Below are 57671 nucleotides of genomic sequence, written 5' to 3'. Positions count from 1 at the left end.
CAGTCGCCGCACCTGGTCGAGTTCGAGCGAGCGGACCCGGTGTTCGATCGATCCGGTGGTCAGCTGGTCGTAGTCGGTCAGCGGTAGCGCGTTGCCGGTGCTCATCATGGCCTCCTTCCAGCCACTGTTGTCTCCCCGAAGCCGCTCTACCCGAGGCTGCGCGCCCGAAACCGCGCGGCTCGGCCCTCGGCGCTCGGCTATGCGGGGCCGGTCGTGGTGATCGGTTTCCTGCCTGCGCCGGTGTGCAGGTAGAGGTCGCGCAGCAGGCAGACCTCCGACAGGTGGTGGATCAGCTCGCGGTGGATGTGCAGCACCAGATCGGCCATGGGAGCGTCGGGAAAGGGTTCCTTCGGGCCGAGCGGGACCCGGAGCCCTTCGTCGCCGAGACCACGCACTCCCGTCAGCCAGAGGTCGAGCTGGGCTTCGAGCTGGTCGAGCGCGGTGGCCGCGTCGCCCGCGTATTCCCATGTCTCGTACGAGGCCGCGGGCGCGCCGAAGTGGGCCGCGTTGCGCACGGCGAGCACGCCGACGATGACATGACCGAGCCGCCAGGCGATGGTGGTGAACGGCGCGGGGACCGGGTGGGGGAAGGCATAGTCGATCGTGAAATCCCCCGCGCCGGCCTGCACGGGCGCCGTCGAACTGCCGCGCGGCCGCACGCTCCAAGCGTCCGGTACCGGCGACCAGAAGTACTCCTCGTCGGTGAGGCCGTCGAGCCGGTCGCGGAGTTGCTGGTTCCAGTGCACTTCCCACTGCTCGCGCAGCGTGCGGTTCCAATCGAGAGCGTCTGCGTCCATGCCGCAACCCTGACACCCCTAGCGGACAGAATCGGTCCGCTGTTTCTGGCAGGCTGAGCGGCATGGAAGCCGCGAACGGTGCCGAGCGGGGCACGACCGAGCGCGTGCTCACGCTGCTCGGGCTGCTGCAGCAACGCCAGGTCTGGACCGGGCCCGAGCTGGCCGAGCGGCTGGGCGTCACGCCGCGCACGGTACGGCGCGATGTCGAGCGGCTGCGCGCGCTGGGCTATCCGGTGCACGCCTGCCACGGGGTCGGCGGCGGCTACCGGCTCGGCCGGGGGCAGGAACTGCCGCCGCTGCTGCTCGACGACGAGGAGGCGATCGTCACCGCGGTCTCGCTGCTGGGCGGCGCGGGCGCCACGGTCGCGGGCGCGGGTGACGCCGCGCTGCGGGCGCTGGCCAAGCTCGACCGGGTGCTGCCCACCCGGTTGCGGTACGAAGTGCACGCGCTCTCCGGCTCGGTGGAGTCCTTCGGCGGCGGCCACGCACCGGTCGAACCCGACGTGCTGATGACCCTGGCCAGAGCCTGCCGCGACGAGGTCGAAGCCGGTTTCGACTACCCCGCAGGGGACCGGGTGCGCCGGCGGCGGGTCGAGCCCTACCGTTTGGTCGCCTCCGACCGGCGCTGGTACCTGCTGGCCTTCGACCTCGATCGCGCGGACTGGCGCAGTTTCCGCGTCGACCGGATGACCGATGTGGCCGCGCGGACCTGGCGCTTCCGCCCGCGCGCGACGCCGGAGGCCGCGGCCTACGTGCAAGAAGGCGTGGCGAGCCGGGTCTACGCGCTACAGGCCCGCTTCCTGGTGCACGCCTGCGCCGACACCGTCCGCGCGCAGATACCGGCGTCGGCGGCAGTCGTGCTACCGCGTGGCAGCGAGTGCTGCGAGGTCCGCAGCGGAGCCGACGACAGCCTCGACCTCGTGCTCGTGCACATGCTGTTGCTGGGGCACGACTTCGAGATACTCGACCCGCCCGAACTCGCCCGACGCAGCCGCGCGCTGGCCGAGAAGCTGCTGTCGGCCGGCGCGAGGGCCGCACCGACGCCCGGCCTCGGGGATCGCTGAGCCCGTCTCGGCTGCTCGGATATCCACGGCTCGGACACACCGGCAGCTGTCCGCGCGCGCGTGCTACTGCCGAGCGAACGCGGCGCCGGAGCCTGTCGATGTCCCGGCTCGCGCGGACGACGCCGACCGCGGACGGTAGGCCAGACAGGCTGCCGATGCTCCGTCCACGGCGAGGAACACCACCGTGCGGGCGGTGTCGAGCAGGCCGGTTCGCCGTGCGTGGAGGTAGGCGTGCACCGGCCCGGCGGTGTAGGGATCTCCGATGCCTGCGTCGAAGCCGACGACCGACCGCGCCGGGATGGCGAGCGAGCCCGCCAGCCGGGCGCGGAAGTCGGCGGCCTGGTCGGGAGCCAGCAGCAGCGCGTGTCCTGCGGCGAAGTGCTCGCGGCCGAGCCCTTCGCCGTCCAGGCAGGCGCGCACCACCGTGGCCGCCGAGTCCACCCGGTCCTCCGCGCCGGCACGGACGCACATGGCGACGCGGCCGTCGGCGCCGACGTCGTTCAGCGGCACGAAGGCGATCGGGCCCACCGGGCCGGTGGTGTCACGCGTGTGCAGCCGCCCGAATCCGCCCGCGGTGGGCGAGGTTCCGAGCAGCAGCGCGGCTCCGCTGGCGCTGTAGGGGAAATCCGCGACGTGGCGCTCGGTCGAGGGATGGGCGTCGCCCGCCACGAGCAACGCGTACCGCACCGTGCCGGTGGCCAGGAACGTGTCGGCGGTCGCGATGGCGTGCAGCAGGCCGCAGGCGCCGTGCATCAGGTCGAAGGACAGCACCGGGACGCGCCCGGCCGCGTAGGTAAGGCCCAGACCGATCCGCTTCTGGATGAGGGCCGACACCGCGGGCTCGGAGATGTTGCTGTCCCGGAAGACGCCCGCGTTGACCAGCATCCCGATCTCGTGCAGGCCGACATCCGAACGCTGCACGCAGGCCAGCGCCGCGCGGGTGGCCAATTCGAGGTAGCTGCCGGTGTCGAGGTCGCGGTTCGTCGCGGCCGAGACGATCGTCGTCGCCATGCTCACGCCGCCAAGCGGGAGATCGTCGCGGCGAGATATCCGGAGACGATTCCGGATGCCGCGGGGATCATGAGGATCTTGGATCCCCGCGGGATCTTCTTGCGCGCGAGATGTTCGTGCAAGACCAGGAAGTGGGAGGTCGAAGCGGTGTTGCCGTAGTCGTGCAGCACGTTGAGGGCCTGCGGCATCGGCGTGCCGAAATGTCGTTCGGTCAGATCCGAGATGTACTCGATGGCGGGCGCGCTGAATTGATGATGAATCCAGTAGTCGTATTTCTCGCTTTCCCAGGTGCGTCCGGTCTCGGCGAGGAAGTCGGCCATGCGGTCGATGCCCTGGCGGTAACGGGCTTCGTTCTGCATGGCGCGGTTGTCGGTGTACATCGCGATTCCGCCGGTGCGGTCGCTGGGCATGCCGATGCAGTGCTCGGCGCCGTCGGCGGCGGTCATCAGCTCGACGTAGTGCAGTTCGTCGTCATCGTCGCCACGGTCGTCGAGCACCACCGCGACCGCCGCGTCCCCGACCGTCAGCGCCGCGAATTGCGGGTCGTAGGGTTTGCTGATCTCGCGCAGCGCCGTCTCGGCGATCGGCGTGATCTGCTCCCCGCTGACCACCAGCCCGTTGCGCACCGCACCGGCTTTGATCATGCGATCGAGCACCAGCACGCCGGTGATCATCCCGGCGCACGCGTTCGACACATCGAAGTGCCTGGCCGCGTTCGCGCCGATGGCGTTGCCGAGCATGAGCGCGAAGGACGGTGCGTAACAGAAGATTCCCGCGCCGCGGGTACGCGTGATGGAGGCCGAGATGACGACGTCCAGTTCGTCGGCCCGGTAGCCGGAATGCCACAGGCAGTCCTCGATCGCGTGCAACGCCAGCTCGAACGACGATTCGTACCGGTCCGGATCCGAGTCGTAGACACGCCGGTTCTTGATCCCGGTGATGCGCTCCAGATCCAGCGATCGCGGCACGGCCAGCTGGGCGATCAGGTCTTCGGTGGAGCGGACGGTCGCCGGCGTGTACGCGCCGATCGACTCGAAACGAGTACGAAGCATGCTCCCCTGCTTTCCGCTTCAGTCGGCATCGATGGTCGTGGTGCTTCGCGACAACGTGTCGCTGGTCGTGGGCGCCCCTACCCGGTGAGTCCGACCAGGGCCGCGCTGACTTCACACAGCTGTTGCCCGAGCGCGTCGTCCTGCGCCAGACGCGACGGAGCCTTGACGCGGCTGTTCTGGAAGTAGCAGCCGCTGACGGCGGCGACTTCCGGATCGGTGGCCAGGTAGCTCAGCGCTCGTCCGCCCTCGGCGGCGGAGATCATGAACAATCGTTTGGCGAGCGCCACGAAGGGCTGCCCGAACCAGGGCATCGCGTCCCAGATCCCGGTCGCCACCGCACCGGGGTGGAAGGCGTTCACCGTGACGCCGGTTCCCTCCAGGCGCCGCGCCAGCGCCCGGGTGTAGAGGACGTTCGCCAGCTTGGAGCGGCTGTATGCCTTCTCCCCCGAATATCCCTGCCGGAAACCCAGATCCGCGAAATCCATGGTGGCGCCGTATTGCAGGACCGACGAGGTGAACACGATGCGCGACGGGGCGCTGCGCACCATCAGCTCCGTCAGCAGTTCGGTGAGCAGGAAGCCACCGAGATGGTTGACCGCGAACGTGGCCTCGATGCCGTCCACGGTCTCGGTCCGGGTCTTGTGGTAGCCGCCCGCGTTGTTGGCCAGCACGTCCAGCCGGTCGTATCCGGACAGAACCTGCTTCGCCAGCTGCCGCACCGAAGCCTGCGACGCGAAATCGCACTCCAGCGTGTCGACTCCCGCCGCCCCAGCGCCCTGGACCAGCTGCGCGGCGGCAGCGAGCTTCTCCGGATTCCGCCCGACCAAGACGAGCCGATTCCCCCGCGCCGCCAGCTGCTGAGCCGACTCCAGCCCGATACCCGATGTCGCCCCCGTGATCAGGATTGTCCGCACAGCCGACACCATGCCACAGAAGTTTCCTCGAAGATTGCTGACACGAGCCATCCGGACCGAGATTTACTTCGGCGATCCGCTGATCATCGCTGACTCGGAGCGGACACCGGTGCGCGAGATTCGCCACATGGGGTCTCGGCGGTATCCACGGCAGGTGTCACAGCCGTTCGACGAGGCGGGCGCGGAATTCCCGCAGCGTCAGTGGGTGGTCATTCTCCTTCTGTCGTCGGTACGGTCCGGCCGGTCGTTTCGGCCGGAAGTCGGCGATCGCCTCGTCGGCCCGTGCACGCCATCGAAGCCCCAGCGATGTCGCTGTCGGCACCGTCCCATCGCGCCCCTGCACCGCGGTACAGCGGTCGAGTTCGGCGAACGCGCCCCTCACCTCGGCCGCGATCTCCGGATCGGCGCTGCCCTGCTCGATGGCCGCCATCAGCAGCAGGTCCGAGGCGCCGATCTCTGACGACGTGCGGGTCTGAGACCACGTCCCTCCGATGGTCTTCGCGGCAGGGCGGGCGGCGAGACGGGTATGGTTAGCTCTATGAACACTCAAAGGTTGCGAATCTGCCGCGATTTGTGTGTTGTGATGTTGTGACCAATACTTCCGGAGACGCGTATCCCCTCGCGGACACGATGACCACCACGGTCGCGGCCCGCGACGGCGCGACGGTGCTGATGGTGGCCGGCGAGGTCGATCTGGCGACGGCGCCTGCGCTGGAGAACGCGATCGATGCCATCCTCAGCGGCAAGCCCGCGGCCCTCATCATCGACCTGACCGAGGTCAGCTTCCTCGCCTCGGCGGGTATGGCCACGCTCGTGGCCGCCCACCAGCGCGCGGGCTCGACCACCGCGATCGCCGTCGTCGCCGAGGGGCCCGCCACCAGCAGACAGCTGAAGATGACCAGCCTGGACCAGGTGTTCGCGCTGCATTCGACCCTGGACGCCGCGCTGGCGTCGCTGCGGCAGAGCTGACTCGCACCGCTGCCGCCGTCGCACCCGTCGACGGCGGCAGCGCCCTTTTCAGACCAGTTCGCGCAGCTGTTCGATGAGCTTGACGCGCTCGGCGGCGGTGGCCGCCATCGGGACCACGTTCAAAACCGTGACGCCCGCTTCCTTGAACGCGGCGACCCGCTCCTTGACGTATCCGGCCGGGCCGACCAGCGAGATGTCCCGGACCAGCTGGTCGGGAACCGCCTTGGTCGCGGCCTCCTTCTCCCCCGCCAGGTACAGCTCCTGGATGCGGTCGGCCTCGGCTCCGTAGCCGTACTTGGTGGCCAGGGTGTGGTAGAAGTTCTTGCCCTTGGCGCCCATGCCGCCGATGTAGAGCGCCAGATGCGGCTTCACGAACTCCAGCAGCGGCTCGACGTTGTCCCCGATGGCCAGGGCCGGGCCCGCGTACACGTCCAGCTCGCCCAAGGCCGGGTCGCGCTTGGCCAGACCGGCGGTGAGCGAGTCGGCCCACACATCCTTCGCCTTCTCCGGCAGGAAGAAGATCGGCTGCCAGCCCTCGGCGATCTCGGCGGCCAGTTCCACGTTCTTCGGCCCGAGCGCGGCCAACAGCACCGGGATGCGTTCGCGCACCGGGTGGTTGATCAGCTTGAGCGGCTTGCCCAGGCCGGTGCCCTGTCCCGCGGGCAGCGGGATCTGGTAGTACTTGCCCTGGTATTCCAGGCGCTCACGGCGCCACACCTTCCGGCAGATCTCCACCAGTTCCCTGGTGCGGCCGATCGGCGCGTCGTAGGGCACGCCGTGGAAGCCCTCGATCACCTGCGGACCCGACGCGCCGAGGCCGAGCACGTAGCGTCCGTCGGAGACGAAGTCCAGGCCCGCCGCGGTCATGGCGGTCAGGCTCGGGGTGCGCGTGTAGAGCTGCAGGATGCCGGAGGCCAGCTGCAGGCGCGTGGTCTTGGCGGCCAGGTAGCCGAGCGCGCTCACCGCGTCGAACGAGTACGCCTCGGGCACGAACACGATGTCCAGGCCCGCCCGCTCGAGGTCGGCGACTTCGGCCGCCGCCTCTTTGAAGCCCCCCGAGTAGTTGATGCTCAATCCGATCCGCATGGCACTCAACATAACGGCGGGTACGTCCCGGCCGCGCACCGGCCACGGGGGAAGGCCCGGCAAGGCGTGGTCACCACCGAGCGACCGGCGCCACGGGGTAGCGTCTACCTCGTAGACCATCCTCGCCGTAAACGAAAGGCAACACCCTCGTGTCGCAGACCAGCTCGTCGTCCACGGAAACTGCGTCGTCCTTCGGCGGGGCCGCCCTGGCGCAGTACCTGAGCGATCTGGCCGCCAAGATTCCCGCGCCGGGCGGCGGCGCGGTGGCCGCGCTGCACGCCGCCCAGGCCGCCGCGCTCGTCGCGATGGTCGCGCGCTACACCACGCGCGCCAAGGACGCCGAGAACCGGCCGGTGGTCGACCGGATCATCGAGGCCGCCGACGCTGCCCGCGAGCGCGCGCTCGCGCTGGCCGACGCCGACGCCGCCGCGTTCACCGCCGTCGGCGCCGCCTACAAGCTGCCCAAGGACACCGCGGAGGACCTCGCCGCCCGCACCGCGGCGATCAACGCCGCGCTGATCGAGGCCGCCCGGGTGCCCGCCGCCGTCGTCGACGAGGCGGACGAGGTGCTGTCGCTGGCGGCGGAGCTGTTGCCGATCGGGAACCCGAACGTCGTCACCGACATCGGCGCGGCCGCCGACGCCTGCCGCGCCGCCGCGACCTCCTCGCAGCTCAATATCGAGATCAACGTGGCATCGCTGCCCGCCGCCGAGGGCGACCGTTTCGCCGCGGTCCTGGTGCGGATCGACGAGCTCACCGCCCGGGCGGATGCCCTGCACGCCGACGTCCTGCACGCCGTGCGCAGCTGACGTCCGCACCGGAATTGTCCCGGGCCCGCGCCGTCAGGCAGGCGGGTCCCAAGCGACCAGCACGATCTTTCCGCGCACCCGCCCCGACTCGCTGAGTTCGTGCGCCTTCGCGGCGTCCGCCAGCGGCAGCACCTGGTCGATGGTCGCGCGCAGATGACCGCGCTCGACCATCGTGGTGATCTCGCGCAGCGACACCCCGGACGGTTCGACATAGAACCGCTCGTAACGCGGGTCGCCCTCCGCGTCCGAGCCCTGGGTGTCGATCAACCTGCCGTCGGGCCGGAGCACCGGCAGCGAGCGGGCGCCGTACGCACCGCCGACCAGGTCGAGCACGATGTCCACCTCGCGCACGGCGGCGGCGAAATCCACCGCGGTGTAGTCGATCACCTCGTCCGCGCCGAGTCCGCGTAGGTACTCGTGGTTGGCCGCGCGCGCGGTGCCGATCACGTACGCGCCGCGGTGGCGGGCTATCTGTACCGCCAGGTGCCCGACGCCGCCCGCCGCCGCGTGCACCAGCAGGCGCTGTCCGGCGCCGAGCGCGGCCAGCGCCTGCCACGCGGTCAGCGCCGCCGTCGGCAGTGCGGCGGCCTGCACCAGGTCGACGTTCCCCGGCTTCGGCGCCAACGTATGCGCCTGCGCCACCACGTATTCCGCGTTCGCGCCGCCGAACACCATGCCGTACACCGGATCACCGATCGCGAACCGGTCCACGCCGGATCCGAGTTCGGCTACGACACCCGACACGTCGAGTCCCAGCGTCAGCGGTGGATCACCGAGCTTCCCGACCAATCCGGCGCGCACTTTCCAGTCGGCGGCGTTCACGCTGGTCGCGGCGACCCGCACCAGTACCTCCCCCGGTCCGGGCCGCGGCCGGTCCACCTCGACCACTTGGAGCACTTCCGGGCCACCGAACGCGTATTGCGTGATTGCGAGCATGCACCGATTCTGGCGACCGATGGTACCTTTCGGAAAGAAGGCACCTTTTCGATACCGAGGTACCCAATGGATACTGTCTGCGACCGGCCCGCGGCCGGCAACCTGGTCGACAACTACCTCCACCACTGCCCCGCGCGGGAAGTGCTGACCGTGCTCGCCGACAAGTGGGTGATGCTGGTGCTCGGCGTGCTGCGTGGCCACGACGGGCCGATCCGCTTCAACGAATTGCGCCGCCGCTTGGAGGGCATCACCCAGAAGATGCTCACCCGAACGCTGCGCGACCTGGAGCGCGAGGGCCTGGTGCGCCGCGCGGTCTACCCCACGGTGCCGCCCCGGGTGGAGTACTCGCTCACCGAGATGGGCGCGAGCATCGGTGCGATCACCCACGCCATGGGCGTGTGGGCCGTCGAGCACCAGGACCGGATCCTCGCCGCCCGAGCGGATTTCGACGCGCGAGCGGCGGCCGTGCCGGAGCCGGTGACATCCGGCGGATCACGCTGACCGGCGCCGGCTCGGAAAAGCACCCGTTTCGACCCGGCTCGGCCGGGTAAGCGGCCAATGGTGGGCGTGCCCCCGATCACAACCGGACCGCGGACCAGTTCCATCCGTGGCCGAGTTGATCATGGGGGCCTAGACTGATCCTTGCCTACCACACCAGCTCGAAGGGGTGGACGCCATGAGGAGCGCCATTCGATACCTGTTCCTCGCGACCGTGATCGTGGCGCTGGCCGCGTTCGGGTCGGGCGCGGCGGCAGCGACGATGATCGGAAAGCCGTCGACGCCCGCGGTGGCGGCGATCGGACCATCGAACGGCCAGGTGGTGGGCGTGGCCCATCCGGTGACCATTCGTTTCGCCGCACCCGTCACGGATCGCGCACGGACGGAACAGTCCATCGACATCGCGACCACCCGGCCGCTGCCGGGCACCTTCACGTGGACCGACGACCGCGAAGTGACGTGGACGCCGACCGGGTTCCTGCCCGCCGAAGCGAGCATCCTCGTCTCGGTCGGCGGCGTGCGCACGGAGTTCCGCACCAACGCAGGCGTTTTCGGTGAGGCGGACATGTCGGCGCACACGTTCACGCTCACCGTCGGCGGCACGGTCGTCCGGACGATGCCCGCCTCGATGGGCAAGCCGGGATACGAAACGCCGACGGGCACTTGGCCGGTGCTGGAGAAGTTCCGGTCCGTCGTGTTCGACTCCCGCACCATCGGCATTCCGCTGAGTTCGCCGGAGGGCTACATCATCAACGGTGAATTCGCCGAACGGCTCACGTGGGGTGGGGTTTTCATCCACTCGGCCCCGTGGTCGGTGGACCAGCAGGGGTACGCGAACGTCAGCCACGGCTGCATCAACCTCGCTCCCGACGACGCGGAATGGGTCTATCACACGATCGGCGTGGGCGACCCCGTCGTCACCCACTGGTGAGCCGTGTCCTCCTCCGGGTAGCGTCGGACGACGTATCCGACGGGAGGGGCACCATTGCGCGAGTTTCCGATTCCACCGCCGCGTGACGCGAAAGAAGCCGAGTTCCAGGATCTCTGGGGCCCTTGGGCGTCCGTCATGCCCGGCGATGTCGGCGAGATCCTCGGCGACATCGCTGCTCCGTGGTGGATCGCGGGCGGCTGGGCGATCGACGCCTGCACCGGCACCCGGCGGCAACACAGCGACATCGACGTGGCGATGTTCCGCGCCGACCTGCCCGCTCTGCGCACCGCCGCACGCGGCCGCCTGCACATCTGGTCCGCGGGCCCGGACGGCATCCGCCCCGTCGACGAGCGCTTCCCCGAGGTGGCCGAGAACGCCGATCAGGTGTGGCTGCGCGCGAACGCCCGGTCGCCGTGGCTGATCGACCTCCTGCTGAATCCGGGACAGGACGGGGCATGGGTCAACCGGCGCGATCGCGCCATGGTCGCACCGCTCGACGAGGTGACCTGGATCGCCGACGACGGCATCCGGTACCTCAACCCGGAACTGGTGCTGATCTTCAAAGCCAAGCAGGGCAGGCCGAAGGACCGCGCGGATCTCGAGCGGACCTGGCCGCACCTGACCTCGGCACAGCGCGCGACGGTGCGTACCTACGTGACCGGCCACTTTCCCGAGCACGAATGGCTGGATCTGCTGGGGTGATGCCCGCAATCCCGCAATGCCCGCCGTGCGACGACGCTCGTACTGCCGGCACGGCGGGCCCGCGTCGGTCGCGGTCGGCGCGACCCCGGGAGCCGGGCCCGATCACGCGGCGCAGGTGCGCCGGATCGGCGTACCGGACGGTACCCTCCGAGGTGCGGGCGGCTCAATTGTGAACGCGGCAGGGCGTTCCCGGCTCGTGACGATGCGGTTAATCTGACGGGGACCTGATGAAGGGCGGGGCGATGGATCGACCGGAGATGAGCGCACGACCCGGTTACGACCGGGGGAATCCCTACGATGCCGAACGGCCGCTGCAGGCGCCGTCCGGCGAGGACTACCGCGGCGAGTGGGCCGCGTGGGTGGATCGGCCGCCCGCGCAGCCGCCCGAACCCAGGGGGCCGCAGGAAGCCGAGCCGGACCTGTACGAGGACCAATTCTCGGGACTGATCGACCGCTCACCCGCGCCGCGTAGCGCGTGGCGATGGGCGCTGCCGCTGCTCGCCACGCTCGGCATCGCCGCGCTGGCCCTCGTGGCCTATCTGCTGGTCGGGACCGGCGGGCCCGATACCCCAGCCGCCGCACCAGCTCCGTCCGCGCCGAACACCGCCCCCGCGGCGCCCGCCGCGCAATGCCCCGCCGAGCGAGTGGGCAACCGGATCCAGGGCAACGGCGTGGGCGGTTTCGACTCCGGTCCCGCGGTGATTTTCGCCTTCCAGCACGCCTATTACGTGGACCGGTCCGGCGAGCAGGTCCGCGCCACCACCACCGCGGACGCCGCCGTCCAAGCAGCCGACGCGATTCAGCGCGGCATCGACAGCATTCCCGCGGGCACCACCCACTGTGTCGCGATCAGTCCCGCCGCTTTCGCGGGCCAGTACATCGTGGTGGTCACCGAGCACCGCCCCGGGCAGCAGCCGGTCACCTACAACCCGCAGATCGTCACCACCACCAAGGACGGCGAGCGCACACTCATCAGCGCCATCGCCCGGGGGTGAGGCGGCTCGGGCCGAGTTCGCCCGGAACGCGGTCGCTCAGTCGGATTCGGCGGCGGTGACCACGTGACGCATGAGCAGGGCCGTGGTGACCGGGCCGACGCCGCCGGGGACGGGGCTGAGCCCCGCGGCCTTGCCGCGCAGCGAGTCGGCGTCGACATCGCCGACGATCTTGCCGTCGGCAGCCTCGTTGGTGCCGACGTCGATGACCACCGCGCCCTCCCGGACGTGCTTGCCGGAGATCAGGCCGATGCGGCCCGCCGCGGCGACGACGATGTCGGCGGTGGCGGTGACGGCGGCGAGGTCGGCGGTGCGAGAGTGGCACACGGTGACGGTCGCGTCCTTCGCCAGCAGCAGCTGGGCCAGCGGCTTTCCGACGATGTTGGAGCGGCCGACCACCGCGACGTGGCGGCCCGCCAGCGGGACCCGATGGTGTTCGAGCAGTTCCACCACGGCCTCGGAGGTGGCGGGGACGAAGCCGTCCAGCCCCGCCGCCAGCAGGCCGAGCGACAACGGGCTGACGCCGTCGACGTCCTTGGACGCGACGATCGCGGAACTCACGTCGTCGAGGGTGACGCCCTTCGGCAAGGGGGTCTGCAGCATGATCGCGTGGGTCGCCGGATCCGCACTCCGCGCGTCGAGTTCGGCCCGGATCGCGGCCACGTCGGCATCCTGGCCGAGATCGACCGTGTCGCAAGCGATGCCGAGCCGTTCGGCCGCTTTGCGCAGCGAGTTCACATACCAGGCGCTGGCCGGGTCGTCGTTCGCCACGACCAGAGCGAGGCGCGGGGCGGCGCCCCCCTCGGTGCGCGCGGCGGCACGAGCCTTGGTGTCGGCGTTGATGGCGGCGGCGAGTTCCTTGCCGGACAGCGAAACGGTATCCACGTTGACACAGCCTAACGGGCGCGGGCGGACGAATACCGCACCAGTCCACGTCGAGCCGCGCTGACAGGAGGCAATCGCACGCTGAACGGGCGGCGCAGCGAACGCGACCGGACCCGGCATCCCGACGACTCTCGTCCACCGTCCCGGTGGCACCGGCGAGCCCGCCTCGGACTTACGTCCGCCCCGGCGCCCTTCCCGACCGGCTCGCCATGCCGGGCAGAGCGACACGGACGGGAGTTACGGCGGCAGTTCGCCTGGCGCCGCTTCGGAGTTCTTCGCGCTACCGAGCGACAGTGAGTCGGCGACCGGCACCGCTCCGAAAACCACCGACTGCGACTTTCACGACCCGCGATTGCGCCGAGCGCGCGTCGCCGTGACGGCATCGCAGGACCCGTTCGCAATGTGCGGCATGGTCGGGAAATTCGGCCGTATGGTAATCCGTGCTTGCCCCAGCTAACTGCTAGCACGTGCCATCCCGTTCCAGAGCGGAAAGGTGACGACTGTAGTGATGATCTCGAGGCATTGGAAACTTCTCGTCGCGGCGTCGTTCGCCGCGTTCTCGCTCACCGGGCTCGCCGCGGTCCCCGCGCACGCCGCGCCGGAAACGGACGCGCTGTACAACTCCGCCCAGCGCCACTTCGCCAACGGCGACGACGCCGCGGGCCGCGCCGACCTGCGCAACCTGATCGGCGCCGACCCGGCGGACGCCGAAGCGCTCGCCCTGCAGGCGATCTGGTCGGACTACGCGGGTGACCTGCCCGCGCTGGCGGACGCCATGGCTCGGCTGCACGCGGTCGACCCCGGCTTGGCGCAGGGCACCGACAACGTGCTCGGCGCCATCCGCGCCGCGGTGGGCACCCTGCCGAACCCGCTGCCCGCGCTGGCGGGACCACAGACCGGCATCGTCGTGCTCGGCTACGGCCTGCTCCCCGACGGGGCGCTGCGTCCGGAACTGGTGAACCGGCTCATCGCGGCGTGGTTGCAGTCGGTCGCGGCGCCGCTGTCGCCGATCGTCGTCACCGGCGGTAATCCGCAGAACGGCGTCACCGAAGCCGAGGCCATGCGCGACTGGCTGGTGGGCCACGGCGTGCCGCCCACCCGTATCCACGTGGAGAGCCGCGCGGGCTCGACCGTGCAGAACGCCCTGTTCAGCACGAGGCTGCTGCGTGACGTCGGTGCGACGAGCGCGATCGTGGTCACCTCGCCCAACCACATCCGCCGTGCCGTGGCCGATTTCATCGTCGCGGGCACCAGGGTCGTCGGGGCGACGACCTCGCTGGAACAGTTGGTCTCGCAGCTGCCGCCGCCGGGCCGAGCGGGCCAGCGCGGCATCTATCTCGACGCCACCCGCACCTTCCAGCTCGACACGGCACGCTGACGCCGGGCCGATCGCGACCCGCGTCCGCGGCGCCGGTCCCCATCACCGGGGAAATCCGTTGGCGCCATCGCCTGTGCGCGCGGCACGATGGCCCGGTGACGTCAGCGGGAAGTACCGATGTGGTGGCCCGGCTCCGGGCGGCGGGCTGCGTGTTCGCCGAGGACGAGGCGCGGCTGCTCACGGCCGCCGCCGCGGAGACCGGCGCGGATCTCGAATTGCTCGTCACCCAGCGCGTCACCGGCAGCCCGCTCGAGCACGTGCTCGGCTGGGCCGAGTTCCACGGGCTGCGGGTCGCGGTCTCCCCCGGCGTCTTCGTGCCGCGGCAGCGCACCGCGTTCCTCGTCGACCGCGCGGTCGCGTTGCTGCGCGACCGCACGGGTCATCCGGTGGTGGTCGATCTGTGCTGCGGTTCCGGCGCGCTGGGCCTCGCGGTGGCGCGGACCGTCGCCGACGAGGGCCGCCCGATCACCCTGGCCGCCGCAGACATCGATCCGGTCGCGGTCGAGTGCGCCCGCCGCAACCTCACCCCGCTGGGCGCGCCGGTCTACGAAGGGGACCTCTTCGAACCCTTGCCGGAGGAATTGCGCGGCTGCATCGACATCCTGCTCTGCAACACGCCCTACGTTCCCTCGGCGATGATCGCGCGGATGCCACCGGAGGCTCGTGAGCACGAGCCGCGCACCGCTCTCGACGGCGGTCCGGACGGCTTGGACGTCTTCCGCCGGGTCGCGGCCGAGGCCGCCGCGTGGCTGTCGCCGGGCGGACATCTGCTCGTGGAGACCAGCGAGCAGCAGGCGCCGCCGGCCCTGTCCATCCTGGCGCGGCACGGCCTCGCGGGCCGGGTCGCCGAATCCGAGGAGCACTACGCGACCGTGGTCATCGGCACCCGTCCCCGCTGACGAGGGCGTCGGACCGTCCCGTCATGGCTTGCCGCGCGCTACTTCTCGCGGCCGGTGAACTCGTCCATCGAGTGGTAGACCCCGACCGTGTTCAGGAACAGGTCGCGCAGCTTGATCGGCAGCAGACCGGACAGGGCCTTGTTCAGACGCGAAGTCCACGGCAGCACGACCAGCGGGGTGCCGTTCTTCATCTCGCGCCACGAGGTGTCGACCACCTTGTCCTGTTCCAGGATCGGCGTGAACAGGAATCCCTTGGCGCCTTCGAACATTCCGGTGTTGATGTAGGTCGGGCAGACCGTGGTGACCTTCACGTGGTCGTGGCCGGCCTGTTCCAGCTCGATGCGCACGGAGTCCGACCAGCCGAGCGCCGCCCACTTGGACGCGGCGTAGACGCTCATGCGCGGGTTGGACACCAGGCCCGCCGAGGAGGCGATGGTGAGCACCCGCGCTTCGGTGGACCCGGCGACCATCGCGGGCAGGAACTCGAGCGTGACATACATCGGGCCGAGGGAGTTGATCGCCATCGTCTTGTCGATGTCGGCGCGGTTGCCGGTTTCCCAGAAGTAGCTGTTGCCGCGCACGATGCCCGCGTTGTTGACCAGGATGTCGATGCCGCCGACCTGCGAGCGCACGCTCGCGGCCGCCTCGGCGATCGAGTCGGCCGAGGCCACGTCGACCACGTGGTGGTGCACGGCGCTGCCGCGGCCGGTCAGTTCCGCGGCGGTGTCCTTCAGCGCGGCCTCGTTGATGTCCCACAGCACCACCGCCGCGGCGCCCTCACGCACCGCGCGCTCGGCGAACAGCTTGCCGAGGCCCATCGCGGCCCCCGTGACCAGGACCCTCTTGCCCGCCACCGTGTCCAGTTTCATCCGTACTGCTTCCTGATTCGTAAGTTGTGCGCGTTATTTCTGCCGGAGCGCTTTCATGACGCCGAAGTACAGCGTCATGGTCTTGGCCCAGAGCGCTTCGGACATGCCGGGCAGCGGTGCGATCGGCAGTACCCGCTGCACCGCGATGGTCTGGGTGTCGATGTACTTGAGCAGGCCTTCCGGACCGTGCCTGCGCCCGGTGCCGGAGATGCCGAGCCCGCCGGAGGGGGCGTCGGCGCTGCCCCACGCGGCGATGAAGCCCTCGTTGACGTTCACCGAGCCCGCGTTGATCCGCGCCGCCACCGCGCGGCCGCGTGCGGTGTCCTTGGTCCAGACGCTGGCGTTGAGGCCGTAGGCGGTGTCGTTGGCCTGCGCCACGGCTTCGTCGTCGCTGCTCACCCGGTAGATCGAGACCACGGGACCGAAGGTCTCCTCGCGGTGCACCGTCATGCCGGGCCGCACGCCCGCCAGGACGGTGGGCTCGTAGAAGTACGGCCCCAGGTCCGGCCGCGCGCGGCCGCCCGCCAGCACCGTGGCGCCCTTGGCCACCGCGTCGTTCACGTGCTCCACCACCGTGTCCAGCTGGCGCCGGAAGGTCAGCGACCCCATGTCGCTGTCGTAGTCCAGCCCGCCGCCGAGCCGGATGGCCTCGACGTGCGCGACGAATTCGGTGACGAAGCGGTCGTAGACGCTGTCGTGCACGTAGATCCGTTCCATCGACTCGCACAGCTGTCCGGCCGAGGCGAAGCAGGCGCGGATGGCGATCTTGGCGGCGCGCGAGACGTCCGCGTCGGCGAGCACCAGCAGCGGGTTCTTGCCGCCGAGTTCCAGCGAGTAGCCGATCAGCCGCTCGCCCGCCTGCTGGGCGATGGTCCGTCCGGTCGCGCTGGAGCCGGTGTAGTCGACGTAGTCGGCGCGGGCGATCACCTCGCCGCCGATCACCGAACCCCGGCCGAGCACCGCCTGCCACAGCCCGCGCGGCAGTCCGGCGCGCACGGCGGCGTCGATGGCCCACAGCGCGGTGAGCGCGGTCTGGTTGTCCGGGCGCGCCACCACCGCGTTGCCCGCGACGAGGGCGGGCAGCGCGTCGGAGACGGCCAGGGCCAGCGGGTAGTTCCACGGCGAGATCACCGCGACCACGCCCTTGGGCCGGTGCCGCACGTCGACCTGGGTGAGCACGGGAAGCACCCCGCGCGGTTTGCGGGTGGCCAGCAGCCGTGCGGCCACCGAGGCGTAGTACCTGGCGTTCACCGCCACGTCGCCGACCTCGTCGAAAGCGTGCGCGCGCGCCTTGCCCGTCTCGGTCTGCACGATGTCGAGGATGGTGTCCTGCTCGGCCAGCACGATGTCGTGGAACCGGCGCAGCACCGCCACGCGTTCGCGCACCGGACGCAGCGCCCATTGACGCTGCGCTTCGCGGGCCGTGGCGAACGCGGTCTCGATGTCGGCGGCGGAGGACTGCGGCAGATCGGCGATCTTCGCGCCGGTGGCGGGCGCGAACACTTCGACCGCGGGCGCGCCGCCCGCGACGGCGTGCGCGAGCAACGGCCGCACCAGCGCGGAGGGCAGCGCGTCGGCGGTGGCCGGGTGGGAGGCGGTGGTCATGGTCGGCCCTCTCGCGGACGGTGGGCCGCGCCGCATGCGCGCCCTATTTAATGAACAGTGGTGTTAGATTAATGTCTATGTCACAGCTCGTGTCAAGCTGTTCGTCGTGGCGCACAGATATCCAGGGGGCCGCGTTGTGAGGTGGCACCATGCCTGCTGAGTCGGCGGCCGCCCGCCGCGGCCGGCCGCCGCAGACCCCGGAACAGGCCGAGGAGGTGCGCGCCCGGATCGTGCTGGCGACGGCGGAAGTGTTCACCCGCACGGGTTCTCGCGGGTTGAGCGTCGCGCAGATCATCGAGCAGGCCGGACTGGCCCGGCCGACCTTCTACCGCTACTTCGCCAACGCGAACGAGCCGCTGCTCGCGGTGCTCGACAGTTCCAACGACGGGTTGGTCGGCGGCATTCGCGCGGCGCTGACCGGCACCGACGAGCCGGTCGAGCTCGGCATCCGGCTGATCGACGCCTACCTGGACTGGGCGCGCGGGCACGGCCCCATGCTGCGGCCGCTGTTCGCCGAGCTGCACGATCCGGGCTCCCCGGTGTCGGCCTACCGGGAGCGCGCGCTCGACGACATCCGCGCGTTGGTGCGCGAGACGTTCGCCGGACTCGGCCGCCCGGTGCCGAGCCCGCTGGACCTGGACGCCGCGCTGCACCTGTGCGAGTACGTGGTCTACCGGATCTCCGCGGGCACCGCACCGGGAGCCGAACCGGACGCCGACACCGTGGCGGCGGCACGGCTGACGATGATCCGCGTGCTGCTCACGACGCTCGGTACGCGGGACGACCTGGAGTACGCGCTGACGCTGCCGACGATCTTCCCCGCCGAGCCGTAGCCCGGCCCGCGGTCAGCGCGGCACCGGGGTTACCGGGCGGCTGTCGAGGACGCGCTGTTCGACCCGGTGGATCAGGTCGTGCACGCGCGGGTCCCGGGTCAGCCTGCTGTCCAGCACCACGTTGATCGCGCCGCGGAACAACGCGTAGGGCTCCCATTGCGGCGGCGCGATGGTGCGCGCCGCGCGACGGGCGATGCCGTCGGCGATGGACTCCGCCGCGTCGCGCACGGTGATGCGCAGGTTGAGCGGCCACGGCAGCAACGCGCCCAGATCGGCGCCGAGTTCGTCCTCGTCCAAGGTGCCGTGGGTCATCGCGGTGTCGACGATGCCGAAATACGCCACGCCGGCGGTCGCGCCGACCGCGGCCAGCTCCACCCGCAGCGCCCGCCCGAACTGCTCGACGGCGGCCTTGCTCACCATGTAGGGCGAACCGGCCATGCCGGGCGCGAACGCCGCGGCGGAGGAGACCACCACCACATGTCCTTTCGCGGCCACGATGTCGTCCAGCGCCGGATGCACGGTGTTGAACACCCCGGTCACGTTGATGCCGATGACCCGATCGAAGTCGCCGGGGTTCATCGTCCTGATGGTCGCCGGCTCCGGCACCACTCCGGCGTTGGCCACCACGACATCGATCCGGCCGAACCGCTCGCGCACCTGAGAGATGGCCTCGCGCATGCCGATTCGATCGGAGACGTCCGCGCGCACGACCAGCGCCCGCTCCCCCATCGAGCGGCCGACGGCCGCCGCCGCGGCCTGGTCGATATCGATCAGCGCCACCGAAGCGCCCGAGGCGTAGAGTCTTTCGGCCAGCGCTCGGCCGATGCCGGTGCCCGCCCCGGTGATCACCACCACCCGGTCGCGGACGTCCAGGCGGTGCTCGGCGGGCGGCGACACCAGCTGACGCAGCAAGTCGACGATCACGGCGCTCACCCGGCCCGCAGCAGGTAGGACTCGGGATCGAACCGACTTGTCCGCCTGCGATATTCGAAACTCCAGTTCGGGTACAGGCCCGCGTTGCCGCCCTCGGCGGTCTGGTAGTAGCTGCGGCAGCCGCCGGTCAGCCAGGCGGTGTCGCGGCTGCGCTCGTTCACCTCGCCGAGGAAGGCTCGCTGCACCTCCTCGCGCACCGCGATCCGCTGGATGTTCCGCGCACGCATGGTGGTCACGGCATCGACGATATAGCGCACCTGGGCTTCGATCATATAGATCGCGGACTGATTGCCCGCCGCTCCGAACGGACCGAGTGTGCAGAAGAAGTTCGGGAAGCCCGCCATGGTCGTGCCCAGGTAGCTGCTCGGCCGTTCCCGGTACCGCTGGCCGATGGACCGGCCGTCGATGCCGTGCACCCGATCGAAGACCGCTGGTGGAACGCCGAATCCGGTGCCCCAGATGATCGTGTCCACGGGGCGCCGCACGCCGTCGGCGGTGACGATCGAACCGGCGCGGATCTCCCGGATCCCTTCGGTGACCACCTCGACGTTCGGTCGGGTCAGCGCCGGGTAGTAGGCATCGGAGAAGATCGCCCGCTTGCACCCGATCACGTAATCGGGGGTGAGTTTGCGGCGCAGTTCCGGATCGCGCACCTGCCGCAGCAGCTGGAGCCTGCCCAGCGCCTCGTACGGATGCCGGAATCGCTTGTCCACGAAGCCGACCAGGCCGAATCCTTCGATGCCCGTGTAATACAGGCCGCGCAGCGCTCTGCCGAGCGCGGGCACCCGCCGCAGCAGCGCGCGTTCGGCGGGCAGCGTGCGGCGATCCAGGCGGGAGACGATCCACGGCGCCGAACGCTGGAAAACGGTCAGCTGACCCACCACCGGCTGGATCTCCGGGATGAACTGCACGGCCGACGCGCCCGTGCCGATCACCGCGACCCGCTCGCCGGTGAGATCGTGCTCGTGATCCCAGTGCAGCGAATGGAATTGCTTTCCCGCGAAGGTTTCCGCGCCCGGCAACCGCGGGATCCGCGCCTCGCTGAACGGCCCGACGGCGGAGACCAGGACGTCCGCGGTCAGGTCGCCGCGACCGGTGCGCAGCCGCCAGCGCGTGACCGCTTCGTCCCAGCGCGCCTCGAGCAATTCGACGCCGAACCGCATGTGCCGCAGCACATCGTGGCGCGTCGCGACCGAGCGCAGGTAGGCGAGAATCTCCGGCTGCGTGCCGTAGGTGCGCGACCACTCGGGGTTGGGCGCGAAAGAGTACGAGTACAGCTGCGAGGGCACGTCACAGGCGCAGCCCGGGTAGGTGTTCGCCCGCCAGGTGCCACCGAGGTCGTCGGCGCGCTCGAGCAACACGAAATCGTCGATGCCCGCCGCGCGCAGCGAGACGGCGAGACCGATCCCGGCTATCCCCGCTCCGATCACCACGAGCGGAACGTGCTCCGGTTGCGCAGCCACTGCCATGTCCTCCTCCCACCGCGGGCGACGTCGCCCGCCGGGCTCACAGATCCAGTTCGAGTTCGCCGCCGCACGCGCGGGAGACGCAGGTCAGCATCGTGTCCGCGCGCTCGGAGTCGAGCAGCGTCCGGTCCCGGTGCTCCACCGCGCCCGCGAGCACCCTGGTCTTGCACGTGCCGCAGAAACCCTGCTGGCAGGAGTAGGCCACGCCGGGCAGCACGCGGCGGATCGCGCTGAGCGCCGACTCGTCGGCGGCGACCTGCACGTCGAACCCACTGCGCCGCAGTCTGATCCGGAACGGCTCGCCGTCGCGCACCGGCAGCGGCGAGAACCGCTCGGTGTGCAGCGATGCCGACGGATCATGCAGCGCCAGCACCCCGCGCGCGGCCTCGGCCAGCGGCGGCGGACCGCAGACGTACACCGCGGCGCCTGGCGGCGTCTGCTCGAAGATCATCCGCGCGTCGGGTACGCCGAACTCGTCGTCCGGCCGCACCACCACATCGCCGCCGGTGTAGCGGGCCAGGTCGTACAGGAACGGCATGCGCGTCCTGGACCGGCCCAGGTACATCAACCGCCACGGCACTCCCGCACGCTCGGCCGCGGCGACCATGGGCAGGATCGGCGTGATCCCGATGCCGCCGGCGACGAACAGATAGCACGGGGCCGCGACGAAGGGGAACGCATTGCGGGGGCCGCGCACGCCCAGTCGGTCGCCAACCCGCAGATCGCGGTGGATCTCCGCGGAACCGCCGTCACCGTCGGCGATGAGGCGCACCGCGATGCGGTAGAACCCCCGGTCGGCGGGGTCGTTGGTGAGCGAGTACTGCCGCTGGCGACCGGACGGCAGGAAGACGTCCAAGTGCGCGCCCGGCGTCCACGCGGGCAGCGGGCCGCCGTCGGGATGGCGCAGCCACAGGCTCACCACCCCGTCGGCCTCGGCGCCGATCCGGTCGACGACCACCTCGAATTCGTAGCCGCTGCGGCGCACCGGATCGGGGCGCGACAGCAATCGCGCGGCGTCGCTTTCGACGAACAATCGTTTGTAGGCGTCGGCCGCCGAGCCGATCAGGCGCAGCGCCGGTCCGGGCTGGAACCGCTCGACGGCGGTCACGCGCGCGCCGCCCGTGCCGCGGGCGACTGCGCGAGGTAACGCAGCGCGTTGTCCATCGGGCCCAGCTGCGAGGGATGGAAGCCCGGCCGCAGGTAGCGCGGGATCTCGGTGAAGAACGTCGTGAAGCTCGGCACCACACCGCGCACCGAGGCGCTGGCCAATTGCAGCGGCCAGAACCGGCCTTTGTGCTTCGACGGGTCTTTATGGAAGAGATAGCCGCCGGAGATGACGAACAAGACGAGCAAGCCCGCGCTGGCGAGCAGCGCCTGCCGCGCCTTGCGGGCGTAGCCACCGTCGACGTGCATGTACGCGTCGTAGACCACGCTGCGGTGCTCGACCTCCTCGGCGCCGTGCCAGCGGATCAGATCCAGCATCGCCGGGTGCATGCCCTTGGCCTCGAGCTTGTCGTTGGTGAGCAGCCATTCCCCGATGACCGCGGTGTAGTGCTCCATGCCCGCGAACAGCGCGAGCCGCTCGCACAGCCACTCCCGCTTGGCCCGGCCGGACAGTCCGTGGTCGCCCAGTATCCGGTCGACCAGCCAGGTGACCCGCTCGACCATCGGGCCGACCTCGAGACCCAGCCGCTCCAGCTGTTCGCGCGCCTTCTCGTGCGAACTGGCATGCATGGATTCCTGGCCGATGAAGCCGCGGACTTCCTCGCGCAACCGCTCGTCGTCGATCAGGGGCAACGCCTCGGCCAGCGCCTGCGCCATCGCGCGCTCGCCTTCGGGGAGCACCAGGTGCATCACGTTGATGATGTGGGTGGCCATCGCCTCGCCGGGGATGTAATGCATCGGCACCGTGGCGAAGTCGAACTCCACGGCCCGCGCGTTGATGGCGTGCGCCTGGTCGGCATATACGGCAGAACCCATCTCGCACCCCTCGTGATCGATCGGTTCTTCGCAATGTATTGGTGACATCACATGCTGTCAACATCACATGATGTCAATTCGGACGCTATGAGAGGATGTCGGCCATGGACGAAGCCGACGGGTCGATTCCCGGCATGCGCCGCTGGCGCGGGCAGTCCCCCGCCGATCGCGTCGCCGCACGCCGGGAACAGCTGATCGAGGCGTGCACGGAGCTGATGGCCACCGTGGGCGCGGCCGAGACGTCCATGCGCGGCGTCTGCAGGCAGGCCGGCCTCACGGAGCGCTACTTCTACGAGAGCTTCCCGAACCTGGACGCGCTGCTGACCACCGTGCTGGACACCGTGGTACTGGGCGCGCGCGACCGGCTGCTGGACGAACTGCCCAACGCGCCCGTCGAACGCGACGCGATGTTCCGCCACATGGTCGCCGTCTTCACCGACTACCTGCTGGAGGACCGCCGCCGCGGCCGGATCATGTTCGTCGAGTCGCAGGCGACGCCCGTGCTCCTGCCGCGCGCCTACGAACTCATCGGCCTTTTCACCGCGCCGATCGCGCTGGTCATCAGCGCGGGCGACTACACAGGACCGATGCCGGACGAGCACGATCACGAGCTCAACGCCAGCGCCATCTTCGGCGCGCTCGCCTACCTCTACCGCCCCTGGCTCGACGGCGAGATCCTGGTCTCCCGCGAGCGTTTCGACGCGCACGCCTCCGACGTGCTGGAACGGATCGCCACCGCGCGCTCCTCGCTGAGCACCGAAGCCTAGCTCCGGACGCCGCGCGCCCGTGCACGCGTCGCGGTCACTCCGGTCGGCGAATCACCCGCGGCTGGCGGTCGAACGGAGTTCGACGCAGCATTCACCCGCCGCGGGCGCCAGGATCGCGGTCACGCTGTCGGCTTCCAGACCGTCCAGAAAGCCGCGCAGATAGGCGTGGTTGATTCCGCACACCAGGTGGGGGGCCTTGGCCGCCAGCGGGTGGAACGGGCAGTTCCGCAGACGCAGGCAGCCGGAACCTTCCCGGCTGGGTTCGAACCCTTGATCGGTGAGCGACGAGCGCAGCAGGGTCAGCGCGCGTTCCGGGCCCAGGCGCCCCGGCCGGAGTTGCCGACGTAGCGCCCGTCCGTCTTCGGCGCCGCGATCACCCGCGACCCGGATCGCCGCCTCGCGCGACGTCTCGCCGGCCGACTCGGCGAGGACGGCGTCGGCGAGTATCTCCGCCAGCACCTGATGGCGCCGTTCGGGGATGCTCACCTGAACGTCGGTGTCGGCCGGCTCGTAGACCTTCGGCGCGCGCCCCACCCGCCGGACGCCCCCGACCTGCTCGTAGCGGGCCCGCAGCAGCCCGGCGTCGACGAGCTTGTCCAGATGGAACGCGGCGAGCTTACGGGATATCCCGACCTGTTCGGCGGCCTCGTCCCTGGTCACCGGACGGCGGGCGCCACGGATGTACCGGTACATCCCGCGCCGCAGTTCGTCATCCAAGGCGGCCACGGCACCGATCGCCGCATCGCTGGTCACCCGATCACAATAACACTCATAGTGCTGGCCGAAGCAGGTCTGGCAACGACTTCACGTGCTGGACTTGACCGGCGATAACTATTTCACCAATAATATTTGTCGTAATGAGCGCTACAGGAGATCGTCGTGACCAGTGACATGCAGCAGGCCGAGCGCTTGGTGGGCGGGATGCTCGCCGACCACACCGTGCGTCCGTTACGAGTCGTCCACGACTCCGGCGCCACCATCGACCTGGCCGCCGCCGAGCGCGCGGCGGGCGAGTTCCTCTCCGCTCTCGGCGTCGGCCTCGACGACGAACACCTCAGGGCCACTCCGGGCCGGATGGCGCGCGCCTATGCCGAACTGTTCACTCCCCGCCCGTTCGACCTGACCACCTTCCCCAACGACGAAGGCTACGACGAGCTCGTGCTGGCCCGCCGCATTCCGTTGCGGTCGGTGTGCGAGCACCACCTGCTGCCGTTCGTCGGAGTCGCCCACGTCGGTTATCTGCCCGGCGACCGCATCCTCGGGCTGTCCAAGCTCGCCCGCATCGTCGAGCACTTCTCCTGCCGCCCCCAGGTGCAGGAACGGCTGACCAAACAGATCGCCGATTGGCTGGCGTCGAATCTGAGCCCCAAAGGCGTCGGGGTCGTCATCGAAGCCGAGCACACCTGCATGACCCTGCGCGGCGTGCAGGCCGTCGGCACGACCACGGTCACCTCCACCATGCTCGGCACGCTGCGTGACGATGCCCGCTCCCGCCAGGAGTTCTTCTCCCTCACCGGCATCGCGCCATAATTACGCCGTCGCGCGCCCGCCCTTGCGCCGGCCGATGGCGCCGATCGCTGTCTGCCACAACGATGTTCGGCGACGATCGGCCCACCGTCCGCCGCACCCTCCCCGGCGCGCGCTTCGCAGTGAAGTCACTCACATCCGGCGAGAGAGACAGCCCGCCGAGCACTCATCGATTACCGCCATCCGGCAATAGCCGATCGGTAGCCATTCACGGGGCGACACATTCGCCCGCACCGCCGGCCGCACACGCCTTCGGACACGAACCAGCGCGACAAACCGAAACGGCAACTCACATCGCAATACTGCGAACGCCATAGCCAGCCGGTCACCGGTTGGTGATACCTCACGAAACAGATACTCTCCGCAGTGATTTCCGTCTCAGACGGAACGCTTCAAGGCGATATAGCCATTCGTTGTTACCGTCGGGTAGTGTTCACCGCACCGACGATCAGAGTCGATCCGGAACCGTAATTCCCCACGATTTCAGGAGCGCTCGTGTCTCCCCATTCCCGTTTCGAATCCATCGGCGCCTATCTGCCTTCCAGAGTTGTCACAACGGCTGAACTGCTCTCCGGCCTGAAAGAACCGCCTTCATTCGATCTGGAGAAAATCACCGGCGTCCGCGAACGCCGGGTCCGCGATACCAGGCCGGAAAGTCACGAAGACTCGTTCACGCTCGCCACCAAGGCTGTCGAAGACTGTTTGTCCAGGTCGCAGTATGCGCCGGAGGAGATCGACGTGATCATCTCCGCCTCGATCACGCGCAGCAAGCACGCCACCAGGATGTACATGGAGCCGTCCTTCGCCGGTTCGATAAGCCGCCTTATCGGTGCGAAGAACGCGATCACCTTCGATATCACGAATGCCTGCGCCGGAATGCTCACCGGCACGTACATCCTGGATCGGATGATCCGGTCCGGCGCCGTCCGCAACGGCCTCGTGGTCAGCGGCGAGGCGATTACTCCGATCGCCGAGACCGCGGTCGCCGAGATTTCGCAGAAATACGATCCGCAGTTCGCCTCGCTGTCGGTCGGTGATTCCGGATGCGCGATCGTCCTCGACCAGGCGGTCGACGAAAACGACATCATCCACTACATCGAAATGATGACCGCCGCGGAATACGCGCAGTTGTGCCTCGGCATGCCGAGCGGCAAGACGCAGGGCATCGCGATGTACACCGACAACCGCAGGATGCACAACGAGGATCGTTTCCTGCTCGGCACCAACACGCAGCGGAAATTCCTCGAGGCGCAGGGCAAGACCTTCGCCGACGAGAAATTCGACTATGTCATCCACCATCAGTTCGGCGCCGCCGCCATCCCGTGGATGAACGCGATCGCCGAGCGCGAGTTCGGCAGCCCGATGCCGCCGGACCTGCGGGTCATCGAGAAGTACGGAAACACTTCCACCACTTCGCATTTCATCGTGCTGCACGATCAGCTCAGCGAGCAGAACATTCCCGCGGGCTCGAAGCTGCTGCTGGTGCCCGCGGCTTCCGGCATCGTCACCGGGTTCCTGTCCACCACCATTTCGTCGCTGAAGGTCTGAGGTCCGGTCATGAGCGTGCGTATCAAGTCCACCGCGATCAGCCGGGGCGGGGACACCAACAGCATCGTCGAGCACAACGGGCGCGCGGCCAAGCGGTGCCTCGAACGTGCCGGTATCCGTCCCGACCAGGTCGGCCTGCTGATCAACGCGGGCATCTTCCGCGATTCGAACACCGTCGAGCCCGCGGTGTCGGCGCTGATCCAGAAAGCGGCCGGCATCGGCCTGGAATACGCCAAGGACGACCCGCGGACGTTCTCGTTCGACCTGATGAACGGCGCGGTGAGTGTGCTCAACGCGGTGCAGGTGGCCACCTCGGTCCTGGAGACCGGCAGCGCCGAGCACGTGCTCGTCGTCTCCGGCGACACCCATCCGTCCCTGTTGCGCTCCGTCGGTGACGAACGGTTCCCGTACGCCACCTGCGGCGCGGCCCTGCTGCTCGAGCACACCGACGAGCCGACCGGCTTCGGCCGGGTGCACACCGCCGCGGGCGAGGGCACGCCCGCGATCGAGGCCTACGTCGACGTCACGACCATGGGCAATACGGGGCGCGGCGCCATGACGGTGGAGCGCGAGCCCGGCTTCGAGGAGCGTCTGCTGGACGTGGCGATCGACGTCGCGCGCCGGGCGCTCGCCGAGTCCGACCACGTCTCGCTCGACGAGATCGCGCTGATCGCCTCGACGCCGAGCCCGCAGTTCCCGAAGAGGCTGGCCGCCGCCCTCGGCATCGACGAAAGCTCGGTCCGCACACCGGATCTGCGCGACGGCGACCCGCACACGGCGGCGCTGACCGCGGCCTACGACCAGGCGGTGGCGGACGACACCCTGGCCCCGTACCGCCAGGTGCTGTTCGTCGCCGCGGGCGCGGGTCCTTCGGCAGCGGCGGTGCTCTACCGGCTGCCCGTCCTCGCCGGGGCGCCTGCGTGACAACGGGGACCTACTGGCAGGCCATCGATCGGTTCCGTGCGGTCGTCCGCACCGACCCCACCCGCGTGGCCGTGCGCCACGCGGACGGGGTCGGCCCCGATGGCCTGCCGGCCTACCGGCACCTGACCTATCGCGAGCTGGACGCGTGGTCGGACACGATCGCCCAGCGGCTCGCCGCGTCGGGAGTCGGTACCGGGACGCGCACCATCGTGCTGGTGCTGCCGAGCCCGGAGCTGTACGCGATCATGCTCGGGCTGTTGAAGATCGGCGCGGTGGCCGTGGTGATCGACCCCGGCATGGGTGTGCGGAAGATGTTGCGCTGCTTGCGCGCCGTGGATGCCGAGGCGTTCATCGGTATCCCACCGGCCCATGCGCTGCGCGTGCTGTTCCGGCGCGGCTTCCGCACCGTCCGCACGACGGTGACGGTCGGCCGACGCTGGTTCTGGCGCGGCGACACGCTGCGCGACTGGGGCCGCACGCCCACCGGCTCGTTGCCCACCGCCCGCCCGGCCACCGAGGACGACCCGCTGGTGATCGCGTTCACCACCGGCAGCACCGGCCCCGCGAAGGCCGTGCAGCTGACCCACGGCAACCTTGCCGCGATGGTGGAGCAGGTGCACCTGGCGCGCGGTGAGGTGGCGCCGGAAGCCTCCTTGATCACGCTTCCGCTGGTCGGCGTGCTGGATCTGCTGCTCGGCTCGCGGTGCGTGCTGCCACCGCTGATCCCCAGCAAGGTGGGGGCGACCGACCCGGCGCACGTGGCCGACGCGATCAGGAGGTTCGGGGTGCGCACCATGTTCGCCTCCCCCGCCGTGCTCATCCCGCTGCTGGAATACCTGCGCGCCCACCCGATTCCGCTCGACTCGCTCGAGAGCGTCTATTCCGGTGGCGCGCCGGTGCCGGACTGGTGCATCGCCGGGCTGCGCGCGGTGCTCGGCGCGGACGCGAAGGTCGTCGCGGGATACGGGTCCACCGAGGCGCTGCCGATGTCCACCATCGAGTCGCGGGAACTGCTGGACGGCTTGGTCGAACGGGCGCACCGCGGCGCGGGCACCTGTATCGGCAGGCCCTCCTACCAGGTGCAGGCGCGCGTCGTCGCCATCACCGACGACCCCATACCCACGTGGGACCGGGCCGAAGAACTCGCGGGCGGGCTGGCGGACACGCGCGGCATCGGCGAACTGGTGGTGAGCGGGCCGAACGTCAGCACCAGGTACTACTGGCCGGAGCAGGCGAACGCGCTGGGCAAGATCGCCGACGGCGACCGGATCTGGCACCGCACCGGCGATCTGGCGTGGATCGACGAACAAGGACGGATCTGGTTCTGCGGCCGCAAGAGCCAGCGCGTGGTCACGGCGCGCGGACCGATGTTCACCGTCCAGGTGGAGCAGATCTTCAACACCGTCGCGGGCGTGGCCCGCACGGCGCTGGTCGGGATCGGTCGGCGCGGCGCGCAGCGGCCGGTGCTCTGCGTCGAGCTGGAGCCCGGCGCGGACCCCGCCGTCGTCGAGCCCGCGCTGCGGGCCCACGGGGCGGGATTCGAACCGACCAGGACGATCGCCGACTTCCTGGTTCACCCGTCGTTCCCGGTGGACATCCGGCACAACGCCAAGATCGGGCGCGAACAGCTCACGGTGTGGGCGGCCGAGCGCCTGGGAACGGACACCTGATCATGAAAACGACCGTATTGCGGGCGGTTCCCGTCCTGGGATGGCTGTATCTGGCGGGCGGCGCGCTCGCCGCGGCTACCGGCCGGGTCCCCGGCAGCCGGATCCTGCGCACCGTCTGGTGGATCGACGCGTTCCTCAGCGTCGTCGTGCACGCGGCCCAGATCCCTGCGGCCTTGCGCGCCGCCGACGGCTCCGGCCACGGCAGGCTCCGGACCGCGGTCCTGACGCAGATCTTCGGCCTGACCTGGTGGCGGACCCAGCCCGGCAAGGAGGAAAGGCAATGAGCAAAGTTCTGGTGACCGGCGCGTCCGGTTTTCTGGGCGGCGCGCTGGCGCGCAGGCTGGTGCGCGACGGCGAGCACCACGTGTCGATCCTGGTGCGTCGCACCAGCGATCTGTCCGATCTGGGCCCCGACCTGGACAAGATCCAGCTGGTCTACGGTGACCTGACCGATCCCGCGTCGCTCGAGCGGGCCACCCGCGGTGTCGACATCGTCTTCCACAGCGCGGCCCGGGTGGACGAGCGCGGCACCAGGGAACAGTTCTGGAACGAGAACGTCAGGGCCACCGAGCGGCTGCTGGAGGCCGCCCGGCGCGGCGGAGCCGCACGGTTCGTGTTCATCTCCAGCCCGAGCGCGCTGATGGACTACTACGGCGGCGATCAGCTCGACGTCGACGAATCGGTGCCGTACCCGCGGCGCTACCTGAACCTGTACTCGGAGACCAAGGCCGCGGCCGAGCGGGCGGTGCTCGCCGCCGACACCGACGGGTTCCGCACCTGCGCGTTGCGCCCGCGCGCGATCTGGGGTGCGGGCGACCGGTCGGGCCCCATCGTGCGGATGCTCGGGCGAGCCGGCGCGGGAACGCTGCCGGACCTGTCGTTCGGCCGCACCGTGTACGCCTCGCTGTGCCACGTCGACAACATCGTCGAGGCCTGTGTGCTGGCGGCCGCGTCGGACGAGGTGGGCGGCAAAGCGTATTTCATCGCCGACGCCGAGAAGACCGACGTCTGGGGATTTCTCGGCCAGGTGGCCGCCCAGCTCGGATACCGGCCGCCGACCAGGAAACCCAACCCCGAGGTGATCGGTGCGGCGGTGCGCGTCATCGAGACGATCTGGCGCGTTCCCGCCGTCGCGACCCGCTGGTCGCCGCCGCTGTCGCGCTACGCCGTCGCGCTGCTGACCCGCAGCGCCACCTACGACACCAGCGCCGCGGCACGCGATTTCGGCTACCGGCCGGTCGTCGACCGCGACAGCGGGCTGACCGCCTTCCTCGCCTGGCTGGAAGACCAGGGCGGGGCGGTGGAACTCACCCGCCGTCTGCGCTGAGCACTTCATCGGCACCGGAGACCAGCATGAGCAACGCACCCGTCTTCCGCAGGAAGATCACCCCCACCGAACGCCTCTATTTCTCCACCCGGCAGGTGACTCCGCCGTTCGTGATGCACCTCGCCGTCCACGGCGACGGCAGCCTGGACCCGGCCGCCTTGCAGGCCGCCGTCGACCTGGCGTCGGCGGCCGCCCCCGGCGCGCGCTTGGTGCGCGACGGCCGCGACTGGGTGGACAGCGGTCTGGCCGCCACCGTGCGCGTGGTGCCGGGATGGTCGCTGAACTACGACGCCCTGGAGCACGACGCGGTGCTGAACAGCCCGATCGGTCCCACGCCTGACCGCACCACCGAGGTGCTGCTGCTCACGGGCGCGCAGACCACCGTGCTGTTCCGCGCCTTCCACGGCGTGATGGACGGCATGGGCCTGCGCCTGTGGGTCGACGACGTCTTGCGCGCCTTGCGTGGCCGGCGTCCCGTCGGCGCGCCGCACCCGGTCGCGGACGCCGAACTGGTCGCGCGGACAGGCGCTGCGGGCCGACCGACGCTGGTGCTGCCCACGTTCAAGGCGCCGTCGGGGCGCGGCCGCCAGGATCCGGCGGCCCCGCGCTGGCTGCTGCGCCACCGCACGATCGAGGCGACCGGCAAGGGCATCGTCGCGCGGGTGGCGGCGATCCTGGCCGGGGAGTCGGATGCGAAGTCGCGCTTCATGATCCCGGTCGATCTGCGCAGGCACGATCCGGCCCTGCGCTCCACCGCGAATCTGGCGCTTCCCCTGTTCCTCGACGTGGCGCCCGGCGAAGACTGGGAGACGGTCAGGGAGCGGATGCGCAGCGGGCTGCGGGAGAAACGCGAACTGAACGAATTGGACAACGGCAAGTTGTCGAAGTTTCCGGACGCCGTCATCCGCGCGGTGCTGCGCGGCAGCAACTGGCTGGGCGCTCGGCTGAATCGGAACATGGTGTCGGCCACCGTCTCCCACCTGGGCGCCTTCGATCTCGACGAGATGGCGGTGCCCGGCTGGACACCGACGACCATGCGGGTGCTACCGCAGCACAGCGGCGCGATGCCGCTGCTGTTCGCGATGGTCGAATCGCGCGGGAAGCTGGAGCTGACCGTCTCCTGCCGCAACGGCGCCGGCATCGAGCCCCGCCTGGAGGCGCTGCTCGACACGATCACCGCGCGGCTCGAGGCCGAGCTCGCGCCGCACGATGCGGCCGTGGGATGACCGCCGTCGCCCGGGTGGTCCTCGCCCGGCCACGGATGGTGCTCGCCGTCGTCGCCGGGGTGATGCTGCTGTCCGGCCTGCTCGGCATCGGAGCGTCGGACAAGGTCACGGCTGCCGGGTTCATCGATCCCGGCAGCGAGTCCGCGCACGTGGATCAGCTCGTCAGCGAGCACTTCGGACCGCAGAACCCCGACGTGGTCGTGCGCTACACCGCTCCGGAGGGACAGACGCTCGACGACATCGGCCCCCGGGTTCGGGAGGCGCTCGCGCGGATCGATCCGGCGATGCTGCAACGGCCGATCGAAACCTATTGGAACGCCGGATTCGCGCGCAAACAGTTCCTGCGGTCGGCCGACGACCGGCACGCGCTGGCCGTGGTCTATCTCGCGGGTGACGCCAACCAGCGCGTCGCCGCGTATCCGGACATCGAACCGCTGCTCCGCGTTCCGGGTGTCCCGGCCGATCTGTCCGGCTACAGCGCGGTCTCCACGGAGATCAACGCGCAGTCCCAGCACGATCTGGTCCGGGCCGAAGCGCTCTCGCTGCCGCTGACGCTGCTCATCCTGGTGCTGGTGTTCGGCGGTCTGATCGCCGCGTCCTTCCCGGTGGTGGTCGGCGGCCTGACCGTGCTCGGCGCGAGCGGCGCCATCCGCGTGCTCGCCGAACTCACCGAGGTCAGCACGTTCGCGATGAACATCGCCTCCTTGCTCGGCCTCGGGATGGCGATCGACTACGGACTGTTCCTGGTCACGCGGTTCCGCGAGGAGGTCGCCGACGGGCACGACGCGCGCTCCGCGATCATCCGCACGTACGCGACCGCAGGGCGCACCATCGCGTTCTCGGCGCTGCTGCTGGTCTGCGCGTTCGCGGGGACGTTCGTCTTCCCGCAGGCGGTGCTGCGTTCGCTCGGCATCGGCGCGATCACGGCGGTGGCGCTGGCCGCCGGGCTCTCGCTCACCGTGCTGCCCGCACTGCTGGCCCTGTTCGGCGCGCGCATCGGCACCGCGCGCGCGATCGATCGCACCGACCGGTTCTGGGGTGGCCTGGTCGACCGTGTGCTGCGGCGGCCCGGTCTGGTGACGGTGCTGGTCGGCGCCGTCCTGCTGGTCTTCGCGGCGCCGCTGGCCGGGCTGCGGCTGGGCGACATCGACCATCACGCCTTGCCGCCGGGCAACCCCATGCGCGTCACCATCGAGGAGCTGACCGGGCAATTCCCCGCGGCGGGCAGCGGAGCCACCATCGTGCTGCGCGGCACGGACGGGCCGCCGCAGTCGGCCGCGGTGGACGCGGCCGCGGCGGCACTCGGCACGGTCGACGGTGTGCGGCAGGTCGTCCAGGTGGGCCGCGCCGAGGATTTCGTCGTCTTCCACGCGTTTCTGCGCGACACCGATCGCACCGAGGCGGCGAGCGACTCGGTGCGCTGCATGCGCGGTCTGACGCCCCCGGACGGCACCGTGCTGTGGATCGGCGGCGACACCGCGGCCACCGTGGACAGCGTGCGGTCCATCGTCGCCGCCATGCCGTGGATGATCCTCGTCATGGTCGGCGCGACGGTGGTGCTCTTGTCCACCGCGTTCCGCTCGATCGTGTTGCCGCTCAAGGCGGTCGTCCTCGCCTTCCTCAGCCTCGCCGCGACCTTCGGCGTACTGGCCTGGATCTTCTGCGGCGGGCATCTGGCCGGCGCGTTCGGCGTGAGCACGGGCCCGATCGCGGCGGGCATGCTGGTGCTGATCATCGCCGTGGTCTTCGGCCTGTCCACCGACTACGAGGTGTTTCTGCTGTCGCGCATGGTAGAAGCGCACGACGCGGGCGCCGACACGGCGGCGGCGGTGCGCCTCGGCACGGTCAGGACCGCGCGCGTGATCACCGCCGCGGCAACCCTGCTGGTGATCGTCACCGGGGCGTTCACCCTCTCCCCGCTCACGCCCATGCGCTTCCTCGGCCTCGGCATGATCATCGCGCTCGTCGTGGACGCCACCCTGGTCCGCATGCTGTTGGTGCCCGCGCTGGTCCAACTGATGGGCCCGGCCAACTGGTGGTCGCCGCGCCGCCGCATCATCCCGGCCACCGTCGGCCGCATCCGCGACCGCACGCCGACCGCGCGCTGAGCGCCATCCGCGCGGGCATCATGTCTGCCGTGCGCCGGTCGGCTGCGCGGGCGTCCCCGCCCGCTGGCGCTCGCTCGCCACGGCGTCACGGTTGCATTCCCGGAATACGCGCCGGGTGCCCTACGGAGTGAGTGCCTTACTCGACTCCGCGGCGGTTCTCTGGGTGAATCGTGCACCGAGGCGCGTCGTGGGACAGAGTCGTCTGGCATCTGCGCTGGCGGAGCCGTTGTACAAGAAATCGCGGACGGTCGCGCCGAAGGGGAACCGCCGGTCACCACGATTCGATCAAGGGGACGTCGTGCTCCTGCCGCCGCCATTCCTCGGTGAGACGGCCGAGTCGGTCCGGGGCGGCGATGCCGCGCACGCCTGCGATCTTGTCGTCGCGGACCTCCAGCACCACCAGGCCCACGACACGGTCGCCGAGCGTGGCGACCATGGCCGGGCAGCCGTTGACCACGGCGGCGTGGATCGCCGGGGTGCCACCGGCGAGCCTGCGCTTGGCCGGCGTCGGTTTGAAGCCGGCTCGCACCGCGCCTGCGATCCGCTCCGGGGTCGCGTACCGGATCAGCTTCCCCGCCAGGCCCAGCCCGGCGCCGTCGGAGATGCCGGTGGCGTTGTCGGTCAGCAGCGCGACCAGCCGTTCGGTCCGGCCCGATGAGGCGGCGTCGACGAACGCCTCGACGATGCGGCGCGCGCAGGCATGGTCGATGTCCGCGCCGTTGCGGGCGGCGGCGATTCGGCGCCGGGCTCGGTGGGTGTGTTGCTGACTCGCGGACTCGCTGATGCCGAGGATCCCGGCGATCTCGGCGTGGCTGTAGTCGAAGGCCTCGCGCAGCACGTAGACGGCCCGTTCGACCGGCGAGAGACGCTCCATCAGCGTCAGCACCGCCAGGGTCACCGATTCGCGCTGTTCGACGGTGTCGGCCGGGCCAAGCATCGGGTCGCCGCCGAGGAGCGGTTCGGGCATCCAGGCGCCGACCGCGCGTTCGCGCCGCAGTCGCGCCGACCGGAGCCGGTCCAGCGCCAAGTTGGTGACGATCTTGGTCAGCCACGCCTCCGGCACTTCGACGTACTCGCGGTCGGCGGCCTGCCACCGCAGGAACGCGTCCTGCACCGTGTCCTCGGCGTCGGCGGCCGAGCCGAGCAGACGGTAGGCGAGTGCGGCCAGCCGATTCCGGCTGGCCTCGAAACGCGCCAGGGTGGCCGTGTCCATGAGCGCGACCTATGCGGCGATCGCGTCGAGGGAGCGCTCTCGGGCGGTGGCCGAGCGGTAACGGCGACTCGGCCTTCCGAAGGTCGGGTGGCTCACGCTCCAGGCGGCGGTCCCGACGATCGCCGACTTGACGCGCGCGGCCGCCCGGCCACGCAGCGCCCACGACTTCGATCGCGCCGCACCGTCCACGAACTGGAAGATCCCGTCCTTGCGACCGAGGCTGATGTGGTTGCCGACATACGACAGCGCGGTCGTCGGGATCTCGCGCCCGGTCCGGTCCCCGATGATCGCGGCCGTCGCCTGCATGCTGGTGTATCCCGCCGAAGCGCAGGACATCGGCAACGGGCGACCGTTGTCGCCGATGACGAAGACGCTGTCACCGGCGACGTACACATCCGGGTGGGAGACCGACCGCATCTGACGGTCGACCTCGATCCGGCCGTCGGGGAGCACCTCGAGGCCGCTGGCGGCGGCGATCGGGTGGACGGCGAACCCCGCGGCCCACACGGTCGCGTCGGAGGCGAGGGCAGTGCCGTCGGACGCGACCGCCGCCGCCTGCTCGACGCGCTCGATGGTGGTGTGCTCGTGGACCGTGACACCGAACCGATCGAAGGCGCGCAGCAGGTGGCGGCGGGCCTCGGCGCCCAGCCAGCCGCCCAGTTCGCCGCTGGTGGCGACGGCGACCCGGAGCCCGGGGCGGGCTTCGGCGATCTCGGTGGCGGCTTCGATCGCGGTCAGGTTGCCGCCCACCACCAGCACTTCGCCGTCCCCGCGCAGCTCGTCCAGTCGTGCGCGCAGCCGCAGCGCGGACGGCCGCGCCGCCACGTGGAAGGCGTGTTCGTCGACGCCAGGAACACCGTGATCGGCGACGGTGCTGCCGAGCGCGTAGAGGAGGGTGTCGTAGCCGAGCCGGTCGACGCCATCGCCGTCGGCGACCGTGACAGTCCGGTGCTCGACGTCGACGCCGGTCACCCGCGCCACCCGTAACCGGATGCCGGTGCCTGCGAACACCTCCGCCAGCGGCCGGTGCGGGAGATCATGCCCGGCGGCGAGCTGATGCAGGCGCAGCCGTTCGACGAAATCCGGTTCGGCGTTGACCACGGTGATCTCGAAGTCGTCGGAGTGGAGCCGACGCGCCAGGTAGCCGGCGGAGAAGGCTCCGGCGTAGCCTGCCCCGAGGACGACGATGCGGTGCTTCATGGTTCGCTCCTGTCTGGTTCGCGTGTTCCCTGAACGAGACAGCTGCCGGATTCCTGACAGCGTCAGGCAGTGATGTGGATCACCCCGAGGTTCACTCGGCGGACAAGCCGGTGGGACGGTGCCTCCGCAGCAAACCGATCCCGTCGCCGCGCCTTTTCGGTCCCTCACCGGCACTGCCTGGCTGTTGCGGCGAAAACTCCTGCGGGGCCGCTACGGCACCAACCTGTTCGGATTCACGGTCTACGATCTGGCGATCGACCTGCCGTTCCTGCCCGCCCATCCGACCTTCGGTCTCACCGGCCCGCACGGCCGCGCGGACAGCCCGCCGATCGAGGGCACCCTCACCAACGGTGGCGCCAGTTGCACCGGAGGCGGCCGGGGCGCCCTGTTGTGCACCTCGAAGGGCCACAGCTTCAGCTTCGGCTGGTCGGGCACGCAGATCAGCTGACCGAGGAAGCCGCCCGGCCCGCGCGCAGTGCGGGCCGGGCGGCATGTTCATCGCGCCCCGCCGCACCTCCCGCATCGCCCGACATGTGCACCGCCTTCCGGACCCCGCGGTGCTACGCGACCAGTTCCATCAGCCCGCGTGGATCCCACGGCATCGGCCCGGTCGGGAAGCTGAGCCGCGCCAGCCGGTGCGGCGGGTCCGCGTCGAAGTGGGCCACCGCGGGCGGCAGGAATCCGCCGATCACCTTCTCCACCATCGTGTTCAACCCGGACAACCGCGGCCGTAGCCGTACCTGCCAGCTGGTGATGCGCCCGGCCGGTACGTCGACGACGGTGCGCTGCTCCACTTTCGCCCCGAGCGGGACGTGGACAGAGAAGGCCAGCCACAGATCGACGCACTCCTCGGCGCCCTCGGCGAAGTCGAGGCCGCGCAGCAATGTCAGGCCACCGGCGAGCGGCATCACGTTGGCCGGGAAGGGCGCGATACCGCCGCCGAACTGAAGGTGGGTGGTGCCGATGAAGTTGGCTTCCTCCCGGCTGACCACCGCGGCGCCCGAGCGGGTTTCGGCGCGGTAGCGCTCGGCCGACAACCGGTCCCCCGAGCGCTGGAACCGCTGCTCGACGGTCATCGCGAAGTTCGCGTGCCCGAGACCGACCTCGAGCATCGAGCGGTAGCCGTCGCCGTCGTGCGACACCACGCTGATCAGGTCCAGCTTCGGCGGCCGGTCGGCGACGGTGACGGTGTAGACGGATTTCTCTCCGTCGGGGATCCCCGGATCCCGGAATGCCGTGTGCACAGGTCCTCCTCACCGTGTCTTCCCGGCCGCCGCCGCGAACACCGCTCGCAGCGTGGCCACATAGCGCTCGACGGAATCGTGCGCCACCGGCGTGTCCGGGTAGATGACGCTCAGCGTGGTCTCCGACGCGAGCCGGTTGATCCAGATCAGCACCTGCTCGGAGGCGGCCCGATTGGCGTACAACCCGCACGACGCCAGGTCGAAGAACTCGTTGCCGAGCAGTTCTCTGGCGTCGACGTAGGAGATCATCGGCGTGGACCAGCCCGGTTTCAGATCCAGATCGGAGTCGGCGGGCAGCAGTTCCACCACGCGCTGGAACGAGGTGGGGGCCAGGCGAAGGCCATTCTCGTAAGCGTGCTGCGCGAGGGCCGCGGCTCGGCCGAAAGAGGTGGCAGACCCGAGCGGGAAGGCCACCGGAAGCAACGTCACATACCAGCCGACGGACGCTCGTTCGGCCGCGGAGCTACGGGTGCTGACGGGCGTCATGCCGAAGTAGTAGTCGCTGTCGACGAGCTCGCGCTCGGCCAGCGCCGCCGCGGCGAAGATGCCGCCGACGAACTCCGCGCCGTTGTCGCGGCAGACCCGCTCGAACCGCAGCGCGGTGTGCTCGTCGAACAGCGTGACCGTGCGGTGCGCGCTGCGGTTGTAGACATCGGTGCGCCTGCCCAGATTCAAAGGAAAAGAGGGCAGTTCGCCGTCGTTTCCGCGAATCAGCTCCAGCCACTTCTGCACGCCGGGCGAGGCGAGCGTCATCCGGCCGGTGTACTCTCGCTCGGCGGTGCAGTAGTCGAGATAGCTGGCCGCGGGTTGCAGCATGCCGACGTCTTCCCACACCTCGCGCAGGTACAACAGCGCGAGGTCGAACCCGGACAGGTACTGGCCGAATCCGTCGGTGTGCAGATGATCGACCGCCAGGTAGACCGTCGTGGAGTCCTCGCGTTCGATCGCCCCGAAGGTGAAGCAGTCCCAGTCGAAGGGCCCCGGCGTGGTCTTCTGCACATGGTCGCGGATGGCCCTGGCCTCGTCCACGTGCCCGTAGTCGACGGGCACGAAATCGACGTCGCCGGCGGGCACGAGGTGCCGTTCGATCGCACCGGCGGCGTCGACCCGGAACCAGGTCCGGAAGGTGTCGTGGCGCAGCAGGAACGCGTTGACCGCCCGCGTCATCGCGGCACGGTCCAGCCCGCCGGCCGGGATCTCCGCGGTCACCAGGCACAGGCCCGAGTACCGGAAATCCGCGTCGGCGTGCCGATCGGCGAGGCGCAGATACTGCTCCTGCTGGTGCGAGGGCGGGGCCGGGTGCACCGGCGCCCGCCGGGCGCGCGCCACCGACTCCGGTGACGCCACCCAGCTGACCAGCCGGCCCGGCCCCGGCTCCCATTCATCGATCAGCCCGAAACGGACCACGGGAACTCCTCGTTTCGACGACGGCGGCCGGTCACGGCTTGGCCCCGGCCGCCAGCAGCGCCGGAACCGGTTCGGGCGCTGCGCCGTTCGACGCAGACGCCGGGGCCGGATCCGCGACCGGCTGTGCCTGACCGGACTCCGCGGCGAGAATCAGCTCCGCCACCTTCGGACCCGCCTGCTCGAGGCTGAACGACCGGCCCATCTGCAGCGACATCAGGTCGATGCCGAGCGTCTTGGTGACCCGCGCCCCCAATTCCACCGCCATCAGCGAATCCAGCCCGAGTTCGGGCACCGGAACGGTCATGTCGATGGACTCGACCGGCACGCCCATGACGACGGCGAGTTCCTCGGCCATCTTGCGGGCGACGAAGGCTCCGCGCTTGCCCTCTTCGATCGCGGCCACCTCCGCCCGCAGCCGGGCCAGTTCGGAGGTGTCCTTCGCGGAGGCCTGCGCGAGCGCGGTCGTGCGCCCGGTGCGGGTCAGCTGTGGGAAGGTGCCGGTCAGCTTGGCCCAGTCGGTGGGGATGATCGCCGCGCGGGCCACGCCCAAGCGCAGCGTCTGCTCCAGATAGGCGGTGGCGTCGGCCATGTCGATGGGGTCGAAGCCGACCAGATCGAGGTACTTCAGGGCCGTCTCGTCGGCGGCCATGCCTCCCGTCGCGCCGGACAGGTGCCCCCAGCCGACGCACAGCGCACGCTCGCCGGCCCGGGACCATTCCTCGGCCAGCGACTCCACCGCCACGTTGGCCGCGCAGTAGTTGTACTGACCGTAGATGCCGTACATCGAGCCGCCCGAGGAGCACAGCACGAACATGTCCAACCGGATGCCCGCGTCGGCTACGGCCCGATGCAGCACCCTCGCACCGTGCACCTTCGGGCGATACACCCGTGCCAGCTCGTCGAATTGCATGGCGGCCAGCCGATTGTCGGCCACCGCGCCCGCCGCGTGGAACACTCCGCGCAGCGGGTGCTCTGCGCTGTGCGACCGCGCGACGATCGCGGCGACCGCCTCCGGATCGGTGACGTCGGCCCGTTCCTCGACCACCTCCACGCCTACCGTTCGCCACGCCTCCAGCTGACGGCGGGCCTCCTCCGTGCTCGCGCCGCCGCGGCCGAGCAGAACCAGCCGCCGCGCCCCGCGCAGCACCAGCCAGCGCCCGATGGCCATCCCGAACCCACCGAAACCGCCGGTGACGAGATAGGTCGCGGCGCTGTCGATCTCGATCTCCGGCAGGTACGGCCGCACCGCAGGGGTGGGTGAATCCATGCGCAGCGCGATCCTGGCCAAGCCGGTGGAGCGGATGGTCTCCTCGAAGGCCCTGCCCACCTCGTCGGTCTCGAACAGCCTGTAGGGCAGCGGCTGGTAGGTGCCCGCGAGCACCTTCTCGTAGACCCGCTGCAGCAAACGGGCCAGCCGCTGCGCGTCGACGGCGACCAAGCGGTCCAGATCCATCGAGAAGTACGCCAGGTTCTTGTCGAAGTTCGCCATCTCCAACAGGCCGCCGGTGTAGATGTCGGCCTTGCCGACCTCCACGATGCGCCCGAATTCGGCGACGGCGTTGAAGTTCTGGCGCAGGATCTCCCCCGGCGCGCTGCTGAGCACCACCTCGACGCCCTTGCCTCCGGTCAGCTCCAGCACGTCGTCGACGAAGTTGAGCGAGCGCGAGTCGATCGCGTGATCGGCGCCGAGGGCGAGCACGTGGGCGCGGCGCTCGTCGGTGCTGGCGGTGCCGATGATGCGCGCCCCGCGATCCTTGGCCACCTGGATCGCGGCCGTGCCGACACCGCCGGCCGCGCCGTGGATCAGCACCGTCTCGCCCGGTTCCAGCCGGGCCAGATCCAGCAGCGCGTACTCGGCGGTGCCGAAGGCGATGGTGCTGGTGCAGTAGGCCGGATCGGCGTCGGCGGGCAGCGGGATGGCCAGTTGCCGGTCGACGACGACGTAGCGCTGCATCATGCCCTTGGCGGCGACGGCGACCAGATCCCCCACCGTGACGTCGGTGATCGCGGCGCCGACCCGCACCACCTCGCCGACGCCCTCCATTCCGGGCACGGTGCCGAAATAGGTCGGCGCCAGTTCGCGCTCGCCGAGCAGTCCGATGACCTTGAGCGGGTCCTTGTAGTTGAGGCCGATGATCTTCATCCGCACCTCGATCTGGCCCGGTCCCGGTTCGGGCCGCGGGCACTGCCGCCACGCCAACGCCGACAGCAGGCGCGTGCGGGGCATCTCCAGTGCGAAGTTGGCTTCCGGGTCGGTCAGCGGCTCGGCGGTGTCGAGGGCGTCGAGGCGCTCCTGCAACGGCTTGGTCACCATCGGGACCCAGCGCTTGCCCGCGCGCAGCACCACCTCGTCGAGGTTGTCGTTCCAGAAGGCGCCGGGCACCGCCAGCTCCCCGATCAGATCGCCGATCGCGGTGTCGGGTTCGACGTCGATCAACCGCCAGCGCAACGCCGACTGCTCGTTCAGCAGCACCCGGCGCGCACCGGCCAGCGCGGCGTGATTCGAGTTCGGCGGGACCGGGCTGTCCGGCAGGGCGAACGCCTGTTCGGTCACCAGGGTGGCATGGCACCGCCCGTCCCCGAAGACGCTCTGCGGCCCCTGTTCGGTGGTCTCCGGGTGCACGAACTCGTCGAGGGCCACCGCGATCCGCTCCAGGGTCCACAGATCGGCCACATCGTCCTCGACCCCGCCCGCGACCACGCAGACGTGCAGCCGGTCGGCGCCCTCCGCCTTGGCGGCCGACAGTGTCGCGGCCAGATCGGCGGCGAGTTCGCGGCCCGCCACGCCTGCCACGTAGAGCCGGGAGCCCGGGAGCGCGGCGGCCAGTTGCCCCGCCCGCGTGCAGCTGCTGCCCAGCGCGATGATCACCGTGGACACCGAATCCTGCGGCAGGGCGGCGGGATCGATGGCGTCGCGCGGTTCCAGCGTCTCGGTGTAGTAGAAGTCGACCATCCGGTGCAGCGGATCCTGGCCCGGCGCCAGCGCGCCGATCTGCAGGCCGCTCAAACGCATCACGAGGTTGTGCTCGTCGTCGAGCAGGTCCACGTCGGCGCGCAGCCTGGCCCGTGGGTCGCGCCGCGCGACCACGGTGATCCGCTCGGGCAGCGGCGCGACCAGCCGCACCGCCGCGACACCGACCGGCACCAGCGTGCCCTCGTCGATCCTGGCGTCGGCGAACAGCAGGGCCGCGGACTGCATCGCGGCATCGACCACCGCGGGGTGGGCCAGATGTCCGGAGTCCGCGGCGATGGCGCCGTCGACGGTGGCCACCACCGCGTCCGCGCCGACGCGCACGGAGGTGACGCGGCGGAAAGCCGGTCCGTACTGCAGTCCCGCCGCGGCCAGGCCGCTGTAGAACATGTCCGGGTCGACGTCGAGACCGACGTCCAGGGTGGGCACCGTGACCTTGGTCGGCTTGTGGCTGCCGGTCAGCGTGCGGCCGAACGCGTGCACCGTCCAGGCCGTCCCGGTCGCCGAGCGCGATCGGATCAGGAACCGGCCGCTGGCCTCCTCGACGGTGAGCGCCACCAGCGGCACGTCCGGCGCGCCCATGATCAGCGGGGCCACGAACCGCACCTGTTCCAGCGCGACCCGTTCCACGCCGAGCCGGGACGCCGTCGCGCTCAGCGCGGCATCCAGGTACGCCGCGCCCGGCATGATCTTGACGCCGTTGACGACGTGGTCGGCCAGCCACGGCAGCAGCTCGGTGCCGACCTGCAGCAGCCAGTCCGGACGGCCCTCCACGTCGGGATCGCCGAGCATGGCGTAGGCGCCCGGTGTGCCGAGCCGGGCCTGCTCGAACAGCGGCAGCGCCGCGTGCAGCCGGGTCCGCTGCCACGGATAGCGCGGCAGCGGCACGTGCGGGGTGGCGGGATGCCGCGCCGGGAACAGCTCGTCCAGGTCGAGCACGCCCGCGCCGTAGAGGCCGATGAGGGTGCGGCGGATGCTCACCGAATCCGGCTGCTTGCGATCCAGCGTCGGCACCGTCGTGCCGTTGACGTCCGCGCCGAGCAGCGCTTCGCGGATATTGCCCGAGAGCACCGGGTGCGGGCCGACCTCCAGGAAGACCCGGTGGTCCGCGCCGATCAGCTTCGTGACCGCGTCGGCGAACAGGACGGGCTGGCGCACGTTCGCGCACCAGTACTCGGCGTCCCACTCCGGGCCGAGCACCGGTTCGCCGGTGACCGAGGAGTACAGCGGCACGGTCGGCGCCGCAGGCGTCAGCCCGGCCAGCGCCGTGCGCAGCTCGTCCAGGATGGGGTCCATCAACCGGCTGTGGTACGGCACCTCCACGCGCAGCCTGCGCGCGAAAACGCCGTCCTCGGTGAGCTTCTCGGCGAGCGCATCGAGGCGGTCGGCATCACCGGACAAGGTCAGCGAGCTCGCGCTGTTGATCGCGGCGACATCCACCCGCTGGTCGTCGCCGACGAGCTCGCGGGCCCGCTCCGGCGACATCCCGACCGCGAGCATGCCGCCCGAACCGGCGGTCGTCGCCTGCAACCGGGCCCGGTGATAGGCCACCAGCACCGCGTCGCGCAGCGACAGCATGCCGCTCACGTAGGCCGCCGACACCTCGCCGACGCTGTGCCCGACCACGGCCGCGGGCCGGATGCCGTACTCGGCCAGCTCCCGCACCAGCGCCACCTGCACGAGGAAGTTGGCCGGCTGCGCCACCTCGGTGCTGGTGACCCGTGACTCCTGCTCGGGCCGCAGCAGCTCCTCGATGATCGACCACCCGGCGACCGAACGGAACTCCGCGTCGACCGCCTTCGCGGTGTCGGCGAAAACACCCTCGCCGCTCAGCGATTCGCGCGCCATCCCCCACCACTGCGGGCCCATGCCAGAGAACACGAACACCGGTTCGGCCGTCCGCGCCACGATCGTGCGCGCGGCGTCGCGGCCCTCGCCCGCGGCGAACGAGCGCAGATCGCGCACCAGCTCGGCGGTGTCGCCGAGGAGCACGCCCGTGCGGTACTGGTGGTGCGCCATGCGGGTCCAGGCGGCCTCCGCCAGCCGTTCCGGATCGGCGCCCGCGGCGATCAGATCCCCGAACCGGCCGGCCAGCGCACGCGCCGCGCCGGTGCTGCGCGCCGAGATCGGCAGGACGCCGAAATGCCTCGCCGGCGCGACAGGCGGGGTAGAGCCCTGCCGGAACTCCTGCAGGATGGCGTGGGCGTTGGTGCCGCCGTAGCCGAAACCGTTGACCGCGACGGTCATCGGCTCGGCGTCGTCCGGCAGCGCCTCCGCCTCGAGCTGCACGTGCAAGCCCAACTCGTCGAACGGGATGTCGGGGTTCGGTGTGTCCAGCCAACCCTGCGGCGGGATGGTGCGATGCCGGATGGCCAGCGCCGCCTTGATCACGCTCGCGATACCCGCCGCGGCCTCGGTGTGCCCGAGGGTCGACTTCACGGAGCCGACGCCCAGCGAACGGGTGCGCCCTGCCGGCGCGCCGAACACCCGGCCGAGCGCGCGCAACTCGACCGGATCCCCGACCAGCGTGCCGGTGCCGTGCGCCTCGACATAGGTGATCGCCTCCGGCGCGAGCCCGGCACGGTTGCACACCGAACGGGCCAGCGCCTCCTGGGAATCGGCGTTGGGGACGGTGATCGCGGTGGTGCGGCCGTCCTGATTGGAGCCGGTCGCCTTCACCACCGCGTAGATCCGGTCGCCGTCGCGGACGGCGTCGTCGAGCTTCTTCAGCGCCACCATGCCCGCGCCCTCGCCGCGCCCGTAGCCGTCGGCCGAGGCGTCGAAGGACTTGCAGCGGCCGTCCGCGGCCAGGAAGCCGCCCTTGCACATCAGGACGAAGGTCTCCGGTTGCAGCATCACGTTCACCCCGCCCGCGAGCGCCACCTCGCAGTCGCCGTTCTCCAGCGCCTGACAGGCCAGATGAAACGCGACCAGCGACGACGAGCACGCGGTGTCGACCGTGAGCGCGGGGCCGACGAGGTTGAGCGCGTAGGCGATCCGGTTGGACAGCATGGTGTAGGACGCGCTCGCCGGAGTGTGCATGTCGGTGTGGAACAGGGCCGGGCCGACCACGCCGATCACCGACTGGTCCACCACGAACCCGCCGACGTAGACGCCGATCGATCCGCCCGCCGCGCGCCGCGCGATCCCGGCGTCGTCGAGCGCCTCCCAGGTCACCTCGAGCATCAGGCGCTGCTGCGGATCCAGCACGGTCGCCTCGCGGGCGGAGATGCCGAAGAAGTCCGGGTCGAATTCCCACGGGTCGATCGTCATGAACGCCGCGCGCTTGGTGTAGCTGCGCCCCGGCGTCCTCGGTTCCGGATCGTAGTAACGGCGGTAGTCCCAGCGATCGGCCGGCATATCGACCACGCCGTCCCGTTTGTCCAGGACGAATTCCCAAAAGGTGTCGGGCGAGTCGATTCCCCCCGCAAACCTGCAGCCGATGCCGACAATTGCAATATCCGACATGCACATCCTCCGGGTCGGATCCAGTTCGACCGCCATTCTTTTCCGGCGATCGGCGAATTAGATTGTGCGCAGCTGGCGTCCGGCCCAGCGTAACGGCCGCCACACCGGCAGGCGCGGGCTCAGGGAGACTTCACAACCGGCCGGTGAATCGAGTTGTGGCATCTCGAAATTCTGGATCGCAAGCCGGTGAAATGCGTTGATATTGCTAGGTTTCACCTGTTCCCGGCCCTCGCCGAAATACGATGTCATCGGTTAGGAGGCGGCATTGTTCGCCGAGTTCACGCACTGGACCGATATGCTCGTCCGGCGGCGATTCACCGTCATCGGGGTCGTCGTCGCCGCACTGCTCGCGCTCGGCGGGTACGGCCTCGGGCTGGACGAACATCTCAGCGTCAGCGGGTGGAACGATCCGACCTCGGAATCGGCGCGGGCGGCCCGGCTCAAAGACGAGGCGTTCGGCCACGATCACATCGCCGATGTGCTGTTGCTGTATCGCGCCCCGGCAGGCAGGACGATCGACGATCCCGCCTTCGCCGCCACCGTCGTGGGCCACTTGAACAGCCTGCCGCAACGCTTCCCTGACCGGATCACCAAGATCAACGCGACCTACTGGCCCACCGACACCGGGCTGCACCTGCCGGATGTCTTCGGTTCCCAGGACCGCGAGTACGCGTTCGCCTCCGTCGCCATACGCGGCAGCGATGACACCGAGATCATGCGCAACTATCGAAAGGTCGCCGATCAGTTCCGGATACCTGGCATCGAGATGGAGGTCGCGGGCGGGCAACCGGTCGCGGCCGCCCTCAACGACACCATGGCCCACGACCAGCGCCGCATGGAGCTGTTCGCCGTGCCCGCCGTGGCGGTGCTGCTGTTCTTCCTGTTCGGCGGCGTCGTGGCGGCCGCGCTGCCGCTGATCGTCGGCGGGCTCACCGTGCTGGGGGCGTGGGGAGTCATTCGGGCCATGACCACCGTCATGGAGGTGAACTCCTTCGTCTCGCCGGTGGTCTCGATGGTCGGCCTCGGCTTGGCCATCGACTACGGCCTGTTCATCGTGAGCCGGTTCCGTGAGGAGCTGGCCGACGGGCGCGAGCTGCCGCAGGCGGTGCGGCGCACGGTCGCGACCGCCGGGCGCACCGTGGTGTTCTCCGCGACCATCGTGGTGGTCGCCGCAGGCGCCATTCTGCTGTTCCCACAAGGTTTTCTGCGCTCGTTCGCCCTCGGCGCGATGGTAACGGTGGCGCTCGCGGCGCTGATCTCGATCACCTTGCTGCCCGCCATGCTGGCCGTGCTCGGCCCCCGCGTGGATCGTCTGGGTTTCAATCGGTTCCACGCGCGGCGGGCGAGCGACCGCGAGGCGGACAATCCGTGGGGCCGCGTCGCCGGGTGGGTCATGAAAAGACCGCTGGCCGTGGCGGTTCCGGTGGTGGCCATCCTGGTGCTGCTCATCGCCCCGGTGCGCGACGTCGCGTTCGGCGGTATCTCCGAGCGTTTCCTGCCGCCGCGGCATCCGGCCCGCACGGCGCAGCAGCACTTCGACCAGGTCTTCCCGCTGCGGCAGATCAATCCGGTCGACCTCGTGCTGATCACCCACAACACCGCCGATATCGACGGGGTGGTCGCGCGGGCGGGCCTGGCTCCCGGACTCATCGCGCCGTTCCCGCGCGCGGTGCAGGGACCGGCGCATCCGAGCGTCTTCACCACCTCGACCGTGCTGCGGGACGCGCACGAGGCGAACGCGACCATCGACTATCTGCGTTCCATGCCGGTGCCGAAGGGAACGACCGTGCTGGTGGGCGGGCAGCCCGCGGTCCAGCGCGACAGCGTCGACGCGCTGCTGCGCCGGATGCCGCTGATGATCGCGCTGGTCTTCCTCGTCACCACCGTGCTGATGGTGCTCGCCTTCGGCTCCCTGGTGCTGCCGCTCAAGGCCGCGCTGCTGAATCTGCTCGGGCTCGGCTCCACACTCGGCATCCTGACCTGGATCTTCGTCCAGGGCCACGGCGCTGACCTGCTGGAGTTCACCCCGCAGCCGATCATGGCGCTGGTGCTGGTGCTGATCGTCGCCGTGATCTACGGGCTGTCGACCGACTACGAGATATTCCTGCTCGCCCGCATCGTGGAGGCACGGGCGGCGGGCGCGACGACCACCGAGGCGGTGCGCACCGGCATCGCGCGCACGGGCTGGATCATCACCGCCGCCGCCCTGATCCTGCTGGTGGTCACCGGGGCGTTCGCCTGGTCGGATCTGGTCATGATGCAGTACATCGCCTACGGCATGGTCGCGGCGCTGTTCATCGACGCGACGATCCTGCGCATGCTGCTGGTGCCCGCCACCATGCGCCTGCTCGGCGACGCCTGCTGGTGGGCGCCTTCCTGGCTGCGGCGCGTCGTCCAGCGCGGCGGGCCGGGCGGGACCTCTAGCGAACCGGAGACCCGCACCGAAGCCGTCCACGGCTCCGAGCGCGCCTAGCCTCGGCGGAGGTTTTGTGTTCGGCCGAGCCATGGACGCTGCGCGCGGGCATCGCGCCGTCTTCGGCGGCAGTGCCGGCGCCCACGCACCACTGAGAAGGAGAACTTCGCGATCGGGCCATGATCGGGTGGGGCGCCGGGCGGAATCGCGTAGCCGGGGTCAGCCCGCGATCGACCAGCTGAACGGACTCGTAGCCGCCCGCGCGCGGTCCGGCAAGGCCCGCGTGAGCACGGCGAGGCCGAAAGCCGCGGCGGCGATGGCCGCGAGCATGACCATGCTGCCCGAGAGCGTGTGCGCGCGGAAGAACAGCGCGCTGAGCACCGCCAGTCCGACCGAATTGCCGATCTGCTCGATGGTGGGGAGCACGCCAGAGGCCTCGCCCATGGCCCGATCGTCCAACTCCGCCAGCATCAGCGGCTGCAGCGGCACGCCGAACACGCCGACGCCGAACCCCGCGAGAAACGTCGGCCCAAGTACCAGCGGGAGGTTGACAGCGCCGTCACCCACATACAGGTAGCCCACTCCCACCGCGACGCATCCGCCGAACAGCGCGATCCCTGCCGACAGCGCCAGATTTCCCCAGCGCCGAACCAGCAACGGCGACAGCACCGCACCCGCGCCCGCGCCGAGCGCGAACGGCGTCATCGCGACGCCGGTGCGCAGCGCGGAGAACCGCAGCACGTCCTGCAACAGGATCGATACGGTGAACACGAACGCGGTGAACAGCCCGAAGAAGATCGCGACCAGGGCCGATCCGACGGCGAAGCCCCGGTCGGCGAACAGGTCGAGCCGCACCAGCGCCCGACCGCCGCGGCGGCGCGTCGCGCGCTCGTGTGCCACGAACACCGCGCCCAGCACCACCGCGGCGGCGATGTACACCCCGTGCACCGGGCGCCAGCCCGCCTGCTGGCTGTCGGACAAGGCGAACAGCAGACCGAACAGCGCCGCGGTGGCCACCACGGCGCCGCGCGGATCCAGTGGTTCCCGATCCGTCGCCGGGCCCGGCCGCAGGTAGCTCGCGGCCAGCGCGATCGCCACCACGCCCAGCGGCAGATTCATCAGGAAGATCGCGTGCCAGCCGAGCCCGAACGGGTCCACGGTGATCAGCGCGCCGCCCAGGATCGGGCCGAGCATCCCGGCGAAACCCGCTGTGGCGCCGTACACGGCGAAGGCGTACTGATGGTGCTCGCGGCGGAAACTCGCGGTGATGATGGCGATGGTCTGTGCCGCCATGCCCGCGCCAGCCACACCCTGAACGATCCGCGCGAGCACCAGTTCCGTAGCGGCGGTGGACATCCCGCACCACACCGAGGCCGCCGTGAAGGCCACCGCCGACCACAGGAACATCCGCCTGCGTCCGACGATCGCGCCGACGCGAGCGGCGGTGAGCAGCACGCAGGCGAAGGCCAGCGAGTATCCGGCGACCACCCACAGCTGCTCCGACCGCGACGCCCGCAACTCGGCGGTGACGACCGGCAGGGCGGTGTTGACGATCGTCACGTCGATCATCTGCATGAACACCGAGATCAGGCAGGCCCCGAACGATCCGAGCGCCACCGCGGCCTCTTTGCGGGTCATCGCAGCGCCGCTTCCATCATCGGCCACGAATTGTGCAGATCCTGATGCCAATAGCCCCAGGAGTGGGTGCCGTTCGGCCGGAAATCGAAGGTCGCCGCGACACCCAACTGGCGCAGCCGGTCCTGCAACTGGTGCGTGCACAGGTTCGCCACCGCCTCCAGCGGCGCCCCGATCACCAGTTGGTAGAGCAGTTGCGTGAAGTCGCCACGCGCGCCGTCGAGGTTGTCGATCGGACCGGGCAGCCCGGTTCCCGTGGAGACGTAGATGGCGGTGCCGCGCAGCCGTTCGGCGTGCAGGTAGGGATCGTTGGCGCGCCACGCGGGGTCGGTCGGTGGCCCCCACATGTTCGACACCGTGCCGCGCTGCTGGGTGACCACCGCCTGAACCACCGCCTGACCGGCGGGATCGCTGGTGCGCACGCAACCGCTGTAGGAACCGATGGCCTTGTACAAACCCGGTGCCGCCATGGCCAACTGGAACACCGAGGTGCCCGCCATCGAGATGCCCGCGATGGCGTTCGTCCCGGTGCCGTTGAACGTGGCGTCGATCAGCGGCGGCAGCTCCTTGGTCAGGAAGGTGGACCAGCGCTGCCTGCCGAGGACGGGGTCGTCGCTGCGCCAGTCGGTGAAATAGCTGCCCGCGCCGCCGAACGGGATGACCACGTTCACCTGCTTGTCACGGAAGAAATCGACCAGATCGGCGCCGTCGAGCCAATTCCCCTCCGATCCGCCGTCGGCGCCGTTGAGCAGATAGAAGGTCGGCGCGGGCAGGTCCGGATCGGCCGCGCGCAGCACATGAATCCGGGTGGTGCTGTTCATCGCGGCCGAATACACCTCGAGTTCGGATTGCCGGTCGGATTCGAACCGGGTTTCCACTATGCGTGAGCCGTCCGCCGCCGCGACCGATTGCGGTGGATCGGCACGGACCGGCTGTGCGCCGATCAACGCGTAGGACAAAATGAGGACCGCGGCGATCACCGCGCCTGTTCGATGCGAATATGCGGACATGTCGACTCCTGGCCCCGGGTAGGAGGGCTCGAATTCGCAGTCAACAACATCGGGTGGACAGGTCGCCGGATTTTCCGGCGATTCTGTGTGCGATACCAATTCCCTGCGGCGGCCATTTGCCGGATTTCCCAAATCGGGCGTGCGGCCATTGCGGTCCCGGTGCGGCGAAACCTAGCGTCGAGCGCATGGCGTCCCGTCGACCGTGCCGCAGCTCGCGCGGAACCGCCTGGCGCGCAGGCATCTTGGCGCTGTCGATGCTGATGTGCTCCGGCAGCCCCGCGAGCGCCGAGCCTGCCCCGATGACCCGTGCGCACGGGCGCGCCGTCGAATTGACCGTCTTCTCCCCCGCGATGGCCGCACCGGTGTCGGTCGTCGTGCTGCCCCGCCCGGACCCGTCCCGCCCCGCTCCGGTGCTGTACCTGCTCAACGGCATCGACGGCGGCACCGGCGGCGACGGCTGGACCGACCGGACCGACATCGACCGGTTCTTCGCCGACCAGCAGGTGACCGTGGTGGTGCCGGTCGGTGGCGCGGGCAGCTATTTCACCGACTGGCGCGCCGACGATCCGGTCCTGGGCCGCCAGCGCTGGACCACGTTCCTCACCCGTGAGCTGCCCTCGCAGATCGACGCCACCTTCGGTGGAAGCGGCGCCAACGCCATCGCCGGAGTCTCGATGACGGGCACTTCGGTCTTCCAGCTGGCCATGGCCGCACCGGGTTTGTACAAGGCCATCGGCTCCTACAGCGGCTGCGTGCGCACCAGCGATCCCGCCGGGCAGGCCATGGTGGCCACGATCGTGACCGCCGAGGGCGGCACGGTGTCGAACATGTGGGGACCGCCGGGTGATCCGGCCTGGACGGCCAACGATCCTTACGTGCACGCCGATCGGCTGCGGGGCACGACGATCTACGTGGCCGCAGGCAACGGGCAGGCCGGCCCGCTGGACCAGCCGCACAGCACGGGGATCGACGGCAACGCCACCAAGCTGGTGGACCAGCTGGCCATCGGCGGCATGCTCGAAGCCGTCTCGGACCGCTGCACCCGTGCCCTGCGCGACCGCTTCCAGGAACTCGGCGTCCCCGCCACCTTCGATCTGCGCGCCAGCGGCACCCACTCCTGGGGCTACTGGCAGCAGGACCTGCACAACAGCTGGCCTTTGTTCGAATCGGTTCTGCGCTGAGAACTTCGCGAACCGGGCGCCGGCTTCGCTTCGGAACGCCGCCCGGGCGCGCACGCTGTACTCGAGCGGTAGCCGGCATCAGCACATCGCAGGGCTGCCCGGTTCAGGAGCTGCCCTGCTGGCCGCGTTCGCCTGTACCGGGCCGGACGAGCGAAGCCGAGGTGGATGAATGTGACTTGCGCCACTTCATGTCGGATCTGAGCGCCGGCGCGTGTCTCGATGGCATGACTGATTTCAACGCCATCACCAAGGTTGTCGTTCTCGGCGGCGGATACGCCGGTTCCGTAGCTGCCAATCGGCTGCGGCTGCGTCCTGACGTCGAGATCACGCTGGTCAACCCGCGGCCGGAGTTCATCGAGCGGATGCGGCTGCATCAGTTCGTGGCCGGCACCCACGCGGCCGCCATCGGCTACGACACACTGCTCGGCGCGGGCGTGCGGCTGGTCGTCGACCGCGCTCTCCGTATCGATACGGCCACCCGCACCGTGGAGCTGGGCTCCGGTCGTGAATTGGACTACGACTACCTCGTTTACGCGGTCGGTAGTACCGCGGCGATGCCGGCATCGATTCCCGGTGCGGCGGAGTACGGCTATCCCATCGCCGAATGGGAGCACGCGCAGCGGCTGCGCGAAGCGATCGGGAAAGTGCCCGCGGATCAGCCGATCGTCGTCGTCGGCGCTGGGCTCACCGGAATCGAGACGGCCGCCGAACTGGTCGAGCAAGGCCATACCGTCACATTGGTGTGCGGAGGTAGGTTGGCGGCGAGCTTCTCGGACCCGGCTCGGCGGTCGGTCGGGAAGTGGCTGGCCGGGAACGGAGTCGATGTGCTGGAGAACGCGAGGGTAGCCGAGGTGCGGCGCGACGCCGTGGTGCTGTCCGATGGCAGTACGCTGCCCAGCGCGGTCACGATCTGGGCCGCCGGGTTCGGTGTGCCCGATCTGGCTTCACGTAGTGGCCTGCGCACCGACGCGCTGGGCCGCCTGCTGACCGACGAGACGTTGACCAGCATCGATGACGACCGAATCGTCGCCGCGGGTGACGCGGCCGCCCCCTCGGGCCGCCCGCTGCGGATGAGCTGCTACGCCGCACAACCTCTGGGCGCCCAAGCCGCGGACAACGTGCTGGCCCGCATCGCGGGCGCCGAGCCCGCCGTGCTGGATGTGGCTTTCGTGGCCAGCACTGTGGGGTTGGGCAGCCGCGCCGGTGCGATGCAGTTCAGCCGTCGCGACGACACTCCGGTGAATCTGCACATCAGCGGGCGTGTGGCGGGCTTGATCAAGGAGAAGGTGGGTCTGGCGGGTCCGGTGGGAACCATTCGCAAGGAGGCCCGCAAGCCGGGCGCCATCCCATCCTTCATGGGCCTCGGCAGGCGGAAGGACATCCGGGGAACCGAGCCGGAGGCGGTGTCGCACCCGTGACCGGAGTCGACGAGCACACCGAGCGTTTCCTGCATCTGCGACCCCTGCTGTTCACCATCGTGTACGAGATCCTCGGCTCCGCGACCGAGTCCGACGATGTGCTGCAGGACAGCTACCTGCGGTGGAGGAACGTGGATCTGGCAACTGTCCGCGACACCAAGTCGTATCTGGCGCAACTGGTCACCCGGCAGGCCCTCAACGCGTTGCGGGTCAGTGCCGGTCGCCGCGAGGAGTACGTCGGCCCGTGGTTGCCCGAACCGCTACTGCTCGCCGACGGCGACGCCTCCGCCGATGTCGTACTCACCGAGTCGGTATCGATGGGGATGCTGGTGGTGCTGGAAACGCTCACCCCCGCGGAGCGGGCGGTATTCGTTCTGCGTGATGTATTCGGCTTCGACTACGCCGAGATCGCCGCGGCGACGGGTCAATCCGTCGACGCCGTGCATCAGATGGCCCGTCGTGCCCGCAATCACGTCCAGGCGCGGCGCAAGCGGTTCGGTCCCGTCGACACCACCAGAACCGCGGCGGTCACCGAACGATTCATGTCCGCCGCGACCACGGGTGACATGGAGGGCCTGCTGGCGATCCTCGCACCGGACATCACCTGGACCACCGACAGCGGCGGCAAGGTGACCGCGCTGCGAGACCTGGTCCTCGTCGGCGCAGAGCGAGTGGGCGCCGTGCTCATGGCGGTCTTCCGGTACGCGCGGCGACACCCTGACGTCCGGATTCATGCGGTGAACTGCAACAGCCAGCCCGCACTCGCCTGTTATATCGGCGACAACCTGGAGGCGGTGCTGGTGTTCGAAATCGCCGACGACAAGATCGTCAACGGCTACGGCATCCGGAACCCCGACAAATTGGCTGCCCTCGACATTCCCCGTGTCATCAGCCGTACCGCCGCACCGCGACCATGACACGCTCGGATCCCGACGTCGTCGGTGAACCGTGCGGGTCCCCATCGGACCGATGCTTTCGGCCGCGCACACGACCCGTCGTACGCGGCCGGGGCTGCGCGGCGGCGCGGACCGCCAGGGTAGACGCGGCGGGCGCCGCGCAGGGTCATCGCGGTCCTTCCCGGCGCGACAGCCCGCTGGCGCGCAGCACCCGCCGCGCGATACCGGCGCGGATGGACTCCTCGGTGCCGATGATGCGGACGTGGCGGCGCGCCCTGGTGATCGCGGTGTACAGCAATTCCCTGGTGAGCAAGGTGGATTCGGGCTCGGGCAGGACGACCGAGACGGTGTCGTACTGGCTGCCCTGGCTGCGGTGGATGGTCATGGCGAAGACGGTCACCACGGCGGGGAACTGCGTCGGATGCACCAGGTACGGTTCGCTGCCGCGTTGCAGCGCCGCGCGCAGCGAACCGTCGGGCATCCGCACGACGACGCCGGTGTCGCCGTTGTAGATGCGCGCCTCGTGATCGTTCGCGGTGACCAGCAGCGGTTGTCCCGGGTACCACGGCGCGTGGTGGGAATCGGGGCCCGCCCCCGCGACGGCGGCCCATTCCGCGGCCATCCGGTCCCAGCGCTCGACACCGAACGGCCCCTGGCGGTGCGCGCACAGCAGGCGATGCGATTCCAGCGCGTGCAGCGCGCCCGCCGCGTCGCCGTCGAGCGCGGCGGCGGTGACCGCGGTCGCGGCCCCCACCACGTCGGCGCGGACCGCGGTCAGCTCGTCGGGCGAGCCCAGCGACACTTCGTCACCGCCCGCGCGCAACAGCTCGAGCGCGGCGTCGGCGTCGCCCGCCCGCACCGCGACGGCCAGCTCGGCGATCCGTCCGCCGAACCTGCGGCCCCGTGTCAACCGGACGATGCCGCCCCGCAGGCGGGTGCGCTCCAGCACGGTCAACGCCTCGGCGTGCTCGCCGGTCACCTCCGGGCCGAGGATCTCGTCGAGCACCGGATTCGGGGTGGCGGCGACGGGCCCGGCGACCAGGTCGGCGAGCACCGCGCCCGCGTCGACCGAGGCGAGCTGGTCCGGGTCGCCCACCAGCACCAGGCGGGTGTCCGGGCGCAGCGCCGCCAGCAGCCTGCTCATCATGGTCAAGGAGACCATCGAGGTCTCGTCGACCACGATCACGTCGTAGGGCAGCCGGTTGAACTCGTGGTACTTGAACCGGGTGCTGCGACCGCGCTGCCAGCCGAGCAACCGGTGCAGGGTGGCGGCGGTGAGTTCCGGCAATCGCAGCGCAACCGCTTGCTCGCGAACGGCTTCCTGCAGGCGTGCCGCCGCTTTCCCGGTGGGCGCGGCCAGCGCGATGCGCAGCGCGGGCAGCTTCGGCTCCGCCTCGCGATGCGCGGCCAGCAACGCGATGATCCTGGCGATGGTGTGGGTCTTGCCGGTGCCAGGTCCACCGGCGACCACGGTGGTCCAGTGCGTCGCGGCGAGCGCGGCGGCCAGACGCTGGCGATCCGGCGCCGTCGCCGACGGCCCGTCGAACAACCGGTCCAGTTCGCGGCGCACGATCGCGGGATCGACCACCGGATGGTGCGCGGATCGCTCGGTGAGCACCCGCCGGATCGTCTGCTCCTGCCGGTAGTACCGATCGAGGTAGAGCAGCGGACCGGAATCGCCCGCCCCCTGGGATTCGACCAGGCGCAGCGGCCGCAACGGACCCGCAGGTCCCCCGCGCACCAGCGGGCTCACCCGCAGCGCGGCGACCACGGCGGGGATGTCGGGCCACGGCAGCGTCGCCGGATCGATGCCCGCGTCCCACGTCTCGTCGGCGTCGACGCCGATCTCCCGCATCCGGTGCAGTTCCAGGCACACCGATCCGGAGCGCACCGCGCGCACCGCCAGCGCCGCGGCGAACAGCACCGGCTCCGACGATTCCCGGCCCAGCCTGCCCAGCCGCAGCGCCACGTGCACGTCCGCGGCCGACAGCACACCGGCCTCGTTGAAGACGCGCAGCAGGCCGGTTCCCCGCTGCGCCACCTGGATCGAGGTCACCGCCCCGCCTCCCCCGCCAGCAGCGCCGACAGCGCCGCCACCAGATCGGCGGGCGGGTGCCAGTCGAAGACGCCGCAACCCGCGGGGGTCCGCGGTCCGATCATGCCGCGCACGAACAGGTACCGGACCCCGCCGAGATGCCGAGCCGGGTCGTAGCCGGGCAGCCGCCAGCGCAGATACCGGTGCAGCGCGACGGAATACAGCAGCGCTTGCAGCGGATAGTGGGAGCGCAGCATCTCCGCCGCCATCCGGTCGCGGGTGTAGTGCGCGACGGTGAGATCGCCGGTGCCGAGCCGGTTGGTCTTGTAGTCCACGACGACGAAGCGCGGATGCGCGCCGCCCGCGACGCGGAGCACGGCGTCGATGCTGCCGGTCAGGTATCCGCGCAGCGGGATGTCCTCCAGCGCCGCCAGCTGGTCGGCGTAGGGCAGCATGTCGTCGTCCGCCGGAAGATGCTCGCGCAGCAACTCCGCCACGCGCCGCAGCGTCGCCGCGGTGGCGCCGACGCGGTCCCCGCCCGCCAGCGGCAACTCGAACTCGAGTTCGCTGAGACGGTCGCCTGCGGCGACATCGGCCAGACAGCCACCGTCGAGCGGGGTGCGCAGCACCGCGAGCAGCGCGGTGGCCAGGCATTCCGGATCCAGCTCCGCCATCAGCTCGGCCACCGCATCGCGGCACCGGTCGCGCACCTCGGCGTCCAGATCGCGACGACCGGTGTCGATCCGTTCCAGGACGCCGTGCACCAACGTGCCGAACTCCGCTCCATAGGGCAACGCGTTCATCAGCGACGCCGCGCCAGCGGCCTCCGGTTCCGCCGCGCCGATCGAGGAGGTGCCCTCGGGCTCGTCGCCCTGCCCGCGCGCGTCCTCCGGCTCGCTGTCGGATCCGGGCGCCGCCGGACCGTGCGCGGAGGCGGTCAGCGCCGAGTACGACGTGCGCCGCCACTGCTGGTCCAGCACCCGGTCGAAACGTGCGGCGGCCAGTGCTCCCGGTGCGGGCGCCGTGCGCGCCCGCCGGATCGCCACACCGTCGGTCCCGGCCACCGCCGTCACCGAGATCGCCGCGCCCGCCTCCTGCGCCCAGGACGAAAGGGATTGCGCGGCAACGGCATCGGCGGGAACCGCGGCTCGGGCGGCGACGGCGGCGCCCCGATCGGAGCGCCCGAAGACCATGCGGTGCAGCGGTGAAGCCGCGGTGGTGATCGCGGGCGCCCACCAAGCGACGACCTGGCACATGGCGCGGGTCAGCGCGACGTACAGCAGCCGCAGTTCCTCGCCCGCCTCCTCGGCTTCGCCGCGCGCCTTGCGTTCGGCGTAGCCGGGCGCGTCCGGGCCGCCCACGTCCAGCACGCGCGCGCCGTCCTCGGCGTGGAACAGCAACGTCGCCGGATAGGGATTCTTCGCGCTGTCCCACGCGAACGGCAGGTACACCACCGGGAATTCGAGTCCCTTGCTGGCGTGGACGGTGGCGATCTGGACGGCGGCGGCGTCGCGGTCGAGCCTGCGGCTGCGGTCGGCGACCGCGCCGGAGGCGGGATCGCGCACCCGGTCGGCCAGCCATCGGGTCAGCGCGGTCAGCCCCAGTCCCTCGGTGAGCGCGACCTGGTCGAGCAACTGCGCGAGGTGCCGCAGGTCGGTGAGCTGACGCTCCCCGTTCTCCACGGCGAGCAGCCGCGGCGCCAAGCGGGTTTCGGCCGCGATCTTCTCGAACACGGCCGCGAATCCAGCGCGGCCGAACAGCCGCGCCGCCTCACGCAACTGGGCGCTGACCCGGCCGACCAGATCGGCTCCTCCGCTATCGATCTCGGCAGCGGTCACGCCGAGCAGCGGTGTGCACGCGGCCAGCCGCACCCG

The 57671-nt window shown here is 70.3% G+C and carries 49 protein-coding genes (2 of these 49 cut by a window edge); 24 read left to right on the top strand and 25 right to left on the bottom strand.

Annotation, left to right across the window (positions count from 1 at the left end; genetic code table 11):
• A protein-coding gene (locus ACWDMM_RS14910; protein ID WP_195080105.1) for a hypothetical protein crosses the window boundary here: on the bottom strand, positions 1-105 show its 5' end (the start). Its footprint begins 231 nt before the window's first position; only the first 105 of its 336 coding nucleotides appear in the window; its start codon is at positions 103-105; its stop codon lies beyond the left edge, outside the window.
• A gap of 92 nt (positions 106-197) precedes the next feature.
• On the bottom strand, positions 198-797 hold the full coding sequence (locus tag ACWDMM_RS14905) for a DinB family protein (RefSeq protein WP_195080106.1): 600 nt from the start codon (positions 795-797) through the stop codon (positions 198-200).
• 62 nt (positions 798-859) lie between these two features.
• On the opposite strand from ACWDMM_RS14905, the gene ACWDMM_RS14900 reads away from it, so the two are divergent.
• Complete coding sequence (locus tag ACWDMM_RS14900; protein ID WP_449937829.1) at positions 860-1861, top strand: helix-turn-helix transcriptional regulator; 1002 nt, start codon at positions 860-862, stop codon at positions 1859-1861.
• 63 nt (positions 1862-1924) lie between these two features.
• On the opposite strand, the gene ACWDMM_RS14895 is transcribed toward ACWDMM_RS14900, so the two are convergent.
• The 4 genes from ACWDMM_RS14895 to ACWDMM_RS14880 all read right to left on the bottom strand — a co-directional run bounded on the left by ACWDMM_RS14895 (position 1925) and on the right by ACWDMM_RS14880 (position 5268).
• A complete protein-coding gene (locus tag ACWDMM_RS14895; protein ID WP_449937826.1) occupies positions 1925-2872 on the bottom strand; it encodes a hypothetical protein in 948 nt (315 codons plus the stop codon).
• A gap of 2 nt (positions 2873-2874) precedes the next feature.
• On the bottom strand, positions 2875-3924 hold the full coding sequence (locus ACWDMM_RS14890) for a 3-oxoacyl-ACP synthase III family protein (RefSeq protein ID WP_195080109.1): 1050 nt from the start codon (positions 3922-3924) through the stop codon (positions 2875-2877).
• Between the two features lie 77 nt (positions 3925-4001).
• On the bottom strand, positions 4002-4838 hold the full coding sequence (locus ACWDMM_RS14885; RefSeq protein ID WP_195080110.1) for an SDR family oxidoreductase: 837 nt from the start codon (positions 4836-4838) through the stop codon (positions 4002-4004).
• A 157-nt stretch (positions 4839-4995) separates the two neighbouring features.
• Positions 4996-5268 (bottom strand): hypothetical protein, encoded by a 273-nt coding sequence (locus ACWDMM_RS14880; RefSeq protein ID WP_195080111.1) that lies wholly within the window; start codon positions 5266-5268, stop codon positions 4996-4998.
• 200 nt (positions 5269-5468) lie between these two features.
• On the opposite strand from ACWDMM_RS14880, the gene ACWDMM_RS14875 reads away from it, so the two are divergent.
• Positions 5469-5807: an STAS domain-containing protein gene (locus tag ACWDMM_RS14875; protein WP_449937897.1), complete on the top strand. Its 339-nt coding sequence runs from the start codon at positions 5469-5471 to the stop codon at positions 5805-5807.
• A 48-nt stretch (positions 5808-5855) separates the two neighbouring features.
• On the opposite strand, the gene ACWDMM_RS14870 is transcribed toward ACWDMM_RS14875, so the two are convergent.
• Positions 5856-6893 (bottom strand): LLM class F420-dependent oxidoreductase, encoded by a 1038-nt coding sequence (locus ACWDMM_RS14870; protein WP_195080112.1) that lies wholly within the window; start codon positions 6891-6893, stop codon positions 5856-5858.
• A gap of 149 nt (positions 6894-7042) precedes the next feature.
• On the opposite strand from ACWDMM_RS14870, the gene ACWDMM_RS14865 reads away from it, so the two are divergent.
• The gene (locus ACWDMM_RS14865) at positions 7043-7702 is read left to right on the top strand and encodes a cyclodeaminase/cyclohydrolase family protein (RefSeq protein WP_449937821.1); all 660 of its coding nucleotides are present in this window, start codon (positions 7043-7045) and stop codon (positions 7700-7702) included.
• A 33-nt stretch (positions 7703-7735) separates the two neighbouring features.
• Here the strand turns inward: ACWDMM_RS14865 and ACWDMM_RS14860 are convergent, their stop codons facing one another.
• A complete protein-coding gene (locus ACWDMM_RS14860) occupies positions 7736-8638 on the bottom strand; it encodes an NADP-dependent oxidoreductase (protein ID WP_195080114.1) in 903 nt (300 codons plus the stop codon).
• Between the two features lie 66 nt (positions 8639-8704).
• On the opposite strand from ACWDMM_RS14860, the gene ACWDMM_RS14855 reads away from it, so the two are divergent.
• The 4 genes from ACWDMM_RS14855 (at position 8705) to ACWDMM_RS14840 (ending at position 11764) form a co-directional block, all read left to right on the top strand.
• Complete coding sequence (locus tag ACWDMM_RS14855; protein WP_357105683.1) at positions 8705-9139, top strand: winged helix-turn-helix transcriptional regulator; 435 nt, start codon at positions 8705-8707, stop codon at positions 9137-9139.
• 175 nt (positions 9140-9314) lie between these two features.
• A complete protein-coding gene (locus tag ACWDMM_RS14850) occupies positions 9315-10067 on the top strand; it encodes a L,D-transpeptidase (protein ID WP_195080116.1) in 753 nt (250 codons plus the stop codon).
• 54 nt (positions 10068-10121) lie between these two features.
• Entirely contained in the window at positions 10122-10769 is a 648-nt protein-coding gene (locus ACWDMM_RS14845; protein ID WP_449937817.1) for a nucleotidyltransferase domain-containing protein, read from the top strand.
• Between the two features lie 257 nt (positions 10770-11026).
• On the top strand, positions 11027-11764 hold the full coding sequence (locus ACWDMM_RS14840) for a hypothetical protein (protein WP_195080118.1): 738 nt from the start codon (positions 11027-11029) through the stop codon (positions 11762-11764).
• A 36-nt stretch (positions 11765-11800) separates the two neighbouring features.
• On the opposite strand, the gene ACWDMM_RS14835 is transcribed toward ACWDMM_RS14840, so the two are convergent.
• Entirely contained in the window at positions 11801-12646 is an 846-nt protein-coding gene (locus tag ACWDMM_RS14835; protein WP_195080119.1) for a bifunctional 5,10-methylenetetrahydrofolate dehydrogenase/5,10-methenyltetrahydrofolate cyclohydrolase, read from the bottom strand.
• 508 nt (positions 12647-13154) lie between these two features.
• Between ACWDMM_RS14835 and ACWDMM_RS14830 the strand changes: the two genes are divergently transcribed.
• Positions 13155-14024: an ElyC/SanA/YdcF family protein gene (locus ACWDMM_RS14830; protein ID WP_449937812.1), complete on the top strand. Its 870-nt coding sequence runs from the start codon at positions 13155-13157 to the stop codon at positions 14022-14024.
• A 95-nt stretch (positions 14025-14119) separates the two neighbouring features.
• A complete protein-coding gene (locus tag ACWDMM_RS14825) occupies positions 14120-14923 on the top strand; it encodes a putative protein N(5)-glutamine methyltransferase (RefSeq protein ID WP_323123992.1) in 804 nt (267 codons plus the stop codon).
• Between the two features lie 38 nt (positions 14924-14961).
• Here ACWDMM_RS14825 and ACWDMM_RS14820 read toward each other — a convergent pair whose 3' ends face one another.
• Together ACWDMM_RS14820 and ACWDMM_RS14815 are read right to left on the bottom strand one after the other, a co-directional pair.
• Entirely contained in the window at positions 14962-15792 is an 831-nt protein-coding gene (locus ACWDMM_RS14820) for an SDR family NAD(P)-dependent oxidoreductase (RefSeq protein WP_195080121.1), read from the bottom strand.
• A 33-nt stretch (positions 15793-15825) separates the two neighbouring features.
• Positions 15826-17397: a succinic semialdehyde dehydrogenase gene (locus ACWDMM_RS14815; protein ID WP_195080122.1), complete on the bottom strand. Its 1572-nt coding sequence runs from the start codon at positions 17395-17397 to the stop codon at positions 15826-15828.
• A 149-nt stretch (positions 17398-17546) separates the two neighbouring features.
• Here ACWDMM_RS14815 and ACWDMM_RS14810 point away from each other — a divergent pair, with 149 nt between their 5' ends.
• Positions 17547-18230 carry a TetR/AcrR family transcriptional regulator gene (locus tag ACWDMM_RS14810; RefSeq protein WP_195080123.1) on the top strand — a complete coding sequence of 228 codons (684 nt, stop codon included), beginning with the start codon at positions 17547-17549 and terminating at the stop codon, positions 18228-18230.
• Between the two features lie 12 nt (positions 18231-18242).
• Here the strand turns inward: ACWDMM_RS14810 and ACWDMM_RS14805 are convergent, their stop codons facing one another.
• Genes ACWDMM_RS14805 through ACWDMM_RS14790 form a run of 4 tightly spaced genes read right to left on the bottom strand, consistent with a single transcriptional unit; the run spans position 18243 to position 22609 of the window.
• Positions 18243-19151 (bottom strand): short-chain dehydrogenase/reductase, encoded by a 909-nt coding sequence (locus ACWDMM_RS14805; RefSeq protein WP_397069142.1) that lies wholly within the window; start codon positions 19149-19151, stop codon positions 18243-18245.
• A gap of 8 nt (positions 19152-19159) precedes the next feature.
• Positions 19160-20632: a flavin-containing monooxygenase gene (locus tag ACWDMM_RS14800; RefSeq protein WP_195080124.1), complete on the bottom strand. Its 1473-nt coding sequence runs from the start codon at positions 20630-20632 to the stop codon at positions 19160-19162.
• Positions 20633-20669: 37 nt separating this feature from the next.
• Positions 20670-21737, bottom strand: coding sequence for a PDR/VanB family oxidoreductase (locus ACWDMM_RS14795; RefSeq protein WP_195080125.1), 1068 nt, complete (start codon positions 21735-21737; stop codon positions 20670-20672).
• Positions 21734-22609 (bottom strand): metal-dependent hydrolase, encoded by an 876-nt coding sequence (locus ACWDMM_RS14790; protein ID WP_195080126.1) that lies wholly within the window; start codon positions 22607-22609, stop codon positions 21734-21736. The genes ACWDMM_RS14795 and ACWDMM_RS14790 overlap by 4 nt, the downstream gene beginning before the upstream one ends.
• Before the next feature lie 104 nt (positions 22610-22713).
• Between ACWDMM_RS14790 and ACWDMM_RS14785 the strand changes: the two genes are divergently transcribed.
• A complete protein-coding gene (locus ACWDMM_RS14785; protein WP_323123990.1) occupies positions 22714-23376 on the top strand; it encodes a TetR/AcrR family transcriptional regulator in 663 nt (220 codons plus the stop codon).
• Between the two features lie 51 nt (positions 23377-23427).
• Here ACWDMM_RS14785 and ACWDMM_RS14780 read toward each other — a convergent pair whose 3' ends face one another.
• A complete protein-coding gene (locus ACWDMM_RS14780) occupies positions 23428-24129 on the bottom strand; it encodes a helix-turn-helix transcriptional regulator (RefSeq protein ID WP_195080128.1) in 702 nt (233 codons plus the stop codon).
• Between the two features lie 168 nt (positions 24130-24297).
• Here ACWDMM_RS14780 and folE point away from each other — a divergent pair, with 168 nt between their 5' ends.
• The 8 genes from folE (at position 24298) to ACWDMM_RS14740 (ending at position 33706) form a co-directional block, all read left to right on the top strand.
• Positions 24298-24906: a GTP cyclohydrolase I FolE gene (gene folE / locus ACWDMM_RS14775; RefSeq protein WP_357207276.1), complete on the top strand. Its 609-nt coding sequence runs from the start codon at positions 24298-24300 to the stop codon at positions 24904-24906.
• A 492-nt stretch (positions 24907-25398) separates the two neighbouring features.
• Positions 25399-26451 (top strand): 3-oxoacyl-ACP synthase III family protein, encoded by a 1053-nt coding sequence (locus tag ACWDMM_RS14770; RefSeq protein ID WP_195080129.1) that lies wholly within the window; start codon positions 25399-25401, stop codon positions 26449-26451.
• 9 nt (positions 26452-26460) lie between these two features.
• Complete coding sequence (locus ACWDMM_RS14765) at positions 26461-27375, top strand: hypothetical protein (protein ID WP_357105673.1); 915 nt, start codon at positions 26461-26463, stop codon at positions 27373-27375.
• Entirely contained in the window at positions 27372-29045 is a 1674-nt protein-coding gene (locus ACWDMM_RS14760) for a fatty acid CoA ligase family protein (RefSeq protein WP_449937804.1), read from the top strand. Before ACWDMM_RS14765 ends, ACWDMM_RS14760 begins: the two co-directional genes overlap by 4 nt.
• Positions 29046-29047: 2 nt before the next feature.
• Positions 29048-29329, top strand: coding sequence for a hypothetical protein (locus ACWDMM_RS14755; RefSeq protein WP_195080132.1), 282 nt, complete (start codon positions 29048-29050; stop codon positions 29327-29329).
• Positions 29326-30372 carry an NAD-dependent epimerase/dehydratase family protein gene (locus tag ACWDMM_RS14750; protein ID WP_195080133.1) on the top strand — a complete coding sequence of 349 codons (1047 nt, stop codon included), beginning with the start codon at positions 29326-29328 and terminating at the stop codon, positions 30370-30372. Before ACWDMM_RS14755 ends, ACWDMM_RS14750 begins: the two co-directional genes overlap by 4 nt.
• A gap of 26 nt (positions 30373-30398) precedes the next feature.
• Positions 30399-31598, top strand: coding sequence for a peptide synthetase (locus ACWDMM_RS14745; protein ID WP_195080134.1), 1200 nt, complete (start codon positions 30399-30401; stop codon positions 31596-31598).
• Positions 31595-33706: an MMPL family transporter gene (locus ACWDMM_RS14740; protein WP_195080135.1), complete on the top strand. Its 2112-nt coding sequence runs from the start codon at positions 31595-31597 to the stop codon at positions 33704-33706. Before ACWDMM_RS14745 ends, ACWDMM_RS14740 begins: the two co-directional genes overlap by 4 nt.
• 271 nt (positions 33707-33977) lie before the next feature.
• On the opposite strand, the gene ACWDMM_RS14735 is transcribed toward ACWDMM_RS14740, so the two are convergent.
• Positions 33978-34919, bottom strand: coding sequence for a sigma-70 family RNA polymerase sigma factor (locus ACWDMM_RS14735; protein WP_449937800.1), 942 nt, complete (start codon positions 34917-34919; stop codon positions 33978-33980).
• Between the two features lie 9 nt (positions 34920-34928).
• Entirely contained in the window at positions 34929-36119 is a 1191-nt protein-coding gene (locus tag ACWDMM_RS14730; protein WP_449937798.1) for an NAD(P)/FAD-dependent oxidoreductase, read from the bottom strand.
• 118 nt (positions 36120-36237) lie between these two features.
• Here ACWDMM_RS14730 and ACWDMM_RS14725 point away from each other — a divergent pair, with 118 nt between their 5' ends.
• On the top strand, positions 36238-36567 hold the full coding sequence (locus tag ACWDMM_RS14725) for a hypothetical protein (RefSeq protein ID WP_195080138.1): 330 nt from the start codon (positions 36238-36240) through the stop codon (positions 36565-36567).
• 112 nt (positions 36568-36679) lie between these two features.
• On the opposite strand, the gene ACWDMM_RS14720 is transcribed toward ACWDMM_RS14725, so the two are convergent.
• Genes ACWDMM_RS14720 through ACWDMM_RS14710 form a run of 3 tightly spaced genes read right to left on the bottom strand, consistent with a single transcriptional unit; the run spans position 36680 to position 45209 of the window.
• Positions 36680-37363, bottom strand: a complete 684-nt coding sequence (locus tag ACWDMM_RS14720) for a hypothetical protein (RefSeq protein WP_449937796.1) — start codon at positions 37361-37363, stop codon at positions 36680-36682.
• A gap of 9 nt (positions 37364-37372) precedes the next feature.
• On the bottom strand, positions 37373-38770 hold the full coding sequence (locus ACWDMM_RS14715) for a condensation domain-containing protein (protein ID WP_195080140.1): 1398 nt from the start codon (positions 38768-38770) through the stop codon (positions 37373-37375).
• Positions 38771-38801: 31 nt separating this feature from the next.
• Positions 38802-45209: a type I polyketide synthase gene (locus ACWDMM_RS14710; protein WP_357105656.1), complete on the bottom strand. Its 6408-nt coding sequence runs from the start codon at positions 45207-45209 to the stop codon at positions 38802-38804.
• Positions 45210-45474: 265 nt separating this feature from the next.
• Between ACWDMM_RS14710 and ACWDMM_RS14705 the strand changes: the two genes are divergently transcribed.
• Positions 45475-47682 (top strand): MMPL family transporter, encoded by a 2208-nt coding sequence (locus ACWDMM_RS14705; RefSeq protein WP_449937791.1) that lies wholly within the window; start codon positions 45475-45477, stop codon positions 47680-47682.
• 159 nt (positions 47683-47841) lie between these two features.
• Here ACWDMM_RS14705 and ACWDMM_RS14700 read toward each other — a convergent pair whose 3' ends face one another.
• Both ACWDMM_RS14700 and ACWDMM_RS14695 read right to left on the bottom strand, forming a co-directional pair.
• A complete protein-coding gene (locus tag ACWDMM_RS14700; RefSeq protein ID WP_195080143.1) occupies positions 47842-49260 on the bottom strand; it encodes an MFS transporter in 1419 nt (472 codons plus the stop codon).
• Positions 49257-50267: an alpha/beta hydrolase gene (locus ACWDMM_RS14695; RefSeq protein WP_357207197.1), complete on the bottom strand. Its 1011-nt coding sequence runs from the start codon at positions 50265-50267 to the stop codon at positions 49257-49259. Before ACWDMM_RS14695 ends, ACWDMM_RS14700 begins: the two co-directional genes overlap by 4 nt.
• Before the next feature lie 185 nt (positions 50268-50452).
• On the opposite strand from ACWDMM_RS14695, the gene ACWDMM_RS14690 reads away from it, so the two are divergent.
• The 3 genes from ACWDMM_RS14690 to sigJ all read left to right on the top strand — a co-directional run bounded on the left by ACWDMM_RS14690 (position 50453) and on the right by sigJ (position 53783).
• Complete coding sequence (locus ACWDMM_RS14690) at positions 50453-51448, top strand: alpha/beta hydrolase (RefSeq protein ID WP_195080145.1); 996 nt, start codon at positions 50453-50455, stop codon at positions 51446-51448.
• A 224-nt stretch (positions 51449-51672) separates the two neighbouring features.
• The gene (locus tag ACWDMM_RS14685; protein ID WP_195080146.1) at positions 51673-52866 is read left to right on the top strand and encodes an NAD(P)/FAD-dependent oxidoreductase; all 1194 of its coding nucleotides are present in this window, start codon (positions 51673-51675) and stop codon (positions 52864-52866) included.
• On the top strand, positions 52863-53783 hold the full coding sequence (sigJ, locus tag ACWDMM_RS14680) for an RNA polymerase sigma factor SigJ (RefSeq protein ID WP_357105643.1): 921 nt from the start codon (positions 52863-52865) through the stop codon (positions 53781-53783). Before ACWDMM_RS14685 ends, sigJ begins: the two co-directional genes overlap by 4 nt.
• Positions 53784-53928: 145 nt before the next feature.
• Here sigJ and recD read toward each other — a convergent pair whose 3' ends face one another.
• Entirely contained in the window at positions 53929-55818 is a 1890-nt protein-coding gene (gene recD / locus ACWDMM_RS14675; RefSeq protein ID WP_449937785.1) for an exodeoxyribonuclease V subunit alpha, read from the bottom strand.
• Positions 55815-57671, bottom strand: the 3' portion of a protein-coding gene (locus ACWDMM_RS14670) for a UvrD-helicase domain-containing protein (RefSeq protein WP_449937783.1). The gene runs 1533 nt beyond the window's last position; the window shows 1857 of its 3390 coding nt (coding positions 1534-3390); its start codon lies off the right edge, out of view; the stop codon is at positions 55815-55817. The genes recD and ACWDMM_RS14670 overlap by 4 nt, the downstream gene beginning before the upstream one ends.

Source organism: Nocardia sp. NPDC003726 (assembly GCF_053586955.1).
The sequence above is the reverse complement of the archived record's forward strand: the minus strand, read 5'-3'. Positions and strand labels throughout refer to the sequence as shown.

Coding starts and splice junctions, on each gene's coding strand:
- ACWDMM_RS14905 (WP_195080106.1), bottom strand. CDS start 797: ATGGACGCAGACGCTCTCGATTGGAACCGCACGCTGCGCGAGCAGTGG.
- ACWDMM_RS14900 (WP_449937829.1), top strand. CDS start 860: ATGGAAGCCGCGAACGGTGCCGAGCGGGGCACGACCGAGCGCGTGCTC.
- ACWDMM_RS14895 (WP_449937826.1), bottom strand. CDS start 2,872: ATGGCGACGACGATCGTCTCGGCCGCGACGAACCGCGACCTCGACACC.
- ACWDMM_RS14890 (WP_195080109.1), bottom strand. CDS start 3,924: ATGCTTCGTACTCGTTTCGAGTCGATCGGCGCGTACACGCCGGCGACC.
- ACWDMM_RS14880 (WP_195080111.1), bottom strand. CDS start 5,268: ATGGCGGCCATCGAGCAGGGCAGCGCCGATCCGGAGATCGCGGCCGAG.
- ACWDMM_RS14875 (WP_449937897.1), top strand. CDS start 5,469: ATGACCACCACGGTCGCGGCCCGCGACGGCGCGACGGTGCTGATGGTG.
- ACWDMM_RS14870 (WP_195080112.1), bottom strand. CDS start 6,893: ATGCGGATCGGATTGAGCATCAACTACTCGGGGGGCTTCAAAGAGGCG.
- ACWDMM_RS14860 (WP_195080114.1), bottom strand. CDS start 8,638: ATGCTCGCAATCACGCAATACGCGTTCGGTGGCCCGGAAGTGCTCCAA.
- ACWDMM_RS14855 (WP_357105683.1), top strand. CDS start 8,705: ATGGATACTGTCTGCGACCGGCCCGCGGCCGGCAACCTGGTCGACAAC.
- ACWDMM_RS14850 (WP_195080116.1), top strand. CDS start 9,315: ATGAGGAGCGCCATTCGATACCTGTTCCTCGCGACCGTGATCGTGGCG.
- ACWDMM_RS14840 (WP_195080118.1), top strand. CDS start 11,027: ATGAGCGCACGACCCGGTTACGACCGGGGGAATCCCTACGATGCCGAA.
- ACWDMM_RS14830 (WP_449937812.1), top strand. CDS start 13,155: ATGATCTCGAGGCATTGGAAACTTCTCGTCGCGGCGTCGTTCGCCGCG.
- ACWDMM_RS14820 (WP_195080121.1), bottom strand. CDS start 15,792: ATGAAACTGGACACGGTGGCGGGCAAGAGGGTCCTGGTCACGGGGGCC.
- ACWDMM_RS14815 (WP_195080122.1), bottom strand. CDS start 17,397: ATGACCACCGCCTCCCACCCGGCCACCGCCGACGCGCTGCCCTCCGCG.
- ACWDMM_RS14810 (WP_195080123.1), top strand. CDS start 17,547: ATGCCTGCTGAGTCGGCGGCCGCCCGCCGCGGCCGGCCGCCGCAGACC.
- ACWDMM_RS14800 (WP_195080124.1), bottom strand. CDS start 20,632: ATGGCAGTGGCTGCGCAACCGGAGCACGTTCCGCTCGTGGTGATCGGA.
- ACWDMM_RS14790 (WP_195080126.1), bottom strand. CDS start 22,609: ATGGGTTCTGCCGTATATGCCGACCAGGCGCACGCCATCAACGCGCGG.
- ACWDMM_RS14785 (WP_323123990.1), top strand. CDS start 22,714: ATGGACGAAGCCGACGGGTCGATTCCCGGCATGCGCCGCTGGCGCGGG.
- folE (WP_357207276.1), top strand. CDS start 24,298: ATGCTCGCCGACCACACCGTGCGTCCGTTACGAGTCGTCCACGACTCC.
- ACWDMM_RS14765 (WP_357105673.1), top strand. CDS start 26,461: ATGAGCGTGCGTATCAAGTCCACCGCGATCAGCCGGGGCGGGGACACC.
- ACWDMM_RS14755 (WP_195080132.1), top strand. CDS start 29,048: ATGAAAACGACCGTATTGCGGGCGGTTCCCGTCCTGGGATGGCTGTAT.
- ACWDMM_RS14750 (WP_195080133.1), top strand. CDS start 29,326: ATGAGCAAAGTTCTGGTGACCGGCGCGTCCGGTTTTCTGGGCGGCGCG.
- ACWDMM_RS14745 (WP_195080134.1), top strand. CDS start 30,399: ATGAGCAACGCACCCGTCTTCCGCAGGAAGATCACCCCCACCGAACGC.
- ACWDMM_RS14740 (WP_195080135.1), top strand. CDS start 31,595: ATGACCGCCGTCGCCCGGGTGGTCCTCGCCCGGCCACGGATGGTGCTC.
- ACWDMM_RS14735 (WP_449937800.1), bottom strand. CDS start 34,919: ATGGACACGGCCACCCTGGCGCGTTTCGAGGCCAGCCGGAATCGGCTG.
- ACWDMM_RS14730 (WP_449937798.1), bottom strand. CDS start 36,119: ATGAAGCACCGCATCGTCGTCCTCGGGGCAGGCTACGCCGGAGCCTTC.
- ACWDMM_RS14710 (WP_357105656.1), bottom strand. CDS start 45,209: ATGTCGGATATTGCAATTGTCGGCATCGGCTGCAGGTTTGCGGGGGGA.
- ACWDMM_RS14700 (WP_195080143.1), bottom strand. CDS start 49,260: ATGACCCGCAAAGAGGCCGCGGTGGCGCTCGGATCGTTCGGGGCCTGC.
- ACWDMM_RS14695 (WP_357207197.1), bottom strand. CDS start 50,267: ATGTCCGCATATTCGCATCGAACAGGCGCGGTGATCGCCGCGGTCCTC.
- ACWDMM_RS14690 (WP_195080145.1), top strand. CDS start 50,453: ATGGCGTCCCGTCGACCGTGCCGCAGCTCGCGCGGAACCGCCTGGCGC.
- ACWDMM_RS14685 (WP_195080146.1), top strand. CDS start 51,673: ATGACTGATTTCAACGCCATCACCAAGGTTGTCGTTCTCGGCGGCGGA.